44 protein-coding genes (1 of these 44 only partly in view) are annotated in these 45,219 nt (G+C 68.5%); 17 read left to right on the top strand and 27 right to left on the bottom strand.

The features are described from left to right. Positions 1-249: 249 nt before the first annotated feature. A complete protein-coding gene (locus TSO5_RS19590; RefSeq protein WP_109153116.1) occupies positions 250-1,050 on the bottom strand; it encodes a metallophosphoesterase family protein in 801 nt (266 codons plus the stop codon). A gap of 99 nt (positions 1,051-1,149) precedes the next feature. Next, on the bottom strand, positions 1,150-2,601 hold the full coding sequence (locus TSO5_RS19585; protein WP_109153124.1) for a tetratricopeptide repeat protein: 1,452 nt from the start codon (positions 2,599-2,601) through the stop codon (positions 1,150-1,152). A 124-nt stretch (positions 2,602-2,725) separates the two neighbouring features. Between TSO5_RS19585 and TSO5_RS19580 the strand changes: the two genes are divergently transcribed. Further along, positions 2,726-3,988 (top strand): ABC transporter substrate-binding protein, encoded by a 1,263-nt coding sequence (locus TSO5_RS19580; protein WP_109153115.1) that lies wholly within the window; start codon positions 2,726-2,728, stop codon positions 3,986-3,988. A 69-nt stretch (positions 3,989-4,057) separates the two neighbouring features. Here TSO5_RS19580 and TSO5_RS19575 read toward each other — a convergent pair whose 3' ends face one another. Further along, positions 4,058-4,702, bottom strand: a complete 645-nt coding sequence (locus tag TSO5_RS19575) for a trimeric intracellular cation channel family protein (RefSeq protein WP_109153114.1) — start codon at positions 4,700-4,702, stop codon at positions 4,058-4,060. 73 nt (positions 4,703-4,775) lie between these two features. Further along, positions 4,776-5,336 (bottom strand): hypothetical protein, encoded by a 561-nt coding sequence (locus tag TSO5_RS19570; RefSeq protein ID WP_109153113.1) that lies wholly within the window; start codon positions 5,334-5,336, stop codon positions 4,776-4,778. 161 nt (positions 5,337-5,497) lie between these two features. On the opposite strand from TSO5_RS19570, the gene TSO5_RS19565 reads away from it, so the two are divergent. Next, positions 5,498-7,954 (top strand): heavy metal translocating P-type ATPase, encoded by a 2,457-nt coding sequence (locus tag TSO5_RS19565; RefSeq protein ID WP_109153112.1) that lies wholly within the window; start codon positions 5,498-5,500, stop codon positions 7,952-7,954. An 8-nt stretch (positions 7,955-7,962) separates the two neighbouring features. Beyond that, positions 7,963-8,349, top strand: a complete 387-nt coding sequence (cueR, locus tag TSO5_RS19560; protein WP_109153123.1) for a Cu(I)-responsive transcriptional regulator — start codon at positions 7,963-7,965, stop codon at positions 8,347-8,349. A gap of 101 nt (positions 8,350-8,450) precedes the next feature. Here the strand turns inward: cueR and TSO5_RS19555 are convergent, their stop codons facing one another. Beyond that, positions 8,451-8,648 (bottom strand): hypothetical protein, encoded by a 198-nt coding sequence (locus TSO5_RS19555; protein WP_109153111.1) that lies wholly within the window; start codon positions 8,646-8,648, stop codon positions 8,451-8,453. 3 nt (positions 8,649-8,651) lie between these two features. Next, entirely contained in the window at positions 8,652-8,837 is a 186-nt protein-coding gene (locus tag TSO5_RS19550) for a hypothetical protein (protein WP_109153110.1), read from the bottom strand. Between the two features lie 147 nt (positions 8,838-8,984). Here TSO5_RS19550 and TSO5_RS19545 point away from each other — a divergent pair, with 147 nt between their 5' ends. Further along, positions 8,985-10,412, top strand: a complete 1,428-nt coding sequence (locus TSO5_RS19545) for an MFS transporter (RefSeq protein ID WP_199230945.1) — start codon at positions 8,985-8,987, stop codon at positions 10,410-10,412. Positions 10,413-10,416: 4 nt separating this feature from the next. Here TSO5_RS19545 and TSO5_RS19540 read toward each other — a convergent pair whose 3' ends face one another. The 4 genes from TSO5_RS19540 to TSO5_RS19525 form a co-directional block, all read right to left on the bottom strand. Further along, the gene (locus TSO5_RS19540) at positions 10,417-10,992 is read right to left on the bottom strand and encodes a PRC-barrel domain-containing protein (protein WP_109153109.1); all 576 of its coding nucleotides are present in this window, start codon (positions 10,990-10,992) and stop codon (positions 10,417-10,419) included. Between the two features lie 333 nt (positions 10,993-11,325). Further along, positions 11,326-11,580, bottom strand: coding sequence for a DUF3072 domain-containing protein (locus tag TSO5_RS19535; RefSeq protein ID WP_109153108.1), 255 nt, complete (start codon positions 11,578-11,580; stop codon positions 11,326-11,328). 76 nt (positions 11,581-11,656) lie between these two features. Continuing rightward, on the bottom strand, positions 11,657-12,268 hold the full coding sequence (gene metW, locus TSO5_RS19530) for a methionine biosynthesis protein MetW (protein WP_109153107.1): 612 nt from the start codon (positions 12,266-12,268) through the stop codon (positions 11,657-11,659). Positions 12,269-12,288: 20 nt separating this feature from the next. Continuing rightward, positions 12,289-13,518, bottom strand: coding sequence for a homoserine O-acetyltransferase (locus TSO5_RS19525; protein ID WP_109153106.1), 1,230 nt, complete (start codon positions 13,516-13,518; stop codon positions 12,289-12,291). Positions 13,519-13,717: 199 nt separating this feature from the next. Between TSO5_RS19525 and TSO5_RS19520 the strand changes: the two genes are divergently transcribed. Both TSO5_RS19520 and hisC read left to right on the top strand, forming a co-directional pair. Beyond that, positions 13,718-14,614: a chorismate mutase gene (locus TSO5_RS19520; protein WP_109072954.1), complete on the top strand. Its 897-nt coding sequence runs from the start codon at positions 13,718-13,720 to the stop codon at positions 14,612-14,614. 150 nt (positions 14,615-14,764) lie between these two features. Next, positions 14,765-15,856 carry a histidinol-phosphate transaminase gene (gene hisC, locus TSO5_RS19515; RefSeq protein ID WP_109153105.1) on the top strand — a complete coding sequence of 364 codons (1,092 nt, stop codon included), beginning with the start codon at positions 14,765-14,767 and terminating at the stop codon, positions 15,854-15,856. 204 nt (positions 15,857-16,060) lie between these two features. Here the strand turns inward: hisC and TSO5_RS19505 are convergent, their stop codons facing one another. The 7 genes from TSO5_RS19505 to TSO5_RS19475 form a co-directional block, all read right to left on the bottom strand. Further along, positions 16,061-17,341 carry an amidohydrolase family protein gene (locus tag TSO5_RS19505; protein WP_109153104.1) on the bottom strand — a complete coding sequence of 427 codons (1,281 nt, stop codon included), beginning with the start codon at positions 17,339-17,341 and terminating at the stop codon, positions 16,061-16,063. Beyond that, on the bottom strand, positions 17,341-18,264 hold the full coding sequence (locus tag TSO5_RS19500) for an ABC transporter permease (protein ID WP_109153103.1): 924 nt from the start codon (positions 18,262-18,264) through the stop codon (positions 17,341-17,343). The genes TSO5_RS19505 and TSO5_RS19500 overlap by 1 nt, the downstream gene beginning before the upstream one ends. Before the next feature lie 6 nt (positions 18,265-18,270). Next, entirely contained in the window at positions 18,271-19,320 is a 1,050-nt protein-coding gene (locus TSO5_RS19495) for an ABC transporter permease (RefSeq protein ID WP_109153102.1), read from the bottom strand. Continuing rightward, entirely contained in the window at positions 19,310-20,878 is a 1,569-nt protein-coding gene (locus tag TSO5_RS19490; RefSeq protein WP_109153101.1) for an ABC transporter ATP-binding protein, read from the bottom strand. The genes TSO5_RS19495 and TSO5_RS19490 overlap by 11 nt, the downstream gene beginning before the upstream one ends. Before the next feature lie 17 nt (positions 20,879-20,895). Next, positions 20,896-21,906, bottom strand: coding sequence for a BMP family protein (locus tag TSO5_RS19485; protein ID WP_199230944.1), 1,011 nt, complete (start codon positions 21,904-21,906; stop codon positions 20,896-20,898). A gap of 279 nt (positions 21,907-22,185) precedes the next feature. Continuing rightward, the gene (locus TSO5_RS19480) at positions 22,186-22,365 is read right to left on the bottom strand and encodes a DUF2256 domain-containing protein (RefSeq protein ID WP_109153099.1); all 180 of its coding nucleotides are present in this window, start codon (positions 22,363-22,365) and stop codon (positions 22,186-22,188) included. Next, on the bottom strand, positions 22,362-23,234 hold the full coding sequence (locus tag TSO5_RS19475) for an IclR family transcriptional regulator (protein WP_109153098.1): 873 nt from the start codon (positions 23,232-23,234) through the stop codon (positions 22,362-22,364). The genes TSO5_RS19480 and TSO5_RS19475 overlap by 4 nt, the downstream gene beginning before the upstream one ends. A 190-nt stretch (positions 23,235-23,424) precedes the next feature. Here TSO5_RS19475 and TSO5_RS19470 point away from each other — a divergent pair, with 190 nt between their 5' ends. Genes TSO5_RS19470 through TSO5_RS19440 form a run of 7 tightly spaced genes read left to right on the top strand, consistent with a single transcriptional unit; the run spans position 23,425 to position 30,320 of the window. Further along, complete coding sequence (locus tag TSO5_RS19470; protein ID WP_109153097.1) at positions 23,425-24,519, top strand: ABC transporter ATP-binding protein; 1,095 nt, start codon at positions 23,425-23,427, stop codon at positions 24,517-24,519. Next, complete coding sequence (locus tag TSO5_RS19465; protein WP_199230943.1) at positions 24,516-25,421, top strand: ABC transporter permease; 906 nt, start codon at positions 24,516-24,518, stop codon at positions 25,419-25,421. The genes TSO5_RS19470 and TSO5_RS19465 overlap by 4 nt, the downstream gene beginning before the upstream one ends. A gap of 7 nt (positions 25,422-25,428) precedes the next feature. After that, positions 25,429-26,223: an ABC transporter permease gene (locus TSO5_RS19460; protein WP_109072965.1), complete on the top strand. Its 795-nt coding sequence runs from the start codon at positions 25,429-25,431 to the stop codon at positions 26,221-26,223. Between the two features lie 40 nt (positions 26,224-26,263). After that, positions 26,264-26,554 (top strand): (2Fe-2S)-binding protein, encoded by a 291-nt coding sequence (locus TSO5_RS19455; protein WP_109153096.1) that lies wholly within the window; start codon positions 26,264-26,266, stop codon positions 26,552-26,554. Beyond that, positions 26,542-28,095 carry an NAD(P)/FAD-dependent oxidoreductase gene (locus TSO5_RS19450; protein WP_109153095.1) on the top strand — a complete coding sequence of 518 codons (1,554 nt, stop codon included), beginning with the start codon at positions 26,542-26,544 and terminating at the stop codon, positions 28,093-28,095. Before TSO5_RS19455 ends, TSO5_RS19450 begins: the two co-directional genes overlap by 13 nt. Beyond that, positions 28,095-29,213 (top strand): FAD-binding oxidoreductase, encoded by a 1,119-nt coding sequence (locus TSO5_RS19445; protein ID WP_109153094.1) that lies wholly within the window; start codon positions 28,095-28,097, stop codon positions 29,211-29,213. Before TSO5_RS19450 ends, TSO5_RS19445 begins: the two co-directional genes overlap by 1 nt. A 45-nt stretch (positions 29,214-29,258) precedes the next feature. Beyond that, complete coding sequence (locus TSO5_RS19440; protein ID WP_109153093.1) at positions 29,259-30,320, top strand: ABC transporter substrate-binding protein; 1,062 nt, start codon at positions 29,259-29,261, stop codon at positions 30,318-30,320. 58 nt (positions 30,321-30,378) lie between these two features. Here the strand turns inward: TSO5_RS19440 and TSO5_RS19435 are convergent, their stop codons facing one another. Next, positions 30,379-31,770 carry a 3-deoxy-7-phosphoheptulonate synthase class II gene (locus tag TSO5_RS19435; protein ID WP_109153092.1) on the bottom strand — a complete coding sequence of 464 codons (1,392 nt, stop codon included), beginning with the start codon at positions 31,768-31,770 and terminating at the stop codon, positions 30,379-30,381. Positions 31,771-32,061: 291 nt separating this feature from the next. Between TSO5_RS19435 and TSO5_RS19430 the strand changes: the two genes are divergently transcribed. Beyond that, positions 32,062-33,426 (top strand): AmpG family muropeptide MFS transporter, encoded by a 1,365-nt coding sequence (locus tag TSO5_RS19430; protein WP_109153091.1) that lies wholly within the window; start codon positions 32,062-32,064, stop codon positions 33,424-33,426. Positions 33,427-33,450: 24 nt separating this feature from the next. Here TSO5_RS19430 and TSO5_RS19425 read toward each other — a convergent pair whose 3' ends face one another. The 3 genes from TSO5_RS19425 to TSO5_RS19415 form a co-directional block, all read right to left on the bottom strand. After that, on the bottom strand, positions 33,451-34,356 hold the full coding sequence (locus TSO5_RS19425; RefSeq protein ID WP_109153090.1) for a manganese catalase family protein: 906 nt from the start codon (positions 34,354-34,356) through the stop codon (positions 33,451-33,453). Positions 34,357-34,607: 251 nt separating this feature from the next. Continuing rightward, positions 34,608-35,975, bottom strand: coding sequence for a glutathione-disulfide reductase (gor, locus tag TSO5_RS19420; RefSeq protein ID WP_109153089.1), 1,368 nt, complete (start codon positions 35,973-35,975; stop codon positions 34,608-34,610). A gap of 91 nt (positions 35,976-36,066) precedes the next feature. Next, positions 36,067-36,561: a flagellar basal body-associated FliL family protein gene (locus TSO5_RS19415; protein WP_109153088.1), complete on the bottom strand. Its 495-nt coding sequence runs from the start codon at positions 36,559-36,561 to the stop codon at positions 36,067-36,069. 404 nt (positions 36,562-36,965) lie between these two features. Between TSO5_RS19415 and TSO5_RS19410 the strand changes: the two genes are divergently transcribed. Further along, positions 36,966-38,144, top strand: coding sequence for a nicotinate phosphoribosyltransferase (locus TSO5_RS19410; RefSeq protein WP_109153087.1), 1,179 nt, complete (start codon positions 36,966-36,968; stop codon positions 38,142-38,144). 158 nt (positions 38,145-38,302) lie between these two features. Here TSO5_RS19410 and deoA read toward each other — a convergent pair whose 3' ends face one another. From deoA to TSO5_RS19380, 6 genes are read right to left on the bottom strand one after another with little or no spacing between them, the layout of a single operon-like run. Then, positions 38,303-39,622, bottom strand: coding sequence for a thymidine phosphorylase (gene deoA / locus TSO5_RS19405; RefSeq protein WP_109153086.1), 1,320 nt, complete (start codon positions 39,620-39,622; stop codon positions 38,303-38,305). 3 nt (positions 39,623-39,625) lie between these two features. Then, on the bottom strand, positions 39,626-40,453 hold the full coding sequence (gene deoC, locus TSO5_RS19400) for a deoxyribose-phosphate aldolase (protein ID WP_109153085.1): 828 nt from the start codon (positions 40,451-40,453) through the stop codon (positions 39,626-39,628). After that, a complete protein-coding gene (locus TSO5_RS19395) occupies positions 40,450-41,283 on the bottom strand; it encodes a purine-nucleoside phosphorylase (RefSeq protein ID WP_109153084.1) in 834 nt (277 codons plus the stop codon). Before TSO5_RS19395 ends, deoC begins: the two co-directional genes overlap by 4 nt. Before the next feature lie 15 nt (positions 41,284-41,298). Then, on the bottom strand, positions 41,299-41,718 hold the full coding sequence (gene cdd, locus TSO5_RS19390) for a cytidine deaminase (RefSeq protein ID WP_109153083.1): 420 nt from the start codon (positions 41,716-41,718) through the stop codon (positions 41,299-41,301). Between the two features lie 4 nt (positions 41,719-41,722). Continuing rightward, complete coding sequence (locus tag TSO5_RS19385) at positions 41,723-42,697, bottom strand: ABC transporter permease (RefSeq protein WP_109153082.1); 975 nt, start codon at positions 42,695-42,697, stop codon at positions 41,723-41,725. Between the two features lie 3 nt (positions 42,698-42,700). Further along, positions 42,701-43,852, bottom strand: a complete 1,152-nt coding sequence (locus TSO5_RS19380; RefSeq protein ID WP_109153081.1) for an ABC transporter permease — start codon at positions 43,850-43,852, stop codon at positions 42,701-42,703. 186 nt (positions 43,853-44,038) lie between these two features. On the opposite strand from TSO5_RS19380, the gene TSO5_RS19375 reads away from it, so the two are divergent. Next, complete coding sequence (locus tag TSO5_RS19375) at positions 44,039-44,371, top strand: (2Fe-2S) ferredoxin domain-containing protein (protein ID WP_109153080.1); 333 nt, start codon at positions 44,039-44,041, stop codon at positions 44,369-44,371. A gap of 264 nt (positions 44,372-44,635) precedes the next feature. Further along, positions 44,636-45,219 carry the 5' portion of a DMT family transporter gene (locus tag TSO5_RS19370; RefSeq protein ID WP_109153079.1) on the top strand. 331 nt of this gene lie beyond the right edge of the window, so only the first 584 of its 915 coding nucleotides appear in the window; its start codon is at positions 44,636-44,638; its stop codon lies beyond the right edge, outside the window.

Here is a 45,219-nt window from a genome sequence, read left to right as displayed (position 1 = left end):
GGTAGAGCACTGCTTTCGGGAGGCAGGGGCCGGAGGTTCGAATCCTCTCTCTCCGACCACAAAGACAAGGGCTTCCGGAGTGATCCGGGAGCCCTTTGTCGTTGGGGGTGGGCGTTTGGCGAGGTGCTCTGCCCCCTCCCCAACCCTCCCCCTCTTCGAGGGAGAGGGTGCCTTATGCGAAGCGGCGGCAGTCCCCTCCACCGCCAAAGGCGGGGGAGGGTTAGGGAGGGGGCAACCGCACCGAAACCCTCACACCGTGCACAAGAACCGCCGGTCCGTCCCCTCCAGCACCAGGGCGGTCAGGCGGTTGGTGGCGTAGGCGCCGGTGTCGATGCCGATGCGGTTGGACAGCAGTTCGGGCTCCGGCGCGATGGTGTGGCCGTGGACGACCACCTTGCCGTGATCGGCTCGTGACGCCAGGAAGGCCTCGCGGATCCACAGCCGGTCCTGGTCCTCCTGCCGGTCGAGCGGGACGCCGGGGCGGACGCCGGCATGGACGAAATGATAGTCGCCGATGGTCAGATGGCAGCGCAGACCGGTCAGGAAGGCGCGGTGGTGGGCCGGCAGCAGGCTGTTCAGCATCATCTGCGCCTGCTGCAGATGCTCCGTCGGCGCATCGGGATCGGGGGCGGGGATGCCGTAGCTTTCCAGCGTCGCGTCGCCGCCATAGGTCAGCCAGCCGGGGGCGACGCGCAGGTCCGACAGGAAGCCCAGCATCGTGTCCTCGTGGTTGCCGCGCAGGAACACCGCGCCGAAGGCCGGCGGCAGCCCGCAGGCGAGCCGTTCGATCACCAGCCGCGAATCCGGGCCACGGTCGACATAGTCGCCGAGGAAGACGAGGTATTTCAGCAGGTTCGGCGCCTGTTCGGCATCGCGGGCGATCTGGCCCAGCATCTGCTCGAGCAGGTCGAGCCGGCCATGGATGTCGCCGACCGCATAGACGCGCATGCCGCGCGGCACCGATGCCGGTCCCGCCCGGCCGCCAAAAGGACCGGCCGAGGGAGCGCCCGAAATGGCCTCCGCCCACAGTTTGCGTGCCAAGCTCAACACGAGATCGTTCTCGAATTCGTCACATCCTGCCCTCTCACCTGTGTCCGGGCCGTTGCCCCTTCAAGGGGTTCCCGGCGTTGCACCGCATTTGCGCCGCTTTCAGTCGAACGGCGATGCGACCGGTGGCGGAAGGTCTCGCGACGACAGCAGCGGCCGGCGCAGCCGCCCGGCGGCGATGTCGGCGCGCAACGCCTCGCCGTCCGCATTGCGCACGCGCTCCAGCTCCGCCCGGTTGGCCTCGAAGAAGGGGTTCTGCTCCGACGAGTTCGCCGGCCGTGCATGCTCCAGATGGTAGAGCGGTCCCGGCACCCGCTCGACGCTCAGCCCCAGCCGGCGGAAGCGCTCGACGATCTCGTCATCCTCGAAGCCCCAGGACAGGAAGGCCTCGTTATAGCCGCCGTTGGCGAGCAGCCGCTCCCGGTCGAAGAAGGCGCCGCCGCCGGGGGAATTGCGGTGCATCAGCGGAAAGCGTGGGCAGACGGCGTTCAGCGCCGCCGCCGACAGGGTGTAGCCGAAGCGCAGGACCTCCCGGCCCATGATCCAGAAGAACAGCCCGTTGTAGGGGAAGACCAGCCCGCCGCCCCGCCGGACGGCGTCGCGCGCCAGCACATACTGCACCGGGTCCACCACGATGTCGGTGTCGTGCAGGGCGACGATGGGCGTGTCGGCCGCCTCGGCCATGCGGTTGATGAGGTGGGCCTTGTGGGTGAAGGGCGTGTCGTTGCCGCGCAGATGCAGATGGCGGCAGCGGGCGGCCAGTTCGGGGCCGAGCGCGTCCGGCACGTCGCTCGGCCCGTCCTTGTCCTCGCCGATCAGCAGGGTGGCGTCGATATGCTTCAGCAGGAAGCCGACGATCCAGCGCAGGTTGCGCCGACGGTCGTCGCTGTCGGCGCGGAACGGGATCAGGATGGTGGTGTCGCGCAGGTCGTGCCGTCCGTCCGGCAGCCGTGCCGCCATCGCCGCGCTGCGGATGCGGAAGGCCTCCTCCTGCCGCGCCAGCCTCTCGCGGGACAGGTCGTCGGCGGGGTTCAATTCCAGCGCCATCTCATAGAAATGCACCGCCGCGCCGGGCCGGCCCAAATCCGCTTCGATGTCGCCATGCTGGCGCCAGCCGGCGGGGTAATGGGGATGGCGCCCCAACAACGTGTCCAGCGCCGCCAGCGCCTCGTCCAGGCGGCCGGCGCCCTGCAGGGCCTCGCTCAGGTGATATTCGGCATCGGGGAAGTCGGGGCGCAGCGCCAGGGCGCGGCGGTAGGCGACGATGGCCTCCTCCGTCCGCAGCGCGCGGTGGTGCAGGGTCCCCAGGTTGAACAGCGCATCGGCATCGGGCACCCGCTCCACCGAGCGGCTCAGCAGATCCAGCGCCCGTTCCATGTCGCCCCGGCGGCCGGCGATGAAGCCCATCCGGTGCAGCGCCTCGGCATTGCCGGGATCGGCGTCGAGGATTCGGGCATAGAGGTCCTCCCCCTCGTCCAGGCGCCCGGATTTCAGGTGGTCGAGCGCGATGGCGAGCGCCTCGTCGAGGGTTACGGTCCGGCTGCCGTTGGGCATGAAGGTCATTCCGTTGCGTATTGAAGGACTTCGGCGATTCCACTTTGACACGGAGGGGGCCGGCGGTGGACTCTTCGGTCGAACCAAACCGCTTTGCGACCAGCCAAAAGGCATCCGCAGCATCATGACCAACGATCATAAGAACCGTTCCACCGGAGGACTCGCCCTTACCCGCCGCACGCTGGGGCAGGTGGCCATCGCCGGCGGCGTGCTGGCCGGCTTCGGCCGCGCCCCGGTCTTCGCGCAGGACACCACGCTGAAGGTCGGCGTGCTGCTGCCGCGCTCCGGCCTGCTGGCCCAGGCGGGTCAGGCCTGCCAGCGCGGCGCCGACATCGCGCCGGCGGTGCTGTCCGACCTCGGCTACAAGGTCGAGGTGATGTCGGCCGACACCGAATCGAACGCCGACGTCGCCCGTTCGCGCACGGAAAAGCTGATCAACGACGGCGCCCATGTCATCGTCGGCGCCTTCGACAGCGGCCAGACCGCCGCCGCCGCCCAGGTGTGCGAGCAGCGCGGCGTGCCGCTGGTGATGAACATCGCCGCCGCCGACAAGCTGACGGAGCAGGGCTACAAGACCGTCTTCCGCAACTTCCCGACCTCCACCATGCTGGTGTCGAACGGGATGTCGCTGATGAAGGACCTGTTCGCCGCCACCGGCACCACGCCGAAGACCGCCGTCTTCCTGCACGCCAACGACACCTTCGGCATGGCGAACAAGGCCGCCATCGACGCGCTGTTCCCCAAGCTGGACATGCCGTTCCAGATCGTCGAATCGATCTCCTACGACCCGCGGGCGCAGGATCTGGCGGTCGAGGTGGCGAAGGCCAAGGCCACCGGCGCCGAGCTTGCCATCGTCACCACCCGCGCCAACGACGCCATCATGATGGTGCGCGAGATGGTCAAGCAGCGGTGGGAGCCGAAGGGCATCGTCTCGCCCGGTTCGCCCGGCCTGTATGACGAACAGTTCTACAAGGTGCTGGGCAAGTACGCCGACTATGCCATCACCAACCTGCCCTGGTACGACCCCAAGGCGGCGATGACCAAGCGGGTCGAGGCGGCCTTCAAGAAGCAGTTCCCGAACGACCGTTTCGAGGGCTATGCCTTCAACGTCGCCTTCACCTTCGAGGCGATCCTGATCGCCGCCGACGCCTTCAAGCGCGCCGGCACGGCGGAAGCGTCGGCGATGCTGGCGGCTTTGCGCCAGACCAATCTGGCGGACAAGCTGATGGTCGGCCCGGCGATCACCTTCGACGAGAAGGGCCAGAACACCAACCTGATCTCCGCCTGCATCCAGAACCACAAGCTGCGCCCGACCGTGGTCCTGCCGAAGGCCTCGGCCGAAGCCGACCCGGTCTTCCCGATGCCGGGCTGGGGCAAGCGGGCTTGATGTAAAGGTCTCCTGACTCTCCCTCTCCCCCCGGGGAGAGGGGATCTCAATGAGGGGAGAGGGCTTCCCTCAACTCCCCGGTGCCCGCGGCGCGCTCCAGTTGCGCAGAACGCTGACCACGCGCAGCACGAACACGGCGAGCGCGCCGGCCACCGCGACCGGCACCGGCGGCAAATCCAGACGATTGCCGGCGATCACCACCGCGGCCCCCAGGAGCGAGGCCATGGCGTAGATCTCCTCGCGCAGAACCCGGGGCACCTCGGCGACCAGCAGGTCGCGGACCGCCCCGCCGCCGCAGGCGGTCATCACGCCCAAGAGGGCGGCCGGCAGCGGGCTCAGCCCATAGGCCAGCGCCTTGCCGCAGCCGGCGACGGTGAACAGCCCGAGCCCGGCGGCATCCAGCACCATCACCGGCTTGCCCAGCCGGTTGATCGGGCCGTGGAACAGGAAGGCGGCCATCCCGGCGGCGAGCGCCACCATCAGATAGCGGTCGTCCTGCAGGCTGGCCGGCGGCAGCGCGCCGATCAGCAGGTCGCGCACCACGCCGCCCGCCAGTGCCGCGGCCAGCGACAGCACCATCACCCCGAACAGGTCCAGCCGCTTGCGCACCGCCAGCGTGCCGCCGCTGAGGCCGAAGACGAACACGCCGATGAAATCCATCACCGTCAGCAGGACGGAGAGATCGGTCGGCATCGGAATGGGAAGCGGCGGCATGGTCTGGCTCTGCTGAGAACGTCTGCCCACCGATTGAGCACAGCCGCCCCCGCCGCGCCAAGCGAAACCTCCGCTACACCGAATCGGGGGCCGACAGGCGGATGCCCATCCGCCGTGCCTCCAGCATGAAGGCGCGGGTCATCTGCAACAGGTCGGTGCGCCAATAGAGCTGGGTCAGCGGCTCGTCCAGGAAGCCTTCCGGCAGCATGGCGTAGCAATAGGTCTCCACCACCCGCAGGTCATGGTCCCAGGGATCGACGCCGTCGCGCCAGCCGATGGTCCAGCCGGCATGACCGGCGCCGATGGCCCAGCGTTCGAAATGCGGGGCGATGGTGTTGCTGTCGATCGGGTCCTTCACCGGCACCTGATAGATGGCGACGAATCGCCAGACATTCAGTTGAAGCCGCATCAGCAGCGAATCGCCGAAGGCGCCGATGCGATAGAGGCAGTCGGGGGAGCCGGGGGCGTGGCTGAAGCTGACCTCCGCCCGCCGCAACTCGGCCAGCGGCGTGGCGGACGGGGCGTCGGCCAGCGGCGGCGTCTCATACTCCACGGCGCGCAGATCCTCGACCACATCATGGGTCAGCATATGGGAAACGCGGCTCTGCGCCTCGGCGATGGTCAGGCGGGTCAAGGGGGCGGTCCCTTTCTGCTGGTGGCTGACGGTCAGGACACGAACGCCCCGTCCGCTGTTTTGTTCATGAGTCACGAATATGCGTCGATCGGCCCCTTGACCTTCCAATGGCTGGAAGCCCCATATCATTCCATGCCGAGCGGAATCGAAGGAGAACCGGCATGACCACGACCCAGCACAGCATCAGCCCAACGACGGCCCCCGTCGGCGCCCCGACTGAACTCGACCTCGGCGTATCGGGCATGACCTGCGCCTCCTGCGTCCGCCGGGTGGAGAAGGCGCTGGGCCGGGTGCCGGGCGTCACCGCCGTCTCGGTCAATCTGGCGACGGAGCGGGCGCGCCTGACCTTCGCCGGTCCGCCGGACGTCAAGGCCGCGGCGGACGCGGTCGAGGCCGCCGGCTACCATGCCGAAAAGCGGGAGTTCGACCTGTCGGTCACCGGCATGACCTGCGCCTCCTGTTCCGGCCGGGTGGAAAAGGCGTTGAGCCGGCTGCCGGGCGTGGAGTCGGCTGCGGTCAATCTGGCGACCGAGCGCGCCCATGTCGTCGCCTTCGCCGGCAGCGTCGACATTGCCGATCTGATCGCGGCGGTGGAGAAGGTCGGCTATGGCGCCACCCCCGTCGGCCAGGGCGGCGAACAGGCGGAGGAGGAGGCGCGGGCCGACCGCAGCCGGCGCGAGCTGCACCATGTGCTGATCGCCGCGGCGCTGTCTGCGCCGCTGCTGGCCGGCATGGTCGGCGACCTGTTCGGGGCGAACTGGATGCTGCCGGGCTGGGTCCAGCTGATCCTCGCCAGCATCGTGCAGTTCTGGCTCGGCGCGCGCTTCTACCGCGCCGGCTGGAATGCCGTGCGGGCAGGGGCCGGCAACATGGATCTGCTGGTGGCGCTTGGCACCTCGGCGGCCTGGGGGCTCAGCCTCTATCTGATGCTGACCGCCCATGACGGGCACGAGCCGCATCTCTATTTCGAAGCCTCCTCCGTCCTCATCACCTTCGTGTTGTTCGGCAAATGGCTGGAGGCGCGGGCCAAGGGCCAGACCGCGGCGGCGATCCGCGCGCTGATGGACCTGCGCCCCGCCACCGCCCGCCTGCGCCGCGACGGGGTGGAGACCGAGGTGCCGGTGGAGCGTGTCCATGTCGGCGACCATGTGGTGGTCCGCCCCGGCGAGCGGGTACCGGTCGACGGCCGGGTGGTCGAGGGCTCCGGCGGAGTCGACGAATCGATGCTGACCGGCGAGAGCCTGCCGGTCGACAAGGAGCCGGGCGCCCGCGTCACCGGCGGTTCGATCAACGGCGACGGCCTGCTGGTGGTCGAGACCACGGCGGTCGGCACCGAAACCATGCTGGCGCAGATCGTCCGCATGGTGGAGGGCGCCCAGGCGTCCAAGGCGCCGATCCAGCGGTTGGTCGACCGGGTCAGCGCGGTCTTCGTTCCGGCAGTGCTGGCGGTGGCGGCACTGACGCTCGCCGGCTGGTGGATCGTTGGCGGTGATCTGGAGGCGGCCATCGTCACCGCCGTCTCGGTGCTGGTCATCGCCTGCCCCTGCGCGCTCGGTCTGGCGACGCCGACCGCCATCATGGTCGGCACCGGCGTCGCCGCCCGCCATGGCATTCTCATCAAGGACGCCGAGGCGCTGGAGCGCGCCCATGCCCTGACCGCCGTCGCCTTCGACAAGACCGGCACGCTGACGGAGGGCAAGCCCCGCGTCACCGACCTGATCCCGGCCGAGGATACCGATGGCGAGACCCTGCTGCGCCTCGCCGCCGCGCTCCAGGCCGGCAGCGAGCATCCGCTCGCCCATGCGCTGCGCGACCGCGCCAAGGCGGCGGGCATGGCGGCGGAGGCGGTCACGGACTTCCGCGCCTTGGCCGGCCGTGGCGTTTCCGGCACGGTGGCGGGGCGCCGCCTGCAGCTCGGCAACGTCCGTGCGGTGGAAGAGGCCGGCCTGCAGCCCGGTCCGCTGGCCGAACCGGCCGAGGCGCTGGCGGCGACCGGCCGCACCTTGTCCTGGTTGATCGAAGTCGGCGAGACGCCGCGCCTGCTCGGCCTCGTTGCCTTCGGCGACACGGTGAAGGACAGCGCGATCACCGCCGTCGCCTCGCTGAAGGCGCAGGGGGTGGAGCCGGTGATGGTGACCGGCGACGGTTGGGGCGCCGCCCGCTCCGTCGCCGCGGCGCTGGGCATCGAGCGCGTGTTCGCCGAGGTGTTGCCCGGCGACAAGGCCGCCGTCGTCGCGACGCTGAAGGGGGAGGGCAAGGTCGTCGGCATGGTCGGCGACGGCATCAACGACGCACCGGCGCTGGCCGCCGCCGATGTCGGCATCGCCATGGCGACCGGGACCGATGTGGCGATGCACAGCGCCGGCGTCACCCTGATGCGCGGCGATCCCAGGCTGGTCGCCGGCTCCATCGACGTGTCGCGCCGGACCTATTCGAAGATCCGCCAGGGGCTGTTCTGGGCCTTCGCCTACAACGTGATCGGCATCCCGCTGGCGGCGTCGGGCAACCTCAGCCCGGTGCTGGCGGGGGCGGCGATGGCGCTGAGTTCGGTCAGCGTGGTGGTGAACGCCCTGACCCTGCGCGGCTGGACTCCGCCGAAGAACGAGGATTTGCGATGAAGGACGGCATGACCATCGGCGACGCCGCCAAGGCGTCCGGCGTCAACGCCAAGCTGATCCGTTATTACGAATCCATCGGCCTGATTCCGGAGGCCGGGCGGACGGCGTCGGGCTACCGCGTCTACAGCGACCGCGACGTGAATGTGCTGCGCTTCGTCAAGCGGGCGCGGACGCTGGGCTTTGGGATCGAGCGGATCCAGAAGCTGGTCGGGCTGTGGCAGGACCGCTCCCGCTGCAGTTCGGAGGTGAAGCGGATCGCGCTCCAACACATCGACGAGCTGGAGGCGAAGATCGCCGAGTTGCAGGCGATGCGCGACACGCTGCACGAGCTTGCCGACGCCTGCCACGGCGACCACCGCCCGGATTGTCCGATTTTGAAGGATTTGGCGTCGTGAAGTGAACTCTCACACCCAATGTCCCCTCTCCCCGGGGGGAGAGGGGGAAATCCCGGGGTTGAAAGGGAAATTCCCGGGACGGAAGAGGGCGCTACACCCCCCTACCGCTTCGTCTTCGGGTCGTGCGTGTGGTGCAGGTCGCGTTCGCCGCCGCCGCCGGAGGTGCCGGAGTGGCGGGTGTTGGTGGGTTCGCCCGGATGCGGGTGCTTTTCCGGATTGGTCGTCGGCTTGTCGGCGTTCTGCTGGCTGCTGCCGGGGCCGCCATGGTGGCGGTCGGTCGCCTCGTTGCGCTTGGTCATGCCTCACCGATCCTGCTGATAGCCCTGGTGGGTGGTGTTCTGCCAGGTGTTGCCCTGCTGGCCCTGTTCCTTGGTATTGGGGGCGCCGCGGTTGCTGACGCCGTCGTCAGGGGTCGCGCTGGTCGCCGGCTCGCCGGGACCCTTGTCGCTGCGGCCCTCGGGCGGGACGGGCGGGATGTGCTTGGTCATGGTGGCGCTCCTTCCTGTTGGCTCGCGTTTCCTTCCAACAGGAGGGCGGGGGAGGGGTTCCGGCCGGATAGAGACCCAGCCCTGCGCTCGGCTGTCGCAATGCTTTCATGCGAAATTGCTGCGACCGCACAGAGTGGATCGGACTCTATGCTGATCCCCATGCCAGATCTTCCCGTCCAGCCTCTCGCCGCCGCCGCATCCGCCGTCCGCCAGCCGCCCGTCGCGGCATCGGACGGGCTGCCGACCCCGCAGCGCTATTGGGCGATGGCGGCGATGACCGTCGCGTTGATCATGGCGGTGCTGGACGGGGTGGTCGCCAACATCGCCCTGCCGACGATCCAGCGCGAGTTCGCGGTCGATGCCGCCGGTGCCATCTGGGTGGTCAACGCCTATCAGCTGGCGGTCACCGTCGCGCTGTTCCCGCTGGCCTCGCTGGGCGACATCATCGGCTATCGCAAGGTCTACTGGTTCGGTCTGGCGGTCTTCACCGTGGCCTCGCTGGCCTGCGCGCTGTCGCCGAACCTGCCGCTGCTGACCGCCGCCCGCGTCTTGCAGGGCATCGGCGGCGCCGGGATCATGAGCGTCAATCTGGCACTGGTCCGCCACATCTACCCGTCCACCCATCTCGGGCGCGGCGTCGGCTACAACGCGATGATCGTCGCGGTGTCCTCGGCGGCGGGGCCGAGCCTTGCGGCGCTGATCCTGTCGGTGGCGTCCTGGCCCTGGCTGTTCGCGGTCAATGTGCCGCTGGGGCTGGCGGCGCTGGCGGTGGCGGCGCGGTCGATGCCTGTGTCCAACCCGGCCGGGCATCGCTTCGACTGGCTGAGCGCCGCGCTGAACGCCGCCACGCTCGGCCTGCTGATCGTCGGCTTCAAGGGGGTGGACGGCAGCCAGCCCACTTGGCAGGTCGGGGTGGAGCTGGTGGCGGCCCTGGCGCTTGGCGCGACGCTGGTGCGGCGCGAGTTGGCGCAGGCCGCCCCCTTGCTGCCGGTGGATCTGCTGCGCCGGCCGGTCTTCGCCCTGTCGGTGGTGACGTCGGTCTGCTCCTTCGCAGCGCAGAACATCGTCTTCGTCGCCATGCCCTTCTTCTTCGAGGACGTGTTGCACCGCTCGCTGGCCGAATCGGGGTTGCTGATGACGCCCTGGCCTCTGACGGTGGCGCTGGTTGCCCCGATCTCCGGCCGGCTGGCCGACCGCTACGAACCGACGCGGCTGGCGGCGGTGGGGCTGGCGCTGTTCGCAACCGGCCTTGCCCTGATGGCGCTGCTGCCGCCCGACCCGTCGACGCTGGATATGGTGTGGCGGATGGCGCTGGCCGGCTTCGGCTTCGGCCTGTTCCAGACCCCGAACAACAAGGTGCTGGTCAGCAGCGCACCGAAGGAGCGCAGCGGCGGCGCCAGCGGCATCCAGGCGACGGGCCGGCTGCTGGGCCAGACGCTGGGCGCCGCCACCGTCGGTCTGGTCTTCACCGCCATCGGCAAGGCGGACGGCAGCGTCGTGGTGCTGTGGCTGGGCGCCGGGCTGTGCCTCGTCGCCTGCCTGACCGGCATCTTCCGCCGCCGACCGGCTGCCTGAACAGTTAAGGCTTGGGCTGCTGGCTTTCCGGTCGGGTCAGCGTCGGCTCGTCGCCATAGGCGAAGGTCGGCGCCTTGGCGAAGTCCGCCTGGCCGATGTTCAGCACCGGACCGGTCGGACCATTGCCCAGCATGCGGGCCGGCAGCGCCACCAGCTTCTCGCCCAGCCCCAGCACCTCGTTCGGTGCCACCACGATGCGGTCCACCCGGTCGCCGGTCTGGTCCATGGTGAAGTCGAGGATACGGCCGGCCGGCTGTCCGTCATTGGTGCGCAGTTCCGTCCCCACCATGGCCCGCGCCTGATCGGGGTTGAGCGCGGCCGGCGGCAGGGCCGCCACCGGCGGCGACGAGCCCTGCCCACCGGTTACCGGCGGAGCAGGGTTCTGCACCTCGTGAGAGGGAGCCTCGCCGCTGACCCCCGGCGGGGAGGTGATCGCCCCGGTCGCCGGCTGATCGTCCGGCCGCGGCGCGGTCATCAGCGGCGGCGAGGCGGTGGCGCCCGGTGCCGGTGTGGTCTGGGCAATGGCGGTGCCGGTCAGCAGCAGCGCCGCGGCCGGCAGGAACAACAGGGGGCGGAGCATAAGGGCGACCCTTCCGTTCGGATTCGGTATCGCCCTGGTTAACAGCGCAAAGTGCCTCCGGGTTGCCGAGGGGGCTTTGCGGAAAACTCCCTATCCCCTGGGAAGCTATGGTATTCACACAATTCCAGGCATTCATAAGCATCTGGAACAAAAGGAACTTTGCGTCATCCCCGCGAAGGCGGGGATCCAGGAAGCTCCGCAGATCAGCGGCGGATGTGGCTGGATTCCCGCCTTCGCGGGAATGACGGCCGACAAAATTGCTTTGTTCCAATGTCTTACGTGACGCTGAGATGTGTGCATTCCCCTCTCCCCCCGGGGAGAGGGGACTGTCCCCTACTTCCCGCGCCCGGTCTTGTCCTGCAGCGCGTCGATCCGCTTGGACGCTTCCGCCTTGCTCAGGCCGTCGTCGAAGGGCAAGCCGGCTTCCTCGCTCAGCGTCTTCAGGTAGGACGCCTGGGCGCCGGTCATCGGCTCGTCGCCGGTGGTCCAGTCGTCGGGGTTCTTGTCGCGGTTGGAGTGGTCCTCGCCGGTCTTCGGGTTCTCGTGCTCGGGATGGGTCCGGCGGTCGTCGGTGTGCTTGCTGGTCATGATCCGTGCCTCATGAAAAGGAACGTACCAAGAACAGGCCTGAAGGCGGGAAGTTCCCGCCCTCACCGGAAAACCGTCAGCCGCCGTTGCCGCGCAGCAGGAAGACACCCTGTTCGCCCAGCAGGTTGGCAAGGCCGGAATGGGCGTGGCTGGTCACCCGGCCGGCACTATCGATGATGCGGGTCTGCTCGATGGTGATGCCCATTTCCTCCGTCAGGACGACGAAGTCGCGCAGCGTGCAGAAATGGATGTTGGGCGTTTCCCACCACTGGTAGCCCAGCTTTTCCGTCACCGGCATGCGGCCGGTCAGCATCAGCTGCAACCGCACCCGCCAATAGCCGAAATTGGGGACCGACACGATGGCGCGGCGGCCGATGCGGCACATCATCTGCAGCACGTCGCGCGGCTGGCGCATCGCCTGCAGGGTCTGGCCCAGGATGACATAGTCGAAGGCGCCGGCCGGATAGTCCTTCAGGTCGGTCTCGGCATCGCCCTGGATCACCGACAGGCCGTGCGCCACGCATTGCCGCACGCCGTCCATGCTGAGTTCGATGCCGCGCCCGTCGACGTTCTTGGCGTGGGTCAGATAGTCCAGCAGGGCGCCGTCGCCGCAGCCGACGTCCAGCACGCGGCTGTTCGGCTCCACCATCTCGGCGATCAGCTTCAGGTCGTCGCGAATGTCCACCATGGTCGGTCGTCTTGCCCCAATCAGCGCGCGCGGCGGCGGGCGGACAGGCCGCGATGCTCGGCGCAGCCCTCCAGGAAGCCGTGGATGACCTGATGGAACTCCGGCTCGTCCAGCAGGAAGGCGTCGTGGCCCTTGTCGGTCTCTATCTCCACGAAGCTGACATTGGCGGCGACGGCGTTCAACGCATGCACGATGGCCCGCGATTCCGAGGTCGGGAACAGCCAGTCGCTGGAGAAGCTGGCGAGGCAGAAGCGCACCGGCGTCGTCAGCCCCCCCGGCCGGAAGGCGTTGGCCAGCGTGCCCCCGGCATCGGCGGCGAGGTCGAAATAGTCCATCGCCCGCGTGATGTAGAGGTAGGAATTGGCGTCGAACCGCTCGACGAAGGCCGCGCCCTGGTAGCGCAGATAGCTTTCCACCTGGAAATCGGCGTCGAAGCCGTAGGTGACGGCCTTGCGGTCCTGCAGGTTGCGGCCGAACTTGCGGTGCAGCGCCGCTTCCGACAGGTAGGTGATGTGGGCGGCCATGCGGGCGACGGCCAGACCGGCCTCCGGCTTGGTGCCTTCCAGCAGGTAATTGCCGCCGCGCCAGTTCGGATCGGCCATGATCGCCTGGCGCCCGACCTCGTGGAAGGCGATGTTCTGGGCCGAATGGCGGGCGGCGGTGGCGATGGGCACCGCGGCGAACACCGATTCGGGATAGGCAACCGCCCATTGCAGCACCTGCATGCCGCCCATCGAGCCGCCGACGACGCAGAACAGCTTCTCGATGCCGAGATGCTCGACCAGCAGCTTCTGCGCCCGCACCATGTCGCCGATGGTCACGACCGGGAAGGACAGGCCATAGGGCTGGCCGGTGGCGGGATCGATGTCCTTCGGCCCGGTGCTGCCGAGGCAGCCGCCCAGCACGTTGGAACAGATGACGAAATAGCGGTCGGTGTCCACCGGCTTGCCGGGGCCGACCAGCATCTCCCACCAGCCGGGCTTGCCGGTGACGGGATGCTTTTCCACCACGAAATGGTCGCCGGTCAGGGCGTGGCAGATCAGAATGGCGTTCGATTTGTCCGCGTTCAGCGTGCCGTAGGTCTGGTAGGCGATCTGGAAGCCGCCGATCTCCACCCCGCTGTCCAGCCGCATCGGCCGGTCCACCGCCAGACGCACGCGCTTGCCCGGCATGACTTGGTCATTGGGGGCCGCACTGTCGGTGGCCGGGGTGACCAGGGGAGATTGCGGCGCGGAGGTGGGCGCGGACATGTCGTTTCGTGCCTTGAAAGCGGTTCTGGCCTTCGGGATTTCCAGCCTCGCGGCGCCTTGGCGGAGACCGTCAGAGAGCTGTGGCGGAACGGGAGGGTATAGCTACGAAGCCGGCCTTCGGAGTGTCAATGTTTTCTTTGATTTCAGGGCGCATGCGGACTACTACTAACCGGCTTTGCATTCGATGGTTTTCTGACCCATGGCCGCCGCCCGGACCCCGCTAGACGATTTGCGCCGCGAGATCGACCAGATCGACGACGCGATCCATGACCTGCTGATGCGCCGCGCCGCGGTGGTGGAACGCATTGGGGCGGCCAAGGGCAATGGCGCGGCCGAAAACGGCACGCAGCCGATCATTCTGCGCCCGGCGCGGGAGGCGACGATCCTGCGCCGCCTGATGGCCCGCCATGCCGGCTCCTTCCCCGCCCAGGTGGTGGTGCGCATATGGCGGGAGATGATCACCGCCTTCACCCGCATGCAGGGCCCCTTCGCCGTCGCCGTCTATGCGCCGGAGGACCGCCGCGGATTCTGGGACGTCGCCCGCGACCATTTCGGCGGATTCGTGCCGATGACCGCCGTCAACACTCCGGCCGCCGCCCTGCGTGCGGTGTCGGAGGGGACGGCGACCGTCGCCGTGGTGCCCTATCCGGCAGAAGACGATTCGGATCCCTGGTGGCGCTTCCTGGTGTCGGCCGACGCCGGACGGCCGCAGGTGGTGGCGCGCCTGCCCTTCGGCGGGCGCGGCAATGCCCGCGGCGAGAATCGCGATGCGCTGGCCATCGCCGCCGTCCCGCACGAGCCGACGGGCGACGACCGCACGCTGCTCAGCATCGAGATCGGCGGCGACCTCAGCCGCGGCCGGCTGAAGGACCTGCTGGAGGCCTGTGGCCTGCCGCCGGTCGGTTTCTGCACCTGGCACCCGGCCGGCCATGCCACCGGGATGAGCGGCGGCGGCCCGTCGGTCCATCTGGTCGAGATCGCCGACTTCGTCGGGCAGGCCGACCCCCGCCTCGCCAAGCTGCTGGAGCGGTCGGGCGACATTCCGGTGCGGGTCAACGTCGTCGGCGGCTATGCCGTGCCGCTGCATCTGGGCTGATGCGCGCTTTTGGGGCGAGCCGCCGCGCCGGCTCCTGCCTTATCCTGCTCCCCCATTTTCCGAGATGGAACATCAAGGCCAGGACTGTTCCATCCTGTTCCAACCCATCCCACCCAAACCCATCCCATTCAGTCGGAAGGTAAGCAGACCATGACCCAGCCGAACGGCCCGCAGCCGCGTCCGGGGATTCTCGACATCGCCGCCTATGTCGGCGGCGAGCATCAGGGTCATATCCGCCTCGCCTCCAACGAAGGGGCGCTGGGACCGAGCCCGAAGGCGATGGAGGCCTATTCGGCGGCGGCCTCCACGCTGCACCGCTACCCGGACGGTGGCTCGGCGGCCCTGCGCGGCGCCATCGCCAAGCGCTTCAACCTGGACGCCGACCGCATCGTCTGCGGCGCCGGCTCGGACGAGATCATCAGCCTGCTGATCCGCTCCTATGCCGGGCCGGGCGACGAGGTGCTGTATTCGCAGTACGGCTTCCTGATGTACCCGATCGGCGCCAAGTCGGTCGGTGCGACTCCGGTGACCGCGCCGGAGGACGGGCTGACCGCCAGCGTCGACAACCTGCTGGCCCGCGTCACCCCGCGCACCCGTCTGGTCTTCCTCGCCAACCCGAACAATCCGACCGGCACCTATCTGCCGGCCTCGGAGGTGGCGCGGCTGCATGCCGGCCTGCCCTCGGACGTCATCCTGGTCATCGACGCGGCCTATGCCGAATACATGAACAAGGACGACTACACCGCCGGCGAGGAGCTGGTGGAGAAGTTCCCCAACGTGGTGATGACCCGCACCTTTTCGAAGATCTTCGCGCTAGGCTCGCTGCGCATTGGCTGGTGCTATGGCCCGGCCGGGATCGTCGACGTGCTGAACCGGGTGCGCGGTCCCTTCAACGTGTCGACCGCAGCCCATGTCGCCGGCATCGCCGCGGTGGAGGACGCCGAGTTCCTCGACCGCTCCCGCCGCCACAATGAGCAGTGGCGCGAGTGGTTCTCCGCCACCGTGCGCGAGCTTGGCCTGACCGTCCATCCCAGCGTCACCAACTTCGTTCTGGTCGATTTCAAGGGCCAGCCCGCCGGCAAGGACGACGCCGAGGCCGCCCGCCAGTTCCTGAAGTCCCGCGGCATCCTGGTCCGCCAGATGCCGTCCTACGGCCTGCCGAGCTGCCTGCGCGTGACCATCGGCACGGAGCAGGAAATGCGCACGGTTGCCGATGCGTTGAGGGACTTTTTGAAGGGTTAATGACGCGCCGTGACTCTCCCTCTCCCGCCCCGGGAGAGGGAAGGGGCCCATGCGGAGCATGGGAAGGGTGAGGGGGTGGGCGCGAAGCCATGCGCTTCCGGGCCATGCGCTTCGGGATTCTTGGGTCACCCCTCACCCTCCCCACGCCTGACGGCGCGGGTCCCCTCCCTCTCCCGGGGCGGGAGAGGGCCTATTGTTTTCGCCTCACCCCCGCTTCAGCAGGAAATCGACCGTTTCCGGCCGGCCCGGCAGGTCGAGCTTCGCCTGCACCGGTTCGCAGCAGCTGACGATCCGGCCACGGCGCAGGACGAACAGGCGGGCGGCGCGGGTGCGGATCGCCTCCACCGGGTTGCCGGCCTGGAGCACCACGAGGTCGGCGTTGCAGCCCGGTTCCAACCCGTAGCCGTCCAGATGCAGCAGGCGGGCCGGGTTGACCGTGACTGCGTCGAAGGCGGCCTTGATGCCGTCCTGGCCGGTCATCTGCCCGACATGCAGGCCCATATGCGCCACCTCCAGCATGTCGCCGGATCCCAGCGGATACCACGGGTCCATCACGCAGTCGTGGCCGAAGGCGACCGTCAGCCCGGCGGCCATCAGCTCCGGCACGCGGGTCATGCCGCGGCGCTTGGGATAGGTGTCGTGGCGGCCCTGGAGGACGATGTTGATCAGCGGGTTGGCGATCACCCCCAGCCGCGCTTCCGCCATCAGCGGGATCAGCTTGGAGACGTAGTAATTGTCCATGGAATGCATGGAGGTCAGGTGCGACCCCGTCACCCGGCCGTGCAGACCCAGCCGCTGCGTCTCGTAGGCCAGCGTCTCGACATGGCGGGACAGCGGGTCGTCGGTCTCGTCGCAATGCATGTCGACCAGCAGCCCGCGCTCCGCGGCGATCTCGCAGAGCAGGCGGACCGACGCGGCGCCGTCGGCCATGGTGCGCTCGAAATGCGGGATGCCGCCGACCACGTCGACGCCCAAGTCCAACGCGCGGCGCAGCAGATCCTCAGTGCCGGCTGAGCGCAGAACGCCGTCCTGCGGGAAGGCAACCAATTGCAGGTCGAGGTAGGGGGCGACGCGCTTCTTCACGTCCAGCAGGGCTTCGACCGCCAGTAGGCGCGGGTCGCAGACGTCGACATGGCTGCGCACCGCCAGCAGGCCACGCCCGACCGCCCAGTCGCAGTAGGCGAGTGCCCGCTCGACGATGGCGTCCTGCACCAGCTGCGGCTTCAGCTCGCCCCACAGGGCGATGCCCTCCAGCAGGGTGCCGCTCTGGTTCACCCGCGGCAGGCCGTAGCTGAGCGTGCTGTCCATGTGGAAATGGGAATCGACGAAGGGCGGGCTGACAAGCCGGCCGGTGGCGTCGATTTCGGAGGCGGCCTCGCCGGCCAAGTTGGCTTCGACCGCGGCGATGCGGCCGTCCTTGATGCCGATGTCGATGCCGGTGCGGCCATCCGGCAGGGTGGCGCGGCGCAGGATCAGGTCGAACATCAGCGTTCTCCTTTGCGGTACGGGATCATCAGGGCGCGCGGGTAGGAGGCCCGGCGGGCCACCAGAACCAGCGCCAGGATGCTCAACAGATAGGGCATCATCAGGAACAGCTGGTAGGGCAGGACGCCACCGCTCGCCTGCTGCAGCCGCAGCTGCAGCGCGTCGAACACCGCGAACAGCAGGGCGCCGAGCAGCGCCTTGCCCGGCCGCCAGGAGGCGAAGACCACCAGCGCGATGCAGATCCAGCCGCGCCCGTTGACCATGTTGAAGAAGAAGGCGTTGAAGGCCGACAGGGTCAGGAAGGCGCCGGCCAGCGCCATCAGCGCGCTGCCCGCCACCACCGCGCCGATCCGGATGGCTGTGACGTTCAGACCCTGCGCCTCGGCGGCGGCCGGATTCTCGCCGACCATCCGCACCGCCAGCCCGACCGGCGTGCGGTAGAGGACATAGGCGACCACCGCGACCAGCAGGAAGGCGAGGTAGGTCAGCGACGTCTGGGCCAGGGCGCCCGGCAGGGCCAGCGGCTGGAACGGCTCGATGGTCGGCGGGGTGCTGGCCTGCGGCAGGACGAGGCGGTAGACGAAATAGGACAGGCTGGTGCCCAGCAGGGTCACGCCGATGCCCGTCACATGCTGCGACAGGCCGAGGGGCACGGTCAGCGCCGCATGCAGCAGACCGAGCAGTGCGCCGCAGAATGCTGCGACCAGCACGCCGGTCCACAGATCGGTGCCCTGGTAGACCGCCATCCAGCCGGCCATGGCGCCCAGCGTCATGATGCCTTCGATGCCCAGGTTCAGCACGCCGGCCCGCTCGCACACCAGTTCGCCCAGCGTGCCCAGCACATAGGGGGTGGCGATGCGCAGCACCGCGGTCCAGAAGGCGGCGGACAGCAGGATGTCGAGGATGGTCGACAGGAAATCCATAACCCCTTACCCCCGCCGCAGCCGGTAGCGCGCCAGCAGCCCGGCGACCAGCATGCACAGCAGGCTGGCGGCGACCAGGACGTCGGCGATGTAGTTGGGAACCGGCATGGCCCGGCTCATGGCGTCGGCACCGACGAAGATGCCGGCGATGAACAGCGCGGCGCCCACCACGCCGATAGGGTGCAACTGCGCCAGCATGGCGACGACGATGCCGCTGTAGCCGAAGCCCGGCGACAGGTCGAGCGTCAGGTATCCCTTCAGCCCGCAGACCTCCGCCGCGCCGGCCAGCCCGGCCAGCCCGCCCGACAGCAGGGCGGTGCGCAGCATGATCCGCGTCACCGGCATGCCGGCGAAGGCGGCAGCGCGCGGGTTGGCACCGACCGCGCGGTTCTCGTAGCCCCAGATGGTCCGGGTATCGACCAGCCACAGCAGGACCGACAGGCCGAGTGCGATGGCGAACCCGGCATGCAGACGGGTGCGCGCCACCAGCTTGGGCAGCTCCGCCGCCTCGGCGACCGGGGCCGACTGTGGCCAGCCCATGCCCATCGGGTCCTTCAAGGCTCCTTCCAGCAGCATCGACACCAGCAGAAGCACGACGAAGTTCAGCAGCAGGGTGGTCACCACCTCGTCGACGCCGAAGCGGACCTTCAGCACGGCAGGGCCCAGAAGCGTGACGCCGCCGGCCGCCATGCCGGCGATCATCACCACCGGGATCAGCGCCCAGGCCGGCAGGTCGAGCATGCCGCCGCCGACCACCACGGCGGCCAGCGCACCCATGTAGAGCTGCCCCTCCGCCCCGATGTTCCACAGCTTGGCGCGGAAGGCGACGGCGGCGGCGAGGCCGGTCAGGATCAGCGGGGTGGCGCGGGTCAGCGTCTCGGTCAGGGCGAAGCGGGAGCCGACGGCGCCTTCGAACAGCAGGCCGTAGGCGCGGAAGACCGGCGCGCCGGTCCAGGCGACCAGCAGGGCGCAGAGCGCCAGCGCCGCGACCACCGCGCCGACCGGGGCCAGCAGCCGCAGGGCGAGCGGGGTATCGGTGCGCGGTTCAAGCCGCATGAACGGTCTCCGGCAGAATATCGCGCAATACGTCCCAATGCCCGGCCATCAGCAGGCCGAGTTGGCTGACCGACACCCGGTCATGCGGCAGCAGCGGGGTGAGGCGCCCGTGATAGGCGACGGTGACGCAGTCGGCCAGCGCCAGGATCTCGTCCAGATCCTCGGAGATCAGCAGCACGCCGGCCCCGGCGGCGCGGGCGTCGAGCAGCCGGCTGTGGACATAGGACACCGCGCCGATGTCGAGCCCGCGCGTCGGCTGGCTCGCCAGGATCAGGTCCGGCCCATGGGCCAGGGTGCGGCCCAGGATCAGCTTCTGCATGTTGCCACCCGACAGCAGCTGCGTCCGGGCATCGGGGCCGGGGCAGCGGACGTCGAACTCCTCGATCACCTTGCGGGCGTAGCTCCGGGCCGCACCGCGCCGCAGCACGCCGAAGCGGGAGAAGGCGGAGTCGTGATAGCGCTCGGCGATCAGGTTCTCCCACACCGCCATGGCGCCGACCAGACCGGCGCTGTGGCGGTCCTCCGGGATGCGGGCGACGCCGCGCCGGACCATGTCGGCCGGGTCGCCGTGTTCGACCGCGCTGCCCTTCAAGGACAGCCGGCCGGAGTCGGGACGGATCAGGCCGCTGACCAGCTCGGCGAGCGCGGTCTGGCCGTTGCCCGACACGCCGGCAATGCCGACCACCTGATGGCGCCGCACCGTCAGGTCCACCCCGTCCAGCAGCGGGCGGCCATGGCCGGAGGCAACGGTGACGCGAGACAGCTCCAGCACCGGCTCGCCGGGACTGAGCGGGGCGGGGGCCGGCGGCTTGACGCTGCGGCCGACCATCAGTTCGGCCAGCTTGGCGCGGTCGGTGGAGGCGGTGGCGTGGGTGGCGACCAGCTTGCCGGCGCGCAGAACGGCGACGGTGTCGCTGGCGGCGAAGACCTCGTTCATCTTGTGGCTGATGAAGACGACGGCCAACCCGTCGGCGGTCAGCCGGCGCAGCGTCTCGAACAGCCCGGCCGATTCCTGCGGCGTCAGCACCGCGGTCGGCTCGTCCAAGATCAGGATGCGGGCGTCGCGGTAGAGCGCCTTGAGGATCTCGACGCGCTGGCGTTCACCGACCGACAGGTCGCCGACCAGCGCATCCGGCCGCACCTCCAATCCGAAGCGCTGCGACAGGTCGAGCAGCCGACGACGGGCGGCACCCCGGTCGGAACGCCAGCGCCACAGCGATTCGGTGCCGACGGCGATGTTGTCCAGCACCGACAGATTGTCCGCCAACGTGAAATGCTGGTGGACCATGCCGATGCCGGCCTCCAACGCCGCGCGGGGCGAACCCGGCGGCAGGGGACGGCCGAACGCCTCGATGCTCCCCTCGTCGGCGACATAGTGGCCGAAGAGGATGTTCATCAGCGTGGTCTTGCCGGCGCCGTTCTCGCCCAGCAAAGCCAGCACCTCGCCGGCGCGGAGCGTCAGCGAGATGTCGTCGTTGGCGAGCAGCGGACCGAACCGCTTGGAAATGCCGGCGAGCCGGAGAACGACCTCCGGCCCGCCTTTCACGGGTGATGACATTGCAGATACGCCGGGCGTCACATCGTCGACTTCGGCTCGGCGTCGTTGACCTTCACGGTGAACTTGCCGTCGCGGATCTGCTGCTCGCGCTCCTTCACCTTCGCCTTGATGGTGTCGGGGACCTTCGCCTCGAAGGTGCCGAGCGGCGCGAGGCTGGAGCCCTTGTGCGCCATCATGCTGTAGGGACCGTAATCCTCGGCCTTGTAGCTACCGGCCTTCACCGCGGCGATGGCGCGCTCCACCGACGGCTCCATATGCCACAGGGCGCTGGCGACGACGGTGTCCGGATATTGCGGCTGGGTGTCGATGACGTTGCCGATGGCGAGCACCTTGCGCTCCTTGGCCGCATCCGACACGCCGAAACGCTCGGCGTACATCACGTCGGCGCCGCGGTCGATCATGGCGAAGGCGGCTTCCTTGGCCTTGGGCGGGTCGAACCAGGAGCCGATGAAGCTGACCGAGAACTTGACCTGCGGGTTGACCTCCTTCGCGCCTTCCATGAAGGCGTTCATCAGGCGGTTGACCTCGGGGATCGGATAGCCGCCGACCATGCCGATCACGTTCGACTTGGTCATGCCGCCGGCGACCATGCCGGACAGGTAGGCCGGCTCCTGGATGTAGTTGTCGAAGACCGAGAAGTTCGGCTCCTGCGGCTTGAAGCTGGAGCCCATGACGAAGGCGGTCTTCGGATAGTCCTTGGCGACGGCGCGGGCGGCGCGCTCCACCCCGAACACCTCGCCGAAGACCAGTTGCTGACCGGCCTCGGCATACTGGCGCATCACGCGCTCATAGTCGGTGTTGGCGACCGACTCGGCCCAGACATATTCGATGTCGCCGCGGTCGGCGGCGGCCTTCAGCGCGACATGGATGCGGCTGACCCACTGCTGCTCGATCGGCACCGTATAGATGCCGGCGACCTTCAGCTTGCTCTGCGCGAATGCCGGCAGGGAGCCGCCGGCAGCCGCCGCGAAGGCCACCGCGGCCACGCCGCACAGCACCGCACGGCGCGTCATACCCAAAACCGTCATCGCCCGATCCCCCATCCCCCGAACCGACATCGTGAGCCCCCTTCGTCGCTGAGTATCGTTGGCTGCATTTTTGCTGGCAGCAGGTCTCTAGCCCGCATGTGGTATGAATACCCGGGAATGTTCCTCCCGTAAATCCATCGACCCCTTGCGAGCCGTGCATGCGAATGCAACGGGAATGCCATCGGCCGCTACCGCCGCCCACCTCGCGGGCGCGGACAGCCGGCCGGTCAGAATGCTGGCATGTGATTGAAAAAGGGGCAACTCTTCTTGGCGATCCGGTCAGGATCGCGACGTGTCGTTCTCCGACCGCTCACCGCGCCTGCGGGCGTCGTTGCGGCAGCGGTCGGAGCAGTATTTCACCTCGTCCCACACCCGCTCCCACTTCTTGCGCCAAGTGAAGGGACGGTTGCAGACCGGGCAGGTCTTGGTCGGCAGGTCGGCCTTCTTTACGCCCTTCATGCCGGGCCGCTTCCCAGAATTGCGGCGGGACGGCGCAGGACGGGGTCGAAGGGGTTCAACTGGCGGCTGATGGCGGCGGACTCGCGTTTCAGGATGTCGACCACCACCGGCAGCCGCTCTTCGTTCAGCCGCTCGCTGATAGTGCCGACGCTGAGTGCCGCCACCGCATGGCCGTCGCGGTCCAGCACCGGAACCGCCACGCCGGACATGCCCGGCAGCAGGCCGGTGGAGCGGCTGGCATAGCCCAGATCGCGCACCCGCGCGATCTCCGTGCGCAGATAGACCTCGTCGATGATGCCCACGCCCTGCATGCGCGGCAGGTTGAAGCGGATGACCTCCTCCCGCTCCTCCTCATGCAGGAAGGCCATGATGGCGAGGCTGCCCTGGCCGACGCCCAGCGTCACCCGGCCGCCGATGTCGCCGGTGAAGGAGCGGATGGGGAAGGGCCCCTCGCTGCGGTCCAGGCAGACCGCGTCGAAGCCGCTGCGCACCAGCAGGAAGATGGTGTCGCGCAGGGTCGCCGACAGGCGCAGCAGGATCGGCCGGCAGATGTCGCGCAGGTTGTTCGGGTTGCCGGCCTGGGCCGCCAGACCGAACAGGTCGATGCCCAGCCGGTAGCGCTTGGTCGCCTTGTCGGCCTCCGCCATTCCCTCTTCCACCAGGATCTTCAGCAGGCGGTGGACGGTCGGCGGGGTGAGGTCGAGCGCGCGCGAGATGTCGGTCAGCCGCGCCCCCGTCTCGTTGGAGGAGGCCAGCAGGCGCAGGATCGCCAGCCCGCGCTGCAGGCTGGATTTGCCGCCCGCCTCCTCGTTGCCGGCGCCCTCGCCACCGGTGCTCTTGTCGGCCTTGCTGCGGGTGTCGGCGCTCATTTCCAGCCTCTTCCTGAAAATCAGTAAATGTTTGTTGGCCCATCTATTCCGTATATCGGAAGCTTTTGCAAAATCTTTTCTGCCTATGGAAAAAGCGGATTGACGCGACAGGGGGTGCGGCGGAACCATCGGGGCAACAGGTGGGGCCCGGAGACCGAGGCCAATTGTCGCAAGAGGGAGAATTCCCCCCGTGTCGTTCCTCGAATTGAAAAACATCACCAAGCGTTACGGCCCGCTGACCGCGGTCGGCGATGTCTCGCTGTCGGTGGAAAAGGGGGAGTTCGTCTCTCTGCTCGGCCCCTCGGGCTGCGGCAAGACCACGACCCTGCAGATGATCGCCGGTTTCGTCGAACCGTCGGCCGGCACCATCCGGCTGGACGGCCGCGACATCACGCGGGCCAAGGCGAACAGCCGCGGGCTGGGCATCGTGTTCCAGAGCTACGCGCTGTTCCCGCACATGACCGTGTTCGACAATGTCAGCTTCGGCCTGGAGATGCAGCGCGTGCCCAAGGGCGAGCGCAAGCCCCGCGTCGAAGAGGCGTTGTCGCTGGTCCACCTGTCCCCCTATGCCAAGCGCTACCCGCGCGAACTGTCGGGCGGCCAGCGCCAGCGCGTGGCCCTGGCGCGCGCCCTGGTCATCCGCCCGCCCGTCCTGCTGCTGGACGAGCCGCTGTCGAACCTGGACGCCAAGCTGCGCGAGGCGATGCAGTTCGAACTGCGCGAGATTCAGCGCAAGGTCGGCACCACCACCGTCATGGTCACCCACGATCAGGCCGAAGCCTTCTCGATCAGCGACCGCGTCGTGGTGATGGAAGCCGGGCGCATCACCCAGATCGACCAGCCCTATCGCATCTACGAGCATCCGGAGACGGAGTTCATCTCCCGCTTCGTCGGCAAGACCAACCTGTTGCCGGGCAAGGTCGTCACCGCAACCGGTGCCGGCGCCACGGTGTCGCTGGCCGGCATCGCCGTTCCGGTGGAAACCGCCGGCCTGTCGGTGGGCGAGACGGTGACGCTGTGCATCCGACCGGAGAAGCTGCACCTGACCGCCCCGGCGAACGGGCTGCTGACTGGCCGCGTCGCCGACCGCTTCTTCCTGGGCAGCCAGTGGCTCTATCACATCGACGGGCCGCTCGGCACGTTGATGGTGGTGACGCCGAATGATGGCTCCACCCCGGCGGAGCAGGGCGCGACGGTTGGGCTGGACTGGTCGCCGTCGGTCGTGCGCGTCCATCGCGGCGCCATGGCGGAGGCGCCCGATGTGGCGCTCGAGGTGACGGGATGAGCACCACCCTTCCCGACACCGCCCCGGCCTCGCCGGACGAGGAGACGCATGAGCGCCGTTTCCCCACCGCGCCGCTGTTCCTGTCGGCGCCGGCTGTCCTGCTGTTCTCGGCGCTGGTGCTGATCCCGCTGTTCCTGACCGCGCTGCTGTCCTTCAACCAGTTCGACTATGCGACCGGGCGCACCGGCGGCTTCACGCTGGAGCATTACCTGTCGGTCCTGACCGACGAGTATTACCTGGAAATCTTCCTGCGCACCTTCCGGATTTCGGCGCTGGCGACCGCCATCTGCGTGGTGATCGGCGTGCCGGAGGCCTACATCCTCAGCCGGATGACCAACCCCTGGCGGTCGATCTTCCTGCTGGTGATCCTGGCGCCGCTGCTGGTCTCCGTCGTGGTGCGCGCCTTCGGCTGGAGCATGCTGCTGGGGCCGGAAGGGCCGGTGAACGCCGCGCTGATGGCGTTCGGCATCGGCCGCATGCGGCTGCTCTACACCGAAGGCACGGTGATCGTGGCGCTGGTCCACGTCATGCTGCCCTTCATGGTCATCCCGGTCTGGACCTCGCTGCAGAAGCTGGATCCGGCGGTGGAGCAGGCGGCGCTGTCCTTCGGCGCCTCGCGCGGCACGGCCATCGTCCGGGTGGTGGCGCCGCAGATCCTGCCCGGCATCCTGTCGGGAAGCCTGATCGTCTTCGGCCTCAGCGCCAGCGCCTTCGCCATTCCCGGCCTGCTGGGCGGGCGGCGGCTGAAGATGGTCGCGACGGTGGTCTACGACCAGTATCTCAGCGACCTGAACTGGCCGATGGGTGCCGCGGTCGCAGCACTTCTGCTGATCGCCAACCTGATCGTCATGCTGACCTACCACCGTCTGGTGGAAGGCCATTACCGCCGCCGGCTGGGGTGAGGATGCCATGACCCGCAACGGACCCGTCGCCCTGATCTTCCACACCCTGGTCGTCATCTTCATGCTGGCGCCGCTGGCGATCGTCTGCCTCGTCGCCTTCACGCCCGAGAATACGCTGTCGCTGCCGACCAACGGCTTCTCGCTGCGCTGGTTCGACGCGGTGTTCCATCACCCGGACTTCGTCCAGTCCTTCTGGAACAGCCTGTGGCTGGCGGTGCTGTCGGCAACGCTGGCGGTGGTGCTGGCGGTTCCGGCCTCCCTCGCCATCACGCGCTGGGAGTTTCCCGGCCGCGGTTTCCTGAATGCGCTGTTCCTGTCGCCGCTGATCATCCCGCATCTGGTGCTGGGCGTCGCCATGCTGCGGCTGTTCGCCATCGTCGGTGCTACGGGCAGCTTCGGCTGGCTGGTGGCGGCGCACATCGTGATCGTCACGCCTTATGTGATGCGCCTGCTGATCGCCGCGATTTCCGGCTTCGACCGGAGCGTGGAGCAGGCCGCCTTTTCGCTGGGCGCCAGCGAGGCCACCGTGTTCCGCCGCGTCACCCTGCCGATGATCCTGCCCGGCGTCACCGGCGGCTGGCTGATCGCCTTTATCAACAGCTTCGACGAGCTGACCATGTCCATCTTCATCACCTCGCCGTCCACAGTGACGCTGCCGGTGCGGATGTACATGTACGCCACCGAATCCATCGACCCGATGATGGCGGCGGTGTCGGCGCTGATCATCGGCATCACCGCGGTCGCCGTGCTTCTGCTCGACCGCGTCTATGGGTTGGACCGCATCCTGGTCGGCCAGCACTGAGCATCCGCTCCGGCCGTCCTCTCTTCGGAGACCAGTCATCATGGCTTTGCTGCAGCGTGTGGCCGAACAGGGCCGGCGCGTGGTCCGATTTACCCTCGACGGGCGCCCGGTTGAGGCGCTGGAGGGCGACACCGTCCTGACCGCCATGCTCACCAATGGCGAGCGGCTGCGCCGGACGGAGTTCGCCGATGCCCCGCGCGCCGGCTTCTGCATGATGGGCGCCTGCCAGGATTGCTGGGTGCGGACCGAAGAGGGCGAACGCCTGCGTGCCTGCGGCACCTTCATTGCCGACGGCATGCGCCTTGTGAGCGGCGGGGAGTGGAATTCGTGAGCGAAGTTCTCCCTCCCGTCATCGCCCCCCCCGTGATCGTTGGCGCCGGTCCGGCTGGCATCCGCGCCGCGGAGCGGCTGGTCGCCGCCGGGCTGCGGCCGGTGGTGGTGGATGAGGCGGCCCGCTGGGGCGGCCAGATTTACCGGCAACCGCCGGATGGCGGCTTCACCCGGCCGAAGACGGCTCTTTATGGCTTCGAGGCGGGCAAGGCCGATTCGGTCCACCGCGCCATGGCCGCCATCCGCGACAGGGTCGACTACCGCCCGCGCACGCTGGTTTGGAACTGCGAGGCGGGTGCGCTCGACCTGCTGTCGGACGGCGCCAGCGAGGCCTTGCCCTTCAGCCATCTGATCCTGGCTACCGGCGCCACCGACCGCGTGCTGCCCTTCCCCGGCTGGACGCTGCCCGGCGTCTTTACGCTCGGCGGGTCGCAGGTGGCGCTGAAGTTCCAGGGCTGCGCCGTCGGCCGGCGGGTGGCTTTCCTCGGCACCGGGCCGCTGCTCTATCTGGTCGCCTACCAGTATCTGAAGGCCGGGGTCGAGGTGGCGGGGGTGTTCGACACCACGCCCTTCGCCGTCCAGGCCCGCGCCACCGCCGGCATGCTGCGCGATGCGGCGACGCTGGCGAAGGGGCTGCTGTATGTCGGCTGGCTGCGCGCCCATGGCGTGCCGATCCACAACGGCGTCCGCCCGGTGCGCGCCGAGGGGACGGAGCGGGTCGAGGCGGTGGTCTGGCGCGATGCGCGGGGTCAGGAGCAGCGCACGGGTTGCGATGCCGTCGCCTTCGGGCTCGGCCTGCGGTCCGAGACGCAACTGGCCGACCTCGCCGGTTGCCGCTTCCGATTCGACGAGGCCGACCGGGCGTGGCTGCCGGAGCGGGACGGGGCCGGGCGCAGCTCGGTTCCCGGCGTCTATCTGGCCGGCGACGGCAGCGGCATTTCCGGGGCCGATGCGGCGGAACTGGCGGGGGAGCGCGCGGCGTTGGCCCTGCTGGAGGATCTCGGACGGCCGGTGGACGGCAAACGGGTGAAGGAGCTGGATGGCCGGCTCGCCCGCATCGCCGCATTCCGCCGCAGCCTGTCGGCGGCCTTCCCCTTCCCGGCGGACTGGGCCGACGCCATCGCCGACGACACGATGATCTGCCGTTGCGAGGGCGTCACCGCCGGCGCCGTGCGCGAGATCGCCCGCAGCGAACAGGCCCGCGAGATGAACCGCGCCAAGGCGCTGACCCGTGCCGGCATGGGCCGCTGCCAGGGCCGCATGTGCAGCGCCACCACGGCGGAACTGCTGTCCCGCACGCTGGGCACCGGTCCCGACGGGGTGGGGCGCCTGCGGGCGCAGCCGCCGATCAAGCCTCTCCCCATTGCGACGATCATCCCCTCTCCCCCCCGGGGAGAGGGTCAGGGTGAGGGGGACACATTGCGAGGATCCGGTCGGCCAACCGCACCGTCCCAACCCGCCACAAGCGCTCCGCCGCGCATCCCCCTCACCCAACCCTCTCCCCGGGGGGGAGAGGGCACGGATGGACGGGAGGTCGCGTGATGCGGGAACGGATCGACTGCGACGTCGCCATCGTCGGCGGCGGGATCGTTGGCGGGTCGGCGGCGCTGTTCCTGCGGCAGGCCGGCCTGTCGGTGACGCTGCTGGAGCGCGACTGGTGCGGCGCCAAGGCGAGCGGCGTCAATTTCGGCGGCGTGCGCCGGCAGGGCCGTCCACTGGAGCAACTGCCGCTGTCCCAGCGCGCCCACGCTATCTGGGGCCGCCTGCCGGAGCTGCTGGGCACCGATGCCGAATATATCCGCTCCGGCCATCTGAAGCTGGCGCGTAGTGAGCCCGACCTTGAGTCGCTGATCGCCTATCGCGAGCGCAGCCAGGGCTTCGGCCTCGGGCTGGAGATCATCACGGGCGAGGAGTTCCGCCGCCGTTGGCCGGCGCTGGGCGACCGCGCCATTGGCGGGTCGCTCTGCCCGGAGGATGGCCACGCCAACCCGCGCCTTGTCTCCCCCGCCTTTGCCCGCGCTGCGGCCAAGCTGGGTGCGGTGGTGCGCGAACAGACTCCGGTCGACCGGGTGGAGAAGGACGGTGACCGTTTCGTCCTGCTGAGCGGCGATGCCCTGGAAGTTCGCGCCCGTTTCCTGCTGAACACCGCCGGCGCCTGGTCCTGGCGGGTGGCGGAAGCCTTCGGCGAGCCGGTGCCGCTGGAATCGCTCCACCCCAACATGGCGGTGACGGAGCCGCTGCCCCGCTTCCTCGACGTCAACATCGGGGTGGAGGGTGGCGGCGTCTATGGCCGGCAGGTGCCGCGCGGCAACATGGTGGTCGGCGGCGGGCGCGGCTTCGCGCTGGACGCCGACCGCGCCCGGCCGCAGCGCGATGCCGTGCTGACCCTGATGCGCGACGCGGCGGAGCTGTTTCCCCAGCTGCGCCACGCCCACGTCATCCGCTGCTGGACCGGGGTGGAGGGCTACACGCCCGACCGCAACCCGGTCATCGGCCCCAGCCGCACCACCCCCGGACTGTTCCACGCCTTCGGCTTCTCCGGCGCCGGCTTCCAGATCGGCCCCGGCGTCGGCCAGACGCTGGCCGAACTGGTCACCGGCGGCGAGACGCCGATGCCGCTGGAGCCCTTCCGCATCGACCGCTTTTCACCGACCGCTTAAAGACTTCACCCGAGACTTCACCCTTTGGCCCATTGGAGGACATGCATGCCCAGCTTGCGTACCCTGTCGCTCACCGGTCTCGCCACGGTTGCCATCACGGCGGCCGCCGCGCTCTCCACCCCCGCCGCCGCCCAGACCAAGACGGTCTACATCGGCATGAACGGCGGCACGATGGAGAAGACCTACACCGAGCATGTCTTCCCCGCCTTCGAGAAGGCGACCGGCATCAAGGTGGTGGTGGTTCCCGGCACCTCGTCCGACATCCTGGCCAAACTGCAGGCGCAGAAGGACAATCCGCAGATGCACGTCGTCTTCCTGGACGACGGGCTGATGTACCGCGCGATTGGCATGGGCCTGTGCCAGAAGATGGACAGCTCGCCGGTGCTGAACGACGTCTATCCGTCGTCGCGCATGAAGGGCGACATGGCCGTCGGCGTGAACATGGGCATGACCGGCCTCGCCTATAACAAGGCGATGTTCGACGAGAAGGGCTGGGCGCCGCCGACCAGCTGGATGGACCTGGCCGATGCCAAGTACAAGGGCAAGGTCGTCGTCCAGTCCGCCGCCAGCAGCTCCTTCGGCTTGCACGCCTTCCTAATGTACAACCGCATCAAGGGCGGCACCGAGGCCAACGTCGATCCGGGCTTCACCACCTGGCGCAAGACCATCGGCCCGAACGTGCTGGAATACATCCCCAGCTCCGCCAAGATCGCCGAGATGGTGCAGACCAACGAGGCGGCCATCTTCCCGCTGACCCCGACCGGCGTCGGCAGCCTGAAGGCCAAGGGCATTCCGGTGGAATATGCCCAGCCGAAGGAAGGCTCGGTCGTGCTGATGGTCGGCGAATGCGTCGTCGCCAAGAACCCGGACAACGAGGCCGCGCAGAAGCTGGCCGCCTATCTGCTGGGGCCGGAGGCGCAGCTCGCCGCCCTGCAGTATGGCGCGCAGATCCCGTCCAACACCAAGGTCACGGCGCCGGCCGACGTCGCCGACGAGATGAACAAGTTCCAGGGCTACATGAAGAACGCCGTCACGGTGGACTGGGACGTCATCAACGAGAAGCGCCCGGACTGGAACCAGCGCTGGAACAAGGAAATCGAACGGTAATCAGGGCATGAAAAAGGGGGGCGCCGAAAGCGCCCCCCGATTTGTTTTCCGCAGCTGTTTATTCGGCAGCCATCGCGGCGCGGCGCTGGGCCTCGCGGGTTTGGCGACCTTCCTTCAGCTTTTCCGACAGCAAGAAGGCCAGCTCCAGCGACTGGCTGGCGTTCAGGCGCGGATCGCAGGCGGTGTGGTAGCGCAGCGCCAGATTGTGGTCGGTGATCGCCTGGGCGCCGCCCGTGCACTCCGTCACGTCCTGGCCGGTCAGCTCGAAATGCACGCCGCCGGCATGGGTGCCTTCGGCCTGATGTACCTCGAAGAAACCGCGCGCCTCGGCCAGCACCCGCTCGACCGGACGGGTCTTGTAGCCGGTGGTCGACTTGACCGTGTTGCCGTGCATCGGGTCGCAGGACCACACCACCGTGCGGCCTTCGCGCTGAACCTTGCGCAGCAGCGGCGGGAACTTCTCCGCCACCTTGTCGGAGCCCATGCGCACGATCAGCGTCAGGCGCCCGGCCTCGTTGGTCGGGTTCAGGATGTCGATCAGGCGGATCAGCTCGTCCGGGTCGGTGGTCGGGCCGCATTTCAGGCCGATCGGGTTCTTCACCCCGCGCAGGAACTCGACATGGGCGCCGTCAGGCTGGCGGGTGCGGTCGCCGATCCACAGCATGTGGGCCGACACGTCGTACCAGTCGCCGGTGGTGCTGTCGACGCGGGTCAGCGCCTGCTCGAACGGCAGCAGCAGCGCCTCGTGGCTGGTGAAGAAGTCGGTCTCGCGCAGCTGCGGCGTGGTCTCCGCGGTGATGCCGCAGGCGGCCATGAAGGCCAGCGTCTCGTCCAGGCGGTTGGCCAGCTCCTGGAAATGCTCGCCGGCCGGGGACTTCTCGACGAAGCTCAGCGTCCACTGATGGACCTTGTGCAGGTCGGCGTAACCGCCCTGGGCGAAGGCGCGCAGCAGGTTCAGCGTCGCGGCGGCCTGGGTGTAGGCCTGCATCATGCGTTCCGGATCGGGAACGCGGGCGTCGCTGGTGAAGTCGAAGCCGTTGATGATGTCGCCGCGGTAGGACGGCAGTTCGACCCCGTTGATCTCTTCCATGTCGGCCGAGCGCGGCTTGGCGAACTGGCCGGCCATGCGGCCGACCTTGATGACCGGGATCGAGGCGCCGAAGGTCAGCACCACGGCCATCTGCAGCAGGACGCGGAAGGTGTCGCGGATGTTGTTGGGGTGGAACTCGGCGAAGCTCTCGGCGCAGTCGCCGCCCTGCAGCAGGAAGGCCTGGCCGGCGGCGGCATCGGCCAGCTTGGACTTCAGCCGGCGGGCCTCGCCGGCGAAGACGAGCGGCGGATAGGAGGACAGACGCTGTTCGACCGCCTCGACCTTCGACTGGTCGGGATAAGTCGGCAACTGCTTCGCCGGTTTCGTCCTCCAACTGGCGGGTGTCCAACGCTCGACCATGACGCGCCTGCTCTTCCTTGACGATTGCGGAACGGGGGCCGGGCGGGCGGCGAACGACCGGCGGCGAAACCCGTGGGGGGTACTCTATAGCGCGACTCGCGGTAACTTTTCCACAGTTTCGGCCCGCCTGCCGGCAATGCTGTGCCATCGGGACAGGTCGCCTGCCACCGTGGGTGATTTCAGATGAAAGGAACTTCGCTTCGCCCCTGAAATATATGGGCCGCTGGCGGCGCGTGGCCGCGGCCAGTATACATCGGGGGCAACCGACCACGCCCGAGAGGAGCCTCCCCGGTGAAAGCGACATCCTGGCGGGCAAAGCGCCTGTCCTCCTGGGGGCAGGCCCTGGCCGTCTACCGCGACCCGCGCGTGTTGGCGATCCTGTTCCTGGGCTTCTCCGAAGGGCTGCCGCTGGCGCTGACCGGCGCCACGCTGAATGTCTGGCTGACAGAACAGGGCGTCAGCCGCACCAACATCGGGCTGTTCGCGCTGGTCACCATGCCCTATGCGCTGAAGTTCCTGTGGGCGCCGCTGATCGACCGGCTGCGGCTGCCGGTGATGACGCGGCTGTTCGGGCGGCGGCGCGGCTGGGCGCTGACCGCGCAGGCGGCGCTGATCGCGGCGCTGCTGGGGCTGGGCACCACCGATCCGGGGCAGGACCTGTGGTGGACGGCGATGTGCGCCGTGCTGGTCGCCTTCTGCTCCGCCAGCCAGGACATCGTCGTCGATGCCTATCGCGTCGAGGTGCTGGAGGAGCATCAGCAGGCCGCCGGTGCCGCGGTGCTGGTGCTGGGCTATCGCTTCGGCATGATGGCGGCGGGGGCGGGTGCGCTCTACATCGCGCAATACCATGGCTGGCGCACGGCCTACGAGGTGATGGCGGCGCTGGTTCTGGTCGGCATGGCCACCATCCTGCTGTGCCGCGAGCCGAAGGAGCCGCCGCCCAGCGCCCGTGAAAAGCTGATCGCCGAATGGCTGGGTCACCGGCCGCATCTGTCGGGCCGCAGCGCCGTCGTGCTCGCCTGGATTTACGGAGCGGTGGTGGCGCCCTTCGCCCAATTCATGGAGCGGCGCGGCTGGGTGGTGATCCTGGCCTTCATCGCCAGCTACAAGCTGGGGGAGGTGCTGGCCGGCCAGATGTCCTCGACCTTCTACATCAGCCTGGGCTTCACCAAGGTGGAGATCGCCAACGTCAGCAAGCTGTTCGGACTGTGGGCGACGATCGCCGGCGGCTTGCTCGGCGGCCTGCTGGTGGGCAAGGTCGGCGTGCTGCGCGGCCTGATGATCGGCGGCATCCTGCAGATGGTGTCGAACCTGGGCTATGTCGTGCTGGCCTGGAACGGCAACGACGTGTCGACCCTGGCGATGACGGTGGCGGTGGAGAATGTCTGCGCCGGCATCGCGACCTCCGCCTTCGTCGCCTATCTGTCCAGCCTGTGCAATGTCGCCTACACCGCGACGCAGTATGCGCTGCTGTCCAGCCTCTACAAGCTGGGCGGCGACCTGTTCGGCGCCTCCTCCGGCTGGCTGGCGGAGCGGATGGATTGGGTCAGCTTCTTCCTGCTGTCGATGGCGGGCGCCATTCCGGCCCTGTGCCTGCTGGTCTGGCTGATGGGCCTGCACCGCCGCGAGGAAGAGGCCGCCGTCCCCGCGCAATGACGGGGACGGCAATGCCGGTGGAGCTTAACGCCCGCCGGCGGTCGTCTTGGTCTTGCCGGCGCCCGGGCCCGCGCCCAGGTCGGCGCCGGTGGTCGGATCGGAATCCGGCTTCGACATGGTGCGGGCGGCCACGGCATTGACCGCCGCCAGTTCCGACGCGGCGAGCTTGACCGTCGGGTTGCCGTCGCCGCCATTGACCGGGGCGTCGCCCATCTTGACGTCGACGAACTCCCACTGGGCGCCCTGGTTCCAGGGGCCGCGCATGTCGCCTTCGCCCTGGCTCATGTTGTAATACTTGTCGGTGTATTCCGGCTTGCCCGGCAGCTTGCCCGGCGGGAAGTTGTTGTCGATGGCGTAAAGCGCCTTTTCGAAGCTCTTCTGGTGGGCGATTTCGCGGGTCATCAGGAAGCCCAGCGCATCTTTCACGCCCGGATCGTCGGTGACGTTGATCAGGCGCTCGTAAATGATCTTGGCGCGCGCTTCCGCCGCGACGTTGGAGCGCAGATCGGCCGTCGGCTCGCCGATGCTGTCGATGTAGCCGCCGGTCCACAACTGCCCGGCCGAATTCACCAGGGCCGGCCCGCCGCCATACAGCAGCGACAGGGTGTGGCTGCCGTTGCCCTGGGTGATGTTGGCGTACAGGTCGGTGGTCGCCTCCGCCCCTTCGGCCAGCTTGCCCTTGGCGCCCTTGGTCAGCATGGCGACGATGGAACCGATGACCTCCAGGTGGCTCAACTCCTCGGTCGCGATGTCGATCAGCATGTCCTTGCGGCCCGGATCCTCGTCGGCCAGACCCTGGGTGAAGTAGCGCATGGCCGCGGCAAGCTCGCCCTGCGGCCCGCCGAACTGCTCAAGCATGAGGCTGGCGAGCACCGGGTTCGGCTCCGACACGCGGACCGTGTACATGAGCTTTTTGTTATGCATGAACATGCGAGGGACTCCTCCTGCGTCTGATGGCCCGTTTGGCGGGGGGCCGAGGATCGGAGCGACCGGCACCGGGCCGCTCCATGCCCTCAACCCAGGAGGCTTTAGAAGCGTTCCAAGAAAAATCCCTGTCTTGGCGTGCTATATCGCTTGAGGCATGCCGAGGACGGCTTCTTATGAAAATGGCGGCACGAAGGGATGGTCCCCCCGTGCCGCCAACCTTGCGGCCATTGCTGCCGACCCGATCCCTGAGAGGGTCAGATCTTCTTTTCCGGCTCCGCCTTCTCGCGCATCAGCACGAATTCTTCCGATGTGGAGGGGTGCAGCGCGATGGTGCGGTCGAAGTCGCGCTTGGTGGCGCCGCAGTTCATGGCGATGGCCATCGGCTGCATCATCTCCGGCGCATCCATGCCCATCATGTGGCAGCCCAGCACGCGCTGGCTTTCGCCGTCCACCACCAGCTTCATCAGCACCCGCTCGTCACGGCCGGACAAGGTGTGCTTCATCGGGCGGAAGCCGGCCTTGTAGATGTCGACCTGCGGGTATTTGGCGCGGGCCTGCATTTCGGTCAGGCCGACGGTGCCCAGCGGCGGCAGCGAGAACACCGCGGTCGGCACGTTGTCGTAGCCGATGTGCATCGGGTTGTCGTTGTACAGCGTTTCGGCCAACGCCCGGCCCTCGGCGATGGCGATCGGGGTCAGCGCCATGCGGTCGGTGACGTCGCCGATGGCATAGATGCTGTCGACCGAGGTCCGCGACCACTCGTCGACCGGGATCGCGCCGGCCTCGTTCAGGGTGATGCCGACCTCTTCCAGGCCGAGATTCTTGGTGTTCGGACGGCGGCCGGTGGCGGCCATCACCAGGCCGGCGGAATGCTCGCGGCCCATATGGTCGGTCAGGGTGTAGCCGCCGGGACCCTTTTCCAGCTTCGCCGGCTTGCAGCGCGAAATAATGTTGATGCCGCGCTTGCGCATCTCCTGCGCCAGGGCGATGCGGATGTCGTCGTCAAAGCCGTTCAGCAGGTCGTCGCCGCGGATCATCAGCGTTACTTCGGCGCCCAGCCCGCGGAAAATGCTGGCGAACTCCACGGCGATGTAGCCGCCGCCGATGATCAGGACGGAGTGGGGCAGTGTTTCCAGATGCAGCGCCTCGTTGGAGGTCGCAGCATGCTCCATCCCTTCCACCTGCGGCAGGGTCGGCCAGCCGCCGGTGGCGATCAGGATGTTGCGGGCGGTGTAGCGCTTGCCGTCGACCTCGACCGTGTGGGGGTCGATGATCCGGCCGAACCCTTCATACAGGGTGACGCCGGAGTTCTTCAGCATATTGATGTAGATGCCGTTCAGCCGGTCGATCTCGCGGTCCTTGCGCGCGATCAGCGTTTCCCAGTCGAAGGTCGGCGTGTGCGAGTTCCAGCCATAGCCGCAGGAATCCTCGAAGCCGTCGCGGAACTGGGCGGCGTAGACCAGCAGCTTTTTCGGCACGCAGCCGCGGATCACGCAGGTGCCGCCGACGCGGCTGCCCTCGCAGATCGCCACCTTGGCGCCGTAGGACGCCGCGCGCCGGCTGGCGGCGACGCCCCCGGACCCCGCCCCGATGGTGAAGAGGTCGAAATCGAACTCGGCCACGGCCGTCTCCTTCCGCAACTGGACCTTTAACCCACGAACGAATGTCGTCGGGCAGGATATGGGGTCGGGGCGGGCGTTGGGAAGCGCGCCCTCAGCGCAGCAGCATGTCCTGGATCAGCACTTGCCGAAGCTTCAGCGGACGCATGGTCTTGTTGGCGACGTAGCGCAACGCGTCCTTGACATAGACCTGCCCCTCCGCCCCACGCAGTTCGGCGGGGTCGACCTCCAGCAGGCGCCGTTCGATGGCGTCCGCGATGCGCGGCAGATGCGGCGTGACCGTCTCCATCGGGGTCGACGGGTCGAATTCCAAAACGGCGCGCAGCCGCAGCTCCTGCAACCGGCGGCCGTCGTTGAGCGTGACCGTCAGGGTGGGCAGGGCGGCATAGACGGCCGGTGTCGCCTCGACGCGGGCAGGGGAATAGGCGCCCTGGGCGGGGGCCGGGCGCAGAAGCAGCGCACTGCCGATCCCGGCGCCGGCGAAAGCCAGCATCAGCCCCAGCAATGTCAGGACGATCCGGTTTCCGGTTCCATCGAAGGAGGGCAGGCTGCCTTGGCCGGCTTCGGCAGAGACTGATGCCTTGGTCATTCCGCACTGCCGAGTTGTTGCCGCCGAACCGGTTCCAAAACTCTAAAAGCGCGGAAGTGGTAGGTCAAATAAAGGTATTTTATCTGGTTTTTCTTTGATTGCCGGTAGATCGACGGTGATTGACTGTGGGATTGCAGGGCAGCTTTCGAAAGCATTTGAGATTTTTCCCGGAGACGGCCGCTGAATCCCCGCCGAAAAACGCAACGCAGCCATCCGCCGCGGGTTGATAGGGTGGGAAGCCTCTTCCCCCGACCGACCGGGGCGTATAATGCTGGGATTCCAACACAACCGGCCGGCTGCCCTGTCCGGTGGCCGGACCATCCATAACGAAGCACTGCAAAGCCATGCGCAGACACAGGCGCGGACGCGGGCATAGACAGGGGCGGAAGGCGAGGGTGACGGGTATGAGCGACACCGATAACCGATCAGTTGGCAGCCGGTCAGTCGATGGACGGCCGACGGCCCTCCATCCGTCCTCCGCGGCGGTGCCCGACTGGACGGACACCTATTTCCGCCGCACCAAGGAGGCGGTCGGCAAGTTCGGCGACAAGACCGTCACCTATGCGATCTTCATGCGGCGTCCGGTGGTCTGCGCCCCGCGCCTTGCGGTGGACTGGCTGGAGTCGGTGGCGCGGGAACGCAACACCAGCTTCCAGATCGAACTGAACTACCCCGAGGGCAAGTGGGTCGGCGCCGGCGAGCCGATCATGTACATCACCGGCTCCTTCTACCATCTGGTCGATTGCGAGACGATCCTGCTGCAGAAGCTGGGTCCGGCCAGCGTCGCCGCCTACAACGCCTTCACCATGTGCGCCGACCTGCCCAAGGTCGCCTTCCTCGCCATGGACGCCCGCCACTGCGCCGGGACCGAGATGGCGGAAATGATGGCCTATGCGGCCTCCGTCGGGTCCGACCGGGCGAAGCGCAAGGTCGGCGCCAAGGGCTTCGTCGGCAACGCCACCGACGCCACCGCCTCCTATTTCGGGCAGGAACGGGGCATGGGCACCATGCCGCACGCCCTGATCGGCTATGCCGGCTCGACCGTGCGCGCGGCGGAGATGTTCCACGAGACCTTCCCCGACCTGGCCCTGACCGTGCTGGTCGATTATTTCGGCCGGGAGATCACCGACGGGCTTGAGGTTTGCCGCCGCTTCCCGCAGTTGGCCGCGCAAGGCAAGCTGTCGCTGCGGCTCGACACCCCCGGTGGCCGTTTCGTCGAGGGGCTGGACCCGCCCGGCTCCTACGCGGTGCTGGAGCGCCATGCGCCGCATGCCATCCGCGGCTATCGCGACGAGACGCAGCTGCGCTACCTGATCGGCACCGGCGTGTCGGCCGCGGCGATCCACTATGTGCGCGAAAGGCTGGACGAGGCCGGCTTCCCGGCGGTGAAGATCGTCGCCAGCAGCGGCTTCGGCCCGGCCAAGTGCCGGCTGATGGCGGAGGCCAACGCCCCGGTGGACGTGATCGGCACCGGCAGCTACCTGCCCGAACGCTGGACCGAGACCTACGCGACCGCCGACATCATCGAGTATGACGGCGAACGCCGCGTGAAGGTCGGCCGCGAGTTCCTGTTCCGGCGGTAGGTCGCGACCGGGAGCTTTCCCTCTCCCGCCCCGGATCCCCTCTCCCCCCCCGGGGAGAGGGTTAGGGTGAGGGGGATGCGCTTCGTGGCTCTCTTCGGCTGCGCCGAACCCCCTCATCCCAACCTTCTCCCCAGGGGGGAGAAGGGGTTAAGCGCACTTTACCCCAAACGTTTCGCGATCAGCGGCCCGCGCGCCGGTGCCGTATCGCTCACCGTGACCGACGCGCGCAGGCGCCGTTCCGCCTCCTCGGCCTGGGCTTCCGTGCGGGCGTGTAGGATCGCCAGCGGGCGGTCTCCCGGCCCCACGGCGTCACCCAGCCCGGCGATCTCGTCGAAGCCGACGGCGAAGTCGATGGCATCGGTCGTCCTGGTCCGGCCGCCGCCCAGCGCCACCACCGCCATGCCAACGCCGCGGGTGTCGATGGCGCCGACGAGGCCGGACCGCTCGGCGAAGACCGGGCGGACGATCGGTGCGCTTTCCAGATGCCGGTCTGGCTGTTCCAGAAGGTCGGCCGGTCCGCCGAGCGCCTCTACCATGCGGGCGAAACGCTCCGCCGCTGCGCCGCTGGCGATGGAGCGGTCAGCCATGGCGCGTCCTGCCGCCGCGTCCGGCGCCAGCCCGGCAAGCGCCAGCAGTTCCGCCGCCAGTGCCGCCGTCACCTCATAGAGTCGAGGGTCGGCCGGTTCGCCGCGCAGGATGGCGAGGCATTCCCGCATCTCCAGCGCGTTGCCGGCGCTGCGGCCCAGCACCTCGTTCATGTCGGTCAGCAGGGCCACCGCCGGCAGGCCGGCGCCCTTCGACACGGTGACGATGCTCTCGGCCAGCGCCTCGGCATCCGAGAGGCGCTGCATGAAGGCGCCGCTGCCGAACTTCACGTCCATGACCAGCGCATCCAGCCCGGCGGCGAGCTTCTTCGACAGGATCGACGCGGTGATGAGGTCGAGCGATTCGACCGTCGCCGTCACGTCGCGAATGGCGTAGAGCCGCTTGTCGGCCGGGGCGATGTCGTCGGTGGCGCCGATCACCGCGCAGCCGACCTGCTTCACCACCCGGCGCAGCAGGTCGTTGTCGGGCTTGGCGCGATAGCCGGGGATGCTCTCGAACTTGTCGAGCGTGCCGCCGGTGTGGCCGAGCCCGCGTCCGGACACCATCGGCACGAAGCCGCCGCAGGCCGCCAGCATCGGCGCCAGGATCAGGCTGACCTTGTCGCCGACGCCCCCCGTGGAATGCTTGTCGATCACTGGGCCGGGCAGGTCCAGCGAGCGCCATTCCATCACCGTGCCGGAATCGCGCATGGCGCGGGTCAACGCCACCCGTTCGTCCAGGCTCATGCCGCGGAAGAAGACGGCCATGGCGAAGGCCGCCGCCTGGGCCTCCGACACGCTGCCGTCGGTGATGCCACGCACGAAATCCTGGATGGTGGCGGCGTCGAGCAGCTGGCCATCGCGCTTGGCGCGAACGATCTCCTGCGGAAGCATGCCTCAGTACCCTCCCGCCGGGGCCGGTTCGCGTTCGCCCTCCCGCTCCCCATGCCCGGCCGCCACCAGCAGCGAGTCGAGCAGGCTGGACGCGCCGAAGCGGAAGGTCTGCGGCGTTGCCCAGCCTTCCCCCAGGATATGGTCGGCCAGCGCCAGATAGCGCGCCGCCTCCGCCGCGTCGCGGATGCCGCCGGACGCCTTGAAGCCGACCGGCTTGCCCGATTCATAGATGCAGTCCAGCATCACCGCCGCCGCCGGCAGGGTGGCGGCCGGCTGGGTCTTGCCGGTGGAGGTCTTCAGGAAATCGGCTCCGGCGGCGATGGCGTCGCGGGCCGCCCAGGCCAGCAGGTCGGCGTCGGGGAAGGCGCCCGATTCCAGGATCACCTTCATCAGGGCCTTGTCGCCGCAGGCCTCGCGGCAGGCCTTCACCACATTCATCGGCTGGGTACGGGCGCCGTCGATGAAGGCCTTGTAGGGCAGCACCACGTCGATCTCGTCGGCGCCGTCGGCGATGGCGCGCCGGGTTTCCGCCGCCACCGAGGAGGCGTCGGCCTCGCCGGTCGGGAAATTCACCACGGTGGCGACCTTCACCGGCGTTCCCTCCAGCGCCTTGCGGGCAGTGGGGACGAAGCGCGCCCAGACGCAGACGGCGGCGACCGGCCCGACGGGCGTGACGGCGCGGGCGCAGAGATCCTGCACCACCCGGTCGCTGTCGTCGCCGTTCAGGCTGGTGAGGTCGAGCATGCCCACGGCACGGCGCGCCAGATCGGCGTCGGACGGGGCGTTGGCGCTGGCGTCGAGCGCGCTTTGCAGGTCGGCAGACAGTTTCATGACCGGGACCCGTCCTTTTCATGCAGGCGTTCGAGAAAACCGACCAGCAGGCGCTCCAGGTCGGCGGCTGCCGCAGATGCGGCAGTCAGGGTCTGGTGATGGTCGACCGGCCCGTCGCCGAGCCCGACCCCCAGGTTGGTGACGACCGCGCAGCCGACGACCCGCAGGCCGCAATGGCGGGCGATGATGCATTCCGGAACGGTGGACATGCCGACCGCGTCGGCACCGAGCAGCTTCATCATCCGCACCTCGGCCGGCGTCTCGAAGGACGGGCCGGGATAGGCGGCATAGATGCCCTCCGCCAGATCGATGGACAGGCCGGCGGCGACGTCCTTCAAGAGGCTGCGCAGAGCCGGATCCCAGGCGTCGGTCATGCTGGGGAAGCGCTCGCCGAAGGCTTCGTCGTTCGGGCCGGTCAGGGGGTTGGAACCCAGCAGGTTCAGATGGTCGCTGATCGCCATCAGTCGGCCCGGCCCGACCTCCAGCCGGAGCGAGCCGACGGCGGCGGTCAGCACCAGTGTGTCGCAGCCGGCCAGCTTCAGCGCCCGCACGGCGGTTTTCAGCGCATCGAAGCCGTTGCCTTCATAGGCATGGACGCGGCCCTGCATGCAGGCGACCTCGACCCCGCCGAGCTGCCCAACGACCAGCCGCCCGGCATGGCCGGAGACGCTGGGGACCGGGAAGCCGGCGATCTCGCCGTAGGGGATGGATACGGCATCGGCGATGCGGTCGGCGATGTCGCCCAGGCCGGAACCCAGCACGATGCCGACCCGCGGCCGGTGGCCGGAGGCACGGTGAAGGATGTCCGCGGCGGCGCGGGCTGCCGTCATGTCGGGAAACTCCGCTCAGAAGGCTAAATTGGTGGGGCCAAACGATTCGGGCAACAGGATCTCCAGCGAAAAGGTCCGCCGCAGACCGGCCGGGTCGCAGATGTGGATCGGGGTTTCCGGCGTGGCGAATTCGCGGATGCGCTGGCGGCAACCGCCGCAAGGTGTGCAGATTTCCTCCGCCCCCGCCTCGCCGCCCATGACGACGATGGCGCGGATGCGGCGGTCACCGGCAGTGACCATGGCGCCGATGGCGCTCGATTCGGCGCACTGGCCCTGCGGGTAGGCGGCATTCTCCACATTGCAGCCGGCGAAGATGCGCCCCGATTCGCCAAGGATCGCCGCACCCACCTTGAATTTGGAATAGGGGGCGTGGGCGTTCTCGCGCGCGGCACGGGCCGCTTCGATCATCCGGGGCAACTCTGCCGGGTCGGTCATGGCGTCAGCGCTCCTTGACATAGGGGATGCCGCTCGCCTTCGGGGCGACGGCCTTGCCGACGAAGCCGGCCAGCAGCAGGACGGTCAGCACATAGGGCAGCATCTGGATGAACTGCACCGGGATGACGCCGATGCCCGGCAATTCCACCCCCTGCAGGCGCACCTGCACCGCATCGGTGAAGGCGAACAGCAGGCAGGCGAACAGGGTCGGTCCAGGCCGCCATTTGCCGAAGATCAGCGCGGCCAGCGCCAGATAGCCCTTGCCGGCGGTCATGTCGCGGACGAAGCCGGCGCCGTGGCCGGTGGAGAGATACGAGCCGGCCATCCCCGTCAGCGCGCCGGTCACCAGCAGCGCCTGATAGCGCAGCTTCGTCACCGACAGGCCGGCGGTGTCGACCGCCGCCGGATTCTCGCCCACCGCCCGCAGCCGCAGCCCGAAGCGCGAGCGGTAGAGCACCCATTGGGTGGCGATCACCAGGACCAGCGTCACCCAGATCAGCACATTGTTGCCGTTCAGCAATTCGCGGTAGACCGGCCCCAGCACCGGCACGCCGGCCAGCGCATCGACCCCCGGCAGCTCCACCGCGGGAATGCGCGCCTGATTGGGCAGAAGCGGGGTCTGGCCGCCCTGCTGGAACCAGGCATAGGCCAGCGTCGGCGCCAGCCCGGCGACCAGGATGTTGATCGCCATGCCCGACACCACCTGATTGCCGTTGTGGGTGATGCAGGCGAAGCCATGGACCAGCGCCAGCGCCACCCCGGCGGCGATGCCGGCCAGCAGCCCCAGCCAGGGGTTCAGCGTCGTCGACGCGACGGCGGCGGAGAAGAAGGCGCCGGCCAGCATCTTGCCTTCCAGCCCGATGTCGACCACGCCCGACCGCTCGCAATACATACCGGCGAAGGCGGCCAGCACCAGCGGCGTCGCCACCCGGATGGTGGCGCTCAGCAGCTGCAGTGCCAGAAGAAGCGCGTCCTCCATCGCTCAGCCCCTTCCCCCGGTGGCGATATCTGCGGCGGCGGTGGTGCTGCGGCGGCGGAACAGCGCCTCCACCTGTGGCTTGAACAGGTTCTCCATCGCGCCGGCGAACAGGATGACCAAACCCTGGATGACCATCACCAGCTCGCGGTTGATCGTGGGATAGTCGAAGGACAGCTGGCCGCCGCCCTGCGCCAGAACCCCGAACAGCAATGCCGCCAGAATGATCCCGACCGGGTGGTTGCGCCCCATCAGTGCCACGGCGATGCCGACGAAGCCGACGCCGCCGGTGAAGTTCAGGATCACCCGGTGCTGCACGCCCAGGATCTCGTTCACGCCCACGAAGCCGGCCAGCGCGCCGGAGATCAGCATGGCGATGATGATGTTCCGCGACGGCGAGATGCCGGCATAGACCGCCGCCCGCTCGTTCCGGCCCACCGTGCGCAGCTCGTAGCCCCAGCGGGTGCGGCGCAGGAAGATGTGGAACAGCAGGCAGCAGGCCAGCGCCCACAGGAAGGACAGGTTCAGCGGCGAGGCCGGGATGGTGATGCCGAACCAGCCCAGCGCGCGGTCCATCGACGGCAGCCAGACACCGGGATCGAACTCGCGGGTCTCGGGCGACTGGCTGCCGGGGCGGATCAGCACGTCCACCAGCAGCCAGGTCATGATCGACGCGGCGATGAAATTGAACATGATCGTCGTGATGACGATGTGGCTGCCGCGTTTGGCCTGCAACCAGGCCGGGATGAAGGCCCAGGCAGCGCCGAACAGGGCCGATGCCAGCACCGCCAGCAGCGCCACCACCGGCCAGGGCCAGCCGGTCAGCGCCAGCGCCACCAGCCCGGCGCCGAGGCCGCCGAGATAGGCCTGCCCCTCGCCGCCGATGTTGAACAGCCCGCAATGGAAGGCGATGGCGACCGCCAGCCCGGTGAAGATGTAGTCGGTGGTGTAATAAAGGGTGTAGCCGATGGCCTCCGGATAGCCCAGAGCCTCCGACAGCAGCAGCGACAGCACGTCGACCGGATTCTCGCCGATCACCAGGATCACCAGCCCCGACAGCACGAAGGCCGCGACGAGGTTGAGAACCGGCAGCAGCGCATACCCGACCCAGCCCGGCACTGCGCCCGGCTGGCCCTTCCCCGATCCGCTCAGCAGCACCGGCGTCTCCTGGATTGCCCCTTGCCGCGGATTCTTAACCGCCAATGCTCTGCCGACCAAGCATTTCATCGCGCCGGAATCGCTGTAGGTGCCGTGGGTTAGAAGGATTACAAAAACCCTTGCCGCAGCGCAGCAATCTGGCATGCTTCTAAACCATATAATTTTTATGGTCATGGAGCATGCCCGATGCCGCTCGACATTCCGCAGACCTTCCGCCACCACGTCTTCTGCTGCGCCCAGCAGCGTCCGCCCGGCCATCCCCGCGGCAACTGCGCCGCCAAGGGCGCCCACCCGCTGTGGCAGCGGCTGGACCAGAAAATCCAGGCGAAGGGTCTGGCCGATGTCGGCATGGCGATGACGGGCTGCCTCGGCTTCTGCTCCGCCGGGCCGCTGATGGTGGTCTATCCCGAAGGCATCTGGTACCGGCCGGAAACGCCGGAGGACATTGATGAGATCGTTGAGTCACATCTGGTGAACGATGCGCCGGTGGAGCGGCTGGTGATGGTGCTGACAAGGTGAGAGGGTGTTTGCTCACGGTTGAGTGTCGGCTGACGGTGCCCCCTCCCTAACCCTCCCCCCGCTCACGCGGGAGAGGGGACTGCCGCCGCTTCGCATAAGGCACCCTCTCCCGCCAAAGGCGGGGGAGGGTTGGGGAGGGGGCATCCGAAGCCTGAACTCCGCGAAAACCCCACGCCTATCAGACCTGCGGTTGCGGCATTGGGACGCGGGGGCGTTTGCCCATAATGTGGGCAACCTCCGCCATTGCCGTTCCGAACCAATCCGATGACCGACGCCGAGACCGCCGACCTGCTGCCAGCCGAGGCCGATTCGGTTCCCTATGCCGTCGGCTGCTTCCTGGGTGCGATCCTGCTGTTCGCGGCGATGGACACGCTCATCAAGTTCCTGACCGCCGATTACCCGGTGCCGCAGCTGATGTTCGTGCGCTCGCTGGTCGCCTTCCTGCTGGTGGGCGGTTACACGCTGTGGCGCGGCGGCGGAATCGCGGCGATGCGGACGCGGCGGCCCTGGGGGCATGTCTGGCGGGCCTTCGCCGGGCTGATCTCGATGGGATGCTTCTTCTATGCGTTCCGCGAACTGCCGCTGGCCGACGTCTATGTGCTGAGCTTCGCCGGGCCGCTGTTCATCACCGCGCTGTCCGCGCCGCTGTTGGGGGAACCCGTGGGCTGGCGGCGCTGGGCGGCGGTGGTGGTCGGATTCGGCGGCGTCGTGGTGATGGCGCAGCCCTCGGCCGGGGCGCCGCTGGTGCCGGTGCTGGTCGGGCTTTGCGCCGCGCTGTTCTATGCATTGGCGGCGCTGGCCGTACGCGGCCTGTCGCGCACGGAGACCAGCGCGTCCATCGTGCTCTA

Origin of the sequence: Azospirillum sp. TSO5 (assembly GCF_003116065.1) — a bacterium.
Lineage (GTDB): Bacteria > Pseudomonadota > Alphaproteobacteria > Azospirillales > Azospirillaceae > Azospirillum.
Note: the sequence above shows the minus strand (reverse complement) of the source record. Positions and strands in the feature narration are given on the sequence as shown.

Bases quoted from the DNA above. Each gene is read 5' to 3' on its own strand.
- TSO5_RS19435 (WP_109153092.1), bottom strand. From the start codon at position 31,770: ATGGTCGAGCGTTGGACACCCGCCAGTTGGAGGACGAAACCGGCGAAG.
- TSO5_RS19375 (WP_109153080.1), top strand. From the start codon at position 44,039: ATGCCGCTCGACATTCCGCAGACCTTCCGCCACCACGTCTTCTGCTGC.
- hisC (WP_109153105.1), top strand. From the start codon at position 14,765: ATGACCCAGCCGAACGGCCCGCAGCCGCGTCCGGGGATTCTCGACATC.
- TSO5_RS19465 (WP_199230943.1), top strand. From the start codon at position 24,516: ATGAGCACCACCCTTCCCGACACCGCCCCGGCCTCGCCGGACGAGGAG.
- TSO5_RS19520 (WP_109072954.1), top strand. From the start codon at position 13,718: ATGGCCGCCGCCCGGACCCCGCTAGACGATTTGCGCCGCGAGATCGAC.
- TSO5_RS19535 (WP_109153108.1), bottom strand. From the start codon at position 11,580: ATGACCAGCAAGCACACCGACGACCGCCGGACCCATCCCGAGCACGAG.
- TSO5_RS19445 (WP_109153094.1), top strand. From the start codon at position 28,095: ATGCGGGAACGGATCGACTGCGACGTCGCCATCGTCGGCGGCGGGATC.
- TSO5_RS19565 (WP_109153112.1), top strand. From the start codon at position 5,498: ATGACCACGACCCAGCACAGCATCAGCCCAACGACGGCCCCCGTCGGC.
- metW (WP_109153107.1), bottom strand. From the start codon at position 12,268: ATGGTGGACATTCGCGACGACCTGAAGCTGATCGCCGAGATGGTGGAG.
- TSO5_RS19525 (WP_109153106.1), bottom strand. From the start codon at position 13,518: ATGTCCGCGCCCACCTCCGCGCCGCAATCTCCCCTGGTCACCCCGGCC.
- TSO5_RS19555 (WP_109153111.1), bottom strand. From the start codon at position 8,648: ATGACCAAGCGCAACGAGGCGACCGACCGCCACCATGGCGGCCCCGGC.
- TSO5_RS19575 (WP_109153114.1), bottom strand. From the start codon at position 4,702: ATGCCGCCGCTTCCCATTCCGATGCCGACCGATCTCTCCGTCCTGCTG.
- TSO5_RS19550 (WP_109153110.1), bottom strand. From the start codon at position 8,837: ATGACCAAGCACATCCCGCCCGTCCCGCCCGAGGGCCGCAGCGACAAG.
- TSO5_RS19495 (WP_109153102.1), bottom strand. From the start codon at position 19,320: ATGCGGCTTGAACCGCGCACCGATACCCCGCTCGCCCTGCGGCTGCTG.
- TSO5_RS19425 (WP_109153090.1), bottom strand. From the start codon at position 34,356: ATGTTCATGCATAACAAAAAGCTCATGTACACGGTCCGCGTGTCGGAG.
- TSO5_RS19395 (WP_109153084.1), bottom strand. From the start codon at position 41,283: ATGACGGCAGCCCGCGCCGCCGCGGACATCCTTCACCGTGCCTCCGGC.
- TSO5_RS19475 (WP_109153098.1), bottom strand. From the start codon at position 23,234: ATGAGCGCCGACACCCGCAGCAAGGCCGACAAGAGCACCGGTGGCGAG.
- TSO5_RS19505 (WP_109153104.1), bottom strand. From the start codon at position 17,341: ATGTTCGACCTGATCCTGCGCCGCGCCACCCTGCCGGATGGCCGCACC.
- TSO5_RS19540 (WP_109153109.1), bottom strand. From the start codon at position 10,992: ATGCTCCGCCCCCTGTTGTTCCTGCCGGCCGCGGCGCTGCTGCTGACC.
- cueR (WP_109153123.1), top strand. From the start codon at position 7,963: ATGACCATCGGCGACGCCGCCAAGGCGTCCGGCGTCAACGCCAAGCTG.
- TSO5_RS19415 (WP_109153088.1), bottom strand. From the start codon at position 36,561: ATGACCAAGGCATCAGTCTCTGCCGAAGCCGGCCAAGGCAGCCTGCCC.
- TSO5_RS19410 (WP_109153087.1), top strand. From the start codon at position 36,966: ATGAGCGACACCGATAACCGATCAGTTGGCAGCCGGTCAGTCGATGGA.
- TSO5_RS19485 (WP_199230944.1), bottom strand. From the start codon at position 21,906: ATGACGGTTTTGGGTATGACGCGCCGTGCGGTGCTGTGCGGCGTGGCC.
- TSO5_RS19455 (WP_109153096.1), top strand. From the start codon at position 26,264: ATGGCTTTGCTGCAGCGTGTGGCCGAACAGGGCCGGCGCGTGGTCCGA.
- TSO5_RS19500 (WP_109153103.1), bottom strand. From the start codon at position 18,264: ATGGATTTCCTGTCGACCATCCTCGACATCCTGCTGTCCGCCGCCTTC.
- TSO5_RS19545 (WP_199230945.1), top strand. From the start codon at position 8,985: ATGCTGATCCCCATGCCAGATCTTCCCGTCCAGCCTCTCGCCGCCGCC.
- deoC (WP_109153085.1), bottom strand. From the start codon at position 40,453: ATGAAACTGTCTGCCGACCTGCAAAGCGCGCTCGACGCCAGCGCCAAC.
- cdd (WP_109153083.1), bottom strand. From the start codon at position 41,718: ATGACCGACCCGGCAGAGTTGCCCCGGATGATCGAAGCGGCCCGTGCC.
- TSO5_RS19480 (WP_109153099.1), bottom strand. From the start codon at position 22,365: ATGAAGGGCGTAAAGAAGGCCGACCTGCCGACCAAGACCTGCCCGGTC.
- TSO5_RS19440 (WP_109153093.1), top strand. From the start codon at position 29,259: ATGCCCAGCTTGCGTACCCTGTCGCTCACCGGTCTCGCCACGGTTGCC.
- TSO5_RS19460 (WP_109072965.1), top strand. From the start codon at position 25,429: ATGACCCGCAACGGACCCGTCGCCCTGATCTTCCACACCCTGGTCGTC.
- deoA (WP_109153086.1), bottom strand. From the start codon at position 39,622: ATGCTTCCGCAGGAGATCGTTCGCGCCAAGCGCGATGGCCAGCTGCTC.
- TSO5_RS19490 (WP_109153101.1), bottom strand. From the start codon at position 20,878: ATGTCATCACCCGTGAAAGGCGGGCCGGAGGTCGTTCTCCGGCTCGCC.
- TSO5_RS19580 (WP_109153115.1), top strand. From the start codon at position 2,726: ATGACCAACGATCATAAGAACCGTTCCACCGGAGGACTCGCCCTTACC.
- TSO5_RS19585 (WP_109153124.1), bottom strand. From the start codon at position 2,601: ATGCCCAACGGCAGCCGGACCGTAACCCTCGACGAGGCGCTCGCCATC.
- TSO5_RS19385 (WP_109153082.1), bottom strand. From the start codon at position 42,697: ATGGAGGACGCGCTTCTTCTGGCACTGCAGCTGCTGAGCGCCACCATC.